Source organism: Klebsiella michiganensis (assembly GCF_002925905.1).
In the GTDB taxonomy this organism is placed as follows: domain Bacteria; phylum Pseudomonadota; class Gammaproteobacteria; order Enterobacterales; family Enterobacteriaceae; genus Klebsiella; species Klebsiella michiganensis.
Map to the genome: position 1 here is coordinate 57,672 of NZ_PRDB01000020.1, position 56,155 is coordinate 113,826.

Below are 56,155 nucleotides of genomic sequence, written 5' to 3' on the forward strand. Positions count from 1 at the left end.
TGATTGCTATCGGTATAGACGTAACGGGTATTGAAGCTGCGCACATCGCTCTGGTAGCCCATCTGGGCGAACTGCTGGCGGAGATAATCGGCCGACAGCATCTCGGCCGGCGTGCCGGTCATTCTTCCGGGATAAAAGGTGGCGATATGACGAGCCTGGGCATTGGCAGTTTCGCCCGGGGCGCTGAATGCCGGGGCGGCAGAGAAGACAAAACCTGCGCCCAACGCCAGGGGGAGCAGGCGACGGCACAATGCGGAAAACATAGGGGGTCCTTTAGCACTTAAAACAATTTCACCCGCGTAGTATGAAACTGTGACCGGGGTTAAACAATTTCAATCGCTCTTAAATGGTGGAAAAACCGCGTGTTAAGCACTTTTTGATATTTGCTTTCCCAGGTCGTTATTCTTTTGAGTAACAACTCATTCCATTTCGTAATTTCATTTGCTCTAAACCGCACCCTATAGTCGCTCTATTGCTGATTGTAAGAGAGTTGTTGCGCAGTGAAATACTTGCCGATATTTGCCGAAGTGAAAGACAGACCCGTGCTGGTGATCGGCGGCGGCGAGATAGCCGCGCGTAAGATTACGTTTTTGCTGCGTGCTGAAGCGAAGGTGCAAATTGTCGCCGAAACGTTGATACCGGAACTTGCCGAAAAGGTCGAGCGCGAGGAAATTCAGTGGCGGGCAACCGTATTCGAAGAGCAGCAGCTTGACGACGTATTCCTGGTGATTGCCGCCACGGAAGATGACGAGCTGAACCAACGCGTTTATGTCGCGGCTAACGCGCGCTATCGGCTGGTCAACGTCGTGGATAATCAGGCGCTGTGCTCGTTTGTCTTTCCATCCATTGTCGATCGCTCTCCGCTGCTGGTGGCTATCTCTTCCAGCGGAAAAGCGCCGGTGCTGTCGCGGATTTTGCGCGAAAAAATCGAAGCGCTGCTGCCCACCAACCTGGGGCGGCTGGCTGAAACGGCGAGCTACTGGCGTCACCATATTAAAACCCATCTGAAAACCACCGCCGAACGCCGCCGCTTTTGGGAGCGCGTGTTTACCGGTCGCTTTGCCAGCCTGATGCTGGCGGGCAATAAAGATGAAGCGGAAAAAGCGCTGGAAGATGAACTTCGGCAGCCGGAAAAACGCCCTGGTGAAATTATTCTCGTCGGGGCAGGGCCAGGCGATGCCGGATTGCTGACCCTGCGCGGCCTGCAGGCCCTTCAGCAGGCGGACGTGGTGTTTTACGACAACCTGGTCACCCCGGAAGTACGTGAACTGGTGCGCCGGGACGCGGAGATAATCTGCGTCGGCAAAAGCGCCGCCGGCGTATCTGTACCGCAGCAGGAGATCAACCGCCTGCTGCTGGAAGCGGCGAAAGCGGGCAAAACGGTGATTCGCCTGAAGGGCGGCGACCCGTTTATTTTTGGCCGCGGCGGTGAAGAGCTGCAGGCCGCAGCCGCAGCGGGCATTCCGTTTCAGGTCGTCCCGGGCGTCACGGCGGCGGCGGGCGTAACGGCTTATGCCGGTATTCCGCTGACGCATCGTGATTATGCCCAGAGCGTAACCTTTATTACCGGGCACTTTGGCGCTGAAAATTCGCCGCTCGACTGGGCGCGGCTGGCGCAAAGCGGCCAGACCCTGGCCATTTATATGGGTAGCCTGAAAGCGGCGGAAATCAGCGCTCAGCTGATCGCCAACGGCCGCGGAGGCGATACCCCGGTGGCGGTAATCTCGCGCGGCACTCGCGCCGATCAGCAAACGAAGACCGGCACATTACAACAGCTTGAAAACCTGGCGAAAGACGCCCCGATGCCCGCGCTGCTGGTGGTGGGTGAAGTGGTGCAATTACATCAACAGCTCGCCTGGTTTCAACACACCTCATCCTCAGACGCCTTCAAGGCTTCTGTAGTAAATCTGGCTTAAGGAACGGTTATGGACCAAAAACGACTTACTCACCTGCGGCAACTGGAGGCGGAAAGCATCCATATCATTCGTGAGGTGGCCGCCGAATTCTCTAACCCGGTGATGATGTACTCCATCGGCAAAGACTCCAGCGTGATGCTGCATCTGGCGCGTAAAGCGTTTTATCCAGGCACCCTGCCGTTCCCGCTGCTGCACGTCGATACCGGCTGGAAATTCCGCGAAATGTACGAGTTCCGTGACCGTACCGCTAAAGCCTACGGCTGTGAGCTGCTGGTGCACAAAAACCCGGAAGGGGTGGCGATGGGGATTAACCCGTTCGTGCACGGCAGCGCCAAGCATACCGATATCATGAAAACCGAAGGCCTCAAGCAGGCGCTGAACAAATACGGCTTCGATGCCGCGTTCGGCGGCGCCCGTCGCGATGAAGAGAAATCCCGCGCTAAAGAGCGTATTTACTCCTTCCGCGACCGCTTCCACCGCTGGGATCCGAAAAACCAGCGCCCGGAGCTGTGGCACAACTATAACGGCCAGATTAACAAGGGCGAAAGTATCCGCGTGTTCCCGCTCTCCAACTGGACCGAGCTGGACATCTGGCAGTACATCTATCTGGAAAATATTGAAATTGTTCCGCTGTACCTGGCGGCGGAGCGTCCGGTGCTGGAGCGCGACGGGATGCTGATGATGATCGATGACGATCGCATCAATTTACAGCCCGGCGAGATGATCAAAAAACAGATGGTACGCTTCCGCACCCTCGGCTGCTGGCCGCTGACCGGCGCGGTGGAGTCCAATGCGCAAACGCTGCCGGAGATCATCGAAGAGATGCTGGTCTCGACCACCAGCGAACGACAGGGGCGCGTGATTGACCGCGACCAGGCAGGCTCCATGGAGCTGAAGAAACGTCAGGGTTATTTCTAAGGAGCCGCCATGAATACGACTATTGCACAACAAATTGCCAATGAAGGCGGCGTTGAAGCCTACCTGCATGCCCAGCAGCACAAAAGCCTGCTGCGCTTTTTGACCTGCGGCAGCGTCGACGACGGCAAAAGTACGCTGATTGGCCGCCTGCTGCACGATACCCGTCAGATTTACGAAGATCAGCTCTCTTCGCTGCATAACGACAGCAAACGTCACGGTACCCAGGGCGAAAAACTCGATCTGGCGCTGCTGGTGGACGGTCTGCAGGCCGAGCGTGAGCAGGGCATTACCATCGACGTCGCCTACCGTTACTTCTCTACCGAGAAGCGCAAATTTATTATCGCCGACACCCCGGGACACGAACAGTATACCCGCAACATGGCGACCGGCGCGTCAACCTGCGACCTGGCGATCCTGCTGATCGACGCGCGCAAAGGCGTGCTCGATCAAACCCGTCGTCACAGCTTTATCTCCACGCTGCTGGGGATCAAACACCTGGTGGTGGCGGTGAATAAAATGGACCTCGTCGATTTTAGCGAAGAGACCTTTAACACCATCCGTGAAGCGTATCTGACCTTTGCTGAACAGCTGCCAGGCGATCTCGACATTCGCTTTGTCCCGCTTTCCGCGCTTGAAGGGGACAACGTCGCCAGCCAGAGCGATAAAATGCCGTGGTACAGCGGCCCGACGCTGCTGGAAGTGCTGGAAACCGTTGAGATTCAGCGCGTGGTGGAAAGCCAGCCGCTGCGCTTCCCGGTGCAGTACGTCAACCGCCCGAACCTCGACTTCCGCGGATTCTCCGGTACGGTTGCCGCCGGCCGCGTGAGCGTAGGACAGCGCCTGAAAGTGCTGCCGTCGGGGGTGGAATCCACCGTGGCGCGCATCGTCACCTTTGACGGCGATCTGCCGGAAGCGGCGGCCGGGGAAGCTATCACTCTTGTGCTGAAGGATGAAATTGATATCAGCCGCGGTGACCTGCTGGTGGACGCGACGGTCTCTCTGCCTGCGGTACAAAGCGCCAGCGTTGATGTGGTATGGATGGCGGAGCAGGCCCTAACGCCTGGCCAGAGCTATGACATTAAAATCGCCGGTAAGAAAACCCGCGCCCGCGTGGATGGCGTACGCTACCAGGTTGATATTAACAACCTGACCCAGCGCGAAGTGGAATCGCTGCCGCTCAACGGCATTGGGCTGGTGGATCTGACTTTCGACGAGCCGCTGGTACTCGATAAATACCAGGATAACCCGGTCACCGGGGGCCTGATTTTTATCGATCGTTTGACCAACGTGACCGTTGGCGCAGGGATGGTACGCGAACCGAACGAGCAGGCTCAGGCAGGCGCTTCGCAATACAGCGCGTTTGAGCTTGAGCTGAACCAGCTTATTCGCAAGCACTTCCCGCACTGGGACGCCCGCGACCTGCTGGGAGGCAAGTAATGGCCCGACATGACGAAAACGTCGTCTGGCACGCACATCCTGTCACGCAGGCGCAGCGCGAGCAGCATCATGGCCATCGCGGCGTGGTGCTGTGGTTCACCGGGCTTTCGGGCTCGGGGAAATCCACCGTTGCCGGCGCGCTGGAAGAGGCGCTGCATCGGCTCGGCGTGAGCACCTATTTACTGGATGGCGATAACGTGCGTCACGGCCTGTGCAGCGATCTTGGCTTCAGCGACGACGACCGCAAAGAAAACATTCGCCGGGTGGGTGAAGTGGCGAAGCTGATGGTGGATGCCGGGCTGGTAGTATTGACTGCGTTTATATCACCGCATCGCGCAGAGCGGCAGATGGTGCGCGAACGTTTGGGCGAAGGGCGCTTTATTGAAGTCTTTGTCGATACGCCGCTGGCGATCTGCGAAGCGCGGGATCCGAAAGGGCTGTACAAGAAGGCACGGGCCGGGGAGCTGCGCAACTTTACCGGAATTGATTCAGTGTATGAATCCCCGGAGCGCGCCGAAATTCACCTCGACGGTGAACAATTGGTAACAAATTTGGTGCACCAATTATTAGACCTGCTACGACAGAGCGATATTATCAGATCCTGAAACGGCAGCGGCATCATCACAGGATGCCGATCGCCAGGTCAACAGGATTCGATATGCGCAATACCCAGAACATCAGTATTATTCGTTCAGAACCGCCGCCGGCAGTCAGCGACGAGACCACCTGGTCTCTGTCGGGCGCTGCCGTTGGCTTTATTTCATGGCTGCTGGCGCTGGGTATTCCCTTCCTGATCTATGGCAGTAACACGCTATTTGTCCTCCTCTACACCTGGCCGTTCTTCCTGGCATTAATGCCGGTTGCCGTCGTGGTTGGCATCGCGCTGCATTCGCTGATGGACGGCAAACTTCAGTACAGCGTCTGCGCGACGATTTTAACCGTCGGACTGATGTTCGGTCTGCTGTTCCTCTGGCTACTGGGGTAGTCCTTTCTACGAATGAATCTAGCCTGGGTATCAACGGTAAAAATGTGGTACAGTCCCCGCGTTACGCGGCGTCGTCCGCGCGCCAGAGTAGAGAACTCGGGCGAGTTATGGGATGATGATGCCGTTTTTCAGGGGGCAGGATGGGTAAACTAACGCTGCTGTTATTGGCTTTGCTGGTCTGGCTGCAGTACTCGCTATGGTTCGGCAAAAATGGTCTGCACGACTATAGCCGGGTTAACGACGATGTCTCCGCGCAGCAGGCAACGAACGCTAAATTAAAAGCACGCAACGATCAGCTGTTCGCCGAAATTGACGACCTCAACGGCGGTCAGGAAGCTATCGAAGAGCGCGCGCGCAATGAACTCAGTATGACCCGCCCGGGCGAAACGTTTTATCGTCTGGTGCCGGATGCGTCAAAACGCAACCAGGCCGCGGGGCAACAGCAGAATAATCGATAAACAGGCCCAGGATTACAACATGGCAGCCACTTTTCCGGGCGTTTGCGCCGTGGTGCCGGCAGCCGGTTTTGGCCGCCGCATGCAAACGGAATGCCCTAAACAATATCTCTCAATCGGTAACAAAACGATTCTCGAGCACGCGGTCGCCGCGCTGTTGGCAAACCCCCTTATACAGCGGGTGGTGATTGCCGTCAGCCCGGGCGACGTTCGCTTCAGCCAACTGCCGTTGGCGAACCACTCCCAAGTCACCGTCGTTGATGGCGGCACGGAACGCGCGGACTCCGTTCTCGCTGGCCTGAAGGTTCTTGGCGAAGCCGACTGGGTGCTGGTGCACGATGCCGCGCGCCCCTGCCTGCACCAGGACGATCTCAGCCGCCTGCTTCAGCTATGCCAAACCAGCCGTACGGGCGGCATTCTGGCCGCTCCGGTTCGCGACACGATGAAGCGCGCGGAGCCGGGCAGGGCTGCCATCGCCCATACCGTTGAACGTAACGATTTATGGCACGCGCTGACGCCGCAATTTTTCCCTCGCGAACTGCTTGTTGATTGCCTGACGCGGGCGCTTAATGAAGGGGCGACCATCACCGACGAAGCCTCGGCGCTGGAGTACTGCGGCTTTCATCCTGAACTGGTCGCCGGACGAGCTGATAATATTAAAGTGACGCGCCCGGAAGACCTGGCGCTGGCCGAATTTTACCTTACCCGTTCCCGACACCAGGAGAAGGCTTAATGCGAATTGGACACGGTTTTGACGTACACGCTTTTGGCGGTGAAGGCCCAATCATCATCGGCGGCGTGCGCGTACCCTACGAGAAAGGGCTGCTGGCCCACTCCGACGGCGACGTCGCGCTGCACGCGCTGACCGATGCGCTGCTCGGCGCGGCGGCGCTGGGCGACATCGGCAAGCTGTTCCCGGATACCGACCCGGCCTTTAAGGGCGCCGACAGCCGCGAACTGCTGCGCGAAGCGTGGCGGCGGATTCAGGCGAAAGGCTATACCCTTAGCAACGTTGACGTCACCATTATCGCCCAGGCGCCAAAAATGCTGCCGCATATTCCCCAGATGCGCATCTTTATTGCCGAAGATCTCGGTTGCCATATGGACGATGTTAACGTCAAAGCCACCACCACGGAAAAGCTGGGCTTTACCGGTCGCGGCGAAGGCATTGCCTGTGAAGCGGTGGCGCTGCTGCGTAAGGCGGAGAAATGATCGCTTTTGACGAACTCACTTATCTGCATGGAAAACCGCTGAGCCAGGGGCTGCTAAAAGCCAACCCGGAGGACTTCGTGGTGGTTGAGGATCTCGGCTTTGCGCCTGACGGCGAAGGCGAGCATGTGCTGGTGCGTATTCTGAAAAACGGCTGCAATACACGTTTTGTTGCTGACGCGCTGGCAAAATTCCTTAAAATTCATGCGCGTGAAGTGAGCTTTGCCGGGCAGAAGGACAAACACGCGGTGACTGAACAGTGGCTGTGCGCCCGAGTGCCGGGCAAAGAGATGCCCGACCTGAGCAAATTTCAGCTTGAAGGCTGTCAGGTACTGGAGTACGCGCGCCATAAGCGCAAGCTGCGCCTCGGGGCGCTGAAGGGGAACCAGTTTACGCTGGTGCTGCGCGAAATCAGCAATCGCGACGATGTCGAAACGCGTTTACAGGCGATTGCTGAGCATGGCGTACCCAACTATTTTGGCGCCCAGCGCTTCGGTATCGGCGGCAGTAATCTGCTGGGGGCGCTGCGCTGGGCCGAGAGCGGCGCGCCGGTGCGCGATCGCAATAAACGCAGTTTTTGGTTGTCGGCGGCCCGCAGCGCATTGTTTAATCAACAGGTTGGTATTAGATTAAAAAAACCGGAATTTAATCAGGTTGTTGATGGCGATGCGCTACAATTAGCGGGGCGCGGAAGCTGGTTCGTTGCGGCCTCTGAAGAACTGACGGAACTCCAGGCGCGGGTAGATAACCGCGAGCTGATGATTACCGCTGCGCTTGTGGGCAGCGGCGACTGGGGAAGCCAACGGGATGCGCTGGCCGCCGAGCAGGCGGCAGTGGTCGAAGAGACGCAGCTACAGGCGCTGCTGGTGCGTGAAAAAGTAGAGGCCGCCCGCCGGGCGATGCTGCTTTATCCCCAGCAGATGAGCTGGAACTGGTGGGATGACGTTACCGTTGAACTGCGTTTCTGGCTGCCCGCGGGCAGCTTCGCCACCAGCGTAGTAAGGGAGCTTATCAATACAACGGGTGACTATGCGAATATTGCTGAGTAACGATGATGGGATTCATGCGCCGGGCATTCAGACCCTGGCAAAGGCCTTACGGGAATTCGCTGAGGTTCAGATAGTTGCACCCGATCGTAACCGCAGCGGAGCGTCGAACTCCCTGACGCTGGAATCTTCGCTTCGCACTTTCACTTTTGATAACGGCGATATCGCCGTACAGATGGGCACGCCGACGGACTGTGTTTATCTCGGGGTCAACGCCCTGATGCGGCCGCGTCCGGATATCGTGGTTTCCGGCATTAACGCCGGACCCAACCTCGGTGACGACGTCATCTATTCCGGCACCGTTGCCGCCGCGATGGAAGGCCGTCATCTGGGCTTTCCGGCGCTGGCCGTCTCGCTAAACGGCTATCAGCATTACGATACCGCCGCTGCGGTCACCTGCTCTATTCTGCGCGCTTTAAGCCGCGAGCCGCTGCGCACCGGGCGCATTCTCAATATCAACGTGCCGGATCTGCCTCTTGAGCAGATCAAAGGTATCCGCGTGACCCGCTGCGGCAGTCGTCATCCTTCCGACCAGGTGATCCCGCAAAAAGATCCGCGCGGCAATACGCTGTACTGGATCGGACCGCCGGGCGAAAAGTACGACGCCGGGCCGGATACCGACTTTGCCGCCGTGGATGAAGGCTATGTGTCGGTCACGCCGCTACACGTCGATTTAACCGCCCACGGCGCGCATGAGGTGGTTAGCGGCTGGCTGGATCGCGTTGGAGTTGATACGCAATGGTAAGTAAACGTGTTGAAAGTCTTCTCAATCAGCTCCGCACGCAGGGCATTATTGACGAGCGCGTGCTGAACGCGATCGCCATGGTGCCGCGAGAAAAGTTTGTTGATGAAGCCTTTGAACATAAGGCGTGGGAAAACACGGCGCTGCCGATTGGTCAGGGGCAAACCATCTCGCAACCCTACATGGTGGCGCGGATGACCGAGCTTCTGACGCTAACGCCGGAGTCCCGGGTGCTGGAAATCGGCACCGGCTCTGGCTATCAGACGGCGATTCTGGCGCATCTGGTGCATCACGTTTGCTCGGTTGAGCGAATTAAGAGTTTGCAGTGGCACGCGCGCCGTCGTCTTAAACAACTTGATTTACATAATGTTTCAACCCGTCACGGCGATGGATGGCAGGGTTGGCAGGCGCGTGCGCCGTTCGACGCGATTATCGTTACCGCCGCGCCGCCGGAAATTCCGGCCGCGCTGCTGGCGCAGCTGGACGATGGCGGCATACTGGTGCTGCCGGTTGGCGAAGAGCATCAGTTCCTGAAGCGGATCCGTCGGCGCGGCAACGAGTTTGTCATTGATACTGTCGAAGCCGTGCGCTTTGTTCCCCTCGTGAAGGGGGAGTTAGCCTGAACCCGGATTATTCCAGGTTTTTTTGCCTGCATTTAGGCATAGGGTGGACACATTTTTCGTGTCCTGGCCGGGCGCCGTCCGGTGAGCAAGATATTGGTAGTTAACATATTCCTGGGGGATAAATGAGCGCGGGAAGCCCAAATTTTACCTTAAGCCGCATTGCGGCTTTATCACTGGTGTCACTGTGGCTGGCAGGCTGCAGCAGCTCCAACAATCCGCCTGCGCCGGTCAGCTCGGCTGGCGGGACTTCGTCTTCCAGCACGAATTCCGGAATGCTGATCACGCCTCCATCCAATAACGTTCCGCAGGCGCGCCCGGTACAAACGCAGCCGGTGCAGACGCAGCCCGCTCAGGTTCAGCCGATGGCTCAGGAGCCGGTACAAACGGTGAACGGCAAAATTGTCTACAACCGTAAGTATGGGGATATTCCGAAAGGTAGCTATACCGGCGGCAGTACCTATACTGTTAAACGCGGCGACACGCTATTCTATATTGCGTGGGTCACCGGGAACGACTTCCGCGACCTGGCGCAGCGTAATAATATCCCGGCGCCGTACGGTCTGAACGTGGGTCAGACGCTGCAGGTTGGTAACGCGTCCGGTCAGCCAATCACCGGAGATAACCCTGTCGCCCAGGCCAGCGTGAAGGCCAGCAGCGGCGGGATGTTAACCGCAAATTCTGCACAAAAATCCACCGCGGTGGTTGCGTCCCAACCAACTATTACGTATCCTGAATCTTCAGGTGAACAGAGTGCTAATAAGATGTTGCCGAATAACAAGCCTGCGACGACGACAACAACCGTCGCGCCTGTTACGGCCCCGGCTGTCAGCACAACCCAATCGACTGCAAGCAGTACGTCAACCAGTTCGCCGATCTCTTCATGGCGCTGGCCGACTGATGGCAAGGTTATCGAGAACTTTAGTGGTGCCGAAGGTGGCAATAAAGGTATTGATATTGCAGGCAGTAAAGGACAGGCTATTGTCGCGACCGCAGATGGGCGCGTCGTCTATGCCGGTAACGCACTGCGCGGTTACGGTAATCTTATTATCATCAAACACAACGATGATTACCTGAGCGCCTACGCACATAACGATACGATGCTGGTAAAAGAGCAACAAGATATCAAGGCGGGGCAGAAAATCGCTACCATGGGTAGCACAGGTACAAGTTCTACACGTTTGCATTTTGAAATTCGTTACAAGGGGAAATCCGTCAACCCGCTGCAGTATTTACCGCAGCGATAATTTGGCAAAGTACGGATAAGCTCAGTATCGCTAAAAGAGGCGCCAGGGCGGCCAGAATGCCTGCTTTACCGGGGCAGAAAAGGTTCTCGTCCGGGCGTCTTTTAAGTGATGTTTAGCGGAAGGTGCTTTGCTCAGGGATCACGGGTAGGAGCCATCTTTATGAGTCAGAATACGCTGAAAGTTCATGATTTAAATGAAGACGCGGAATTTGATGAGAACGGAGTCGAGGTTTTTGATGAGAAAGCCTTAGTTGAAGAGGAACCCAGTGATAGCGATCTGGCTGAGGAAGAGCTTCTTTCGCAGGGAGCAACCCAACGGGTGCTCGATGCGACGCAGCTTTATCTTGGAGAGATTGGTTATTCCCCACTGCTGACGGCCGAAGAAGAGGTTTATTTTGCGCGTCGCGCGCTGCGTGGTGACGTTGCGTCACGCCGCCGGATGATCGAAAGTAACCTGCGTCTGGTCGTCAAGATAGCCCGCCGTTACGGCAATCGCGGTCTGGCTCTGCTGGATCTGATTGAAGAAGGTAACCTGGGGCTGATTCGCGCAGTTGAGAAGTTTGACCCGGAACGTGGGTTCCGTTTTTCGACTTACGCGACCTGGTGGATTCGCCAAACGATTGAACGGGCGATCATGAACCAAACCCGTACCATTCGTTTACCTATCCATATCGTCAAAGAGCTGAACGTTTATCTGCGTACCGCACGCGAGTTGTCCCATAAGCTGGACCACGAGCCAAGCGCGGAAGAGATAGCCGAACAGCTGGATAAGCCAGTTGATGACGTGAGCCGGATGCTGCGTCTGAACGAGCGCATTACCTCGGTGGATACACCGCTGGGCGGCGACTCGGAAAAAGCGCTGCTGGATATTCTGGCCGATGAAAAAGACAACGGCCCGGAAGACACCACGCAGGACGATGACATGAAACAAAGCATCGTCAAATGGCTGTTCGAACTGAACGCCAAGCAGCGTGAAGTGCTGGCTCGTCGCTTTGGTCTGCTCGGCTATGAAGCCGCGACGCTTGAGGATGTGGGCCGCGAAATTGGCCTGACCCGCGAACGCGTGCGTCAGATCCAGGTAGAAGGTCTTCGCCGTCTGCGGGAGATCCTGCAAAGTCAGGGGCTGAACATCGAAGCGCTGTTCCGCGAGTAAGACACCTTTCTTAAAAAAGGCTCAATCCTTTGATTGGGCCTTTTTCTTTTTTGGGCCTCCGTCGCTTACGCGATCGCCGTCTCGTGGAGGTGCCGCCAGATGATTTTCTCTTCCTGCAGACGGAAAAGAACCGTCGACCAGCGCGCGGTTTCCGCTTTGCCTGGGAGAGCGTGTGTTTCCCGGTAGCTCACCGCTGCGCCATCGCGCCATTCGGCAAGTATGGCGGCACTATCGACGACAATCTTTAAGCCCGGACGGCTGGCGCGAGCCCCGTGAAAAAAGGCGCTGACCGCCTGATGATCCATGCGCATACCGTTTATCGGGATCATGGTAAAGTCCGGGCTAAAGCGACGCATCAGCGCGTCGGCGCTCCCGTCCCCCTGATTCAGCCAGTTTTCTATAGCAACGTGGGCCGCAATAACTTCCGCAATATAGCGATTCATTTGTTCTCCATTTTACCGTGCAGGCGCATGATTATCGCCCGGTTATCGAAGGTAAGGCAGCCCAGCAGCGGCGCCAGGGTCAACGCGGCGGCGGCGATAAATACGCCACGCCACGCCTGCGGCGTTGGCCAGTAAAGCAAAAAGGCGCTCAGTAAGGCTGCCAGTAGCGCAGATCCCATCAGGAAACTGAGCTGGCGGTTAAGATTCCACAGCGCGCTGGCGTCCGGCATATCGCCGTTCGCCACATTGAGAAACGCGCTGCTCTGGGCCGTACTGCTGCACAGGCTGCCGCCTGCGCCCATGAATATAAATGCCGCGATTAGCATACTGCTGGCGGTATGGGCATTGACGCCAGCCAGGGTGACGATCCCGACTGCCTGGAGAAGGCAGCCCACCGCGATAAGCGGGCGAGGGCCGAGACGATTGAAATAGCGGCCGGTCGTCGCGATCGCCACAAACGAGGCCAGCGACCACGGAAGCATCAGGGCGCCGATGGCGGAGGGCGACATCCCCGTCACGCTTTGTAAATAAAACATCCCGACGACATTGATGCCAATAAAAGTCCCCGGCACGCAGAGATAGACCAGCATTGAAAAGCGCAGCAGCGGATCGCGCAGTAGCGAGAGACGCAGGAGTTCCCCCGGCCGCGCGACGCGTCTCTCATCCTTAATCCACAGCGCTGCCAGTCCGAACGTCAGCAGCGCGATCGGCAGGCTGGCAAAGAAAACCCAGCGCCAGCTGAGCGATTGCACCAGCACCCCGCCGATCGCCGGCGAGCACGCCGGCGCCAGCAGCCCGACCAGCATCACCGCGGCGGAAAGTTTCGCCCGCTCGTGAGGCCTGAACTGTTGCCAGGTTAGCGACTGGCCTAGCGGAATCAATAGTCCGCCGCCCATCCCCTGCAGGGCGCGCCACATGACAAGGCTGGTCAACGAGTCGGCCATTCCTGCGGCCAGAGCCCCAAAGCTAAATATGCTGAGCGAAAGCAGGAATACCCGCCGGGTACCAAACTGCTGGCTGAGCCAGGGGCTAAATGGCAGTACCAGCGTGAGCCCGGCAATATAGCCATTGCTGACCCACGCCAGTTCGCCCACCGACGCGTGCAGCGTCCGGCCCATCGCCGGAAAGGCGACGCTGGCGATGAACATATTGATTAAGTCGAGAAAGAAACCCAGCAGAAAAACGGTTGCGACCTTGCTGCGATACGTCATTGATTAAACCCCCGTGAAGGCCGCTACTGTAAACCTCAGCGTCAGGGCGAATAAACACGACATTCGGAGATATACTGTCTGAAATTTTTTGACAATTGGCGGCGCGATGCTGAACCTGCAGCGGATGAACATGTTTGTAGCGGTGGTCGATAGCGGAAGTTTTACCGCGGCGGCGACGGCCCTGGGGCAGACCAAGGCGGTGGTGAGTTTCAACATTCGCCAGCTGGAGAGCGAGCTGGGGGTTACGCTGCTGTTGCGATCGACCCGGCGGCTTACGCTGACGGAAGCCGGTTCGCTCTTCTATCATCGCGGGGTCGCGCTGCTGAAAGCGGCGGAAAACCTGCAGGACGACGTCCGGGGCAGCCATGTGGGGTTGAGCGGTGAACTGCGGATCACAACGACGCCAGAATATGGCGCGCAGGTGATTATCCCGGCGCTGGCGGAGTTCAGCCAGCGGCATCCAGCGCTCCGCGTGCGCCATGTTTCTTCTTCTCACCACGCGGATTTAATCTCCGAACGGTTTGACGTGGCGATTCGCCTCGGGACGCTGGCGGATTCGCGCTACCGCGCGGCGCTGATATCGCGTTTTGCCATCGTCCCGGTTGCTGCCCCATCATGGCTGGCGCAGCATCCTGTAAAGACGCTTGAGGAGCTGGCCCACGCGGCGTGGATTATTCATGAACGTCTGACCGCGCCGCTCCGCTGGCCGCTTACCGGGCCCGATGAGGAGAGCATCGCCTTCGAGATTAAACAGGCGCCGCGGCTGTCGGCAGATAGCGCCAGTGCGCTGATGGCCTTTGCGCTGGCGGGCAGCGGCATCGCGCTGCTGCCCGAATGGCTGGTGGCCGCTGCGCTGGCAGACAGCGCGCTGGTGAAGGTGATGCCGGCGTTTAGCTTTCCGCGCCAGGGGGTGTACGCGGTTTACCCAGACGCGCAGCACGTTCCCGTCAGGGTCCGGGCGTTTATTGATTTTCTCCGCGAGCGCCTGGGTTAATTGGGTTCTCGCGCTATCAGCTTGTGGATGATTTGCGAAAACTGCTGGCGCTCTTCATCGTTCAGCCGACCTAAAAATTCTTCATCAACGGCGTTACCCAGCGGCATTGAGCTTGCCAGTAGCGCTTCGCCTTCTGCGGTTAAATAGACAAACCGACGGCGTTTGTCCGCCGGATCGTGTTCGCGACGAACCAGACCGCGGCTCTCCATTCGGCTCAGCATCTCCGCCAGCGTCGCTTTCGTGCTGACCGCCGCTTCCGTTAGCGTCACCTGTTCAATGCCGGGATGTTCGGCAATGGAACGCATCACCGCATACTGCGGTTTGGTGAGGTCCGGCAGTTCAAGCTGCCAGCGGGCGGTGTGCTGCTGAAAAAGCTGGCGTAGCAGGTGAAACGCCTCGTTTTTTAACTCCATGACAACTCCGTAATCAAACCGTCGGTTCTATGATAGCCGTTCGGGAGGCGTTTTAGCATTTTTCCTGTTTTGATGAAAAATGCGGCCGTGTACGAACGCACTTGCACGAAAAGCTCATCAAGCGTAGTTTTAATAAAAACGTTCGTATGCGAACAATTGTGAGGCGATGATGAAGCTAATTGTAGGGATGACCGGAGCGACGGGTGCTCCGCTGGGCGTGGCGCTGCTCAAAGCGCTTCGAGAGATGCCGGAAGTGGAAACGCATCTGGTGATGTCAAAGTGGGCCAAAACCACCATTGAGCTGGAAACGCCTTACAGCGCCCGTGAAGTGGCTGCGCTGGCCGATTTCTCGCACAGTCCGGCGGACCAGGCCGCCGTCATCTCATCGGGTTCGTTTCGTACCGACGGCATGATCGTTATCCCCTGCAGTATGAAAACGCTGGCGGGTATCCGTGCCGGTTATGCCGAGGGGCTGGTGGGGCGGGCCGCGGACGTGGTGCTGAAAGAGGGGCGTAAGCTGGTGCTGGTGCCGCGTGAAATGCCGTTGAGCACGATCCATCTGGAAAACATGCTGGCCCTGTCACGCATGGGGGTGGCGATGGTGCCGCCCATGCCCGCTTATTACAACCATCCCAAAACCATTGAGGACGTCACTGACCACGTTGTCGCGCGGGTGCTGGATCAGTTCGGTCTGGAGTATCACAAAGCGCGCCGCTGGAGCGGGTTGCGGGCGGTAGAGAATGTATCACAGGAGAATGAATAATGGCTTTTGATGATTTGCGCAGCTTTTTGCAGGCGCTGGACGACCAGGGGCAACTGCTGAAAATTAGCGAAGAAGTGAACGCGGAACCGGATCTGGCCGCGGCGGCGAACGCCACCGGACGCATCGGCGATGGCGCGCCGGCGCTTTGGTTCGATAATATTCGCGGATTTACCGATGCTCGCGTAGCAATGAATACTATCGGTTCCTGGCAGAACCACGCTATCTCGCTGGGCTTGCCGCCGAATACGCCGGTGAAAAAGCAGATCGACGAGTTTATTCGCCGTTGGGATAAGTTTCCGGTAACGCCGGAGCGGCGGGCAAATCCGGCGTGGGCGGAAAATAGCGTCGACGGTGAAGACATTAATCTGTTTGATATTCTGCCCTTGTTCCGTCTTAACGACGGCGACGGTGGTTTTTATCTCGATAAAGCCTGCGTGGTTTCTCGCGATCCCCTCGACCCGGACAGTTTTGGTAAGCAAAACGTCGGCATTTACCGTATGGAGGTGAAGGGCAAACGTAAACTCGGCCTGCAGCCGGTGCCCATGCATGATATCGCCTTACACCTGCACAAAGCGGAAGAGCGCGGTGAAGATCTGCCGATCGCCATTACCCTGGGCAACGATCCGATTATCACCCTGATGGGCGCCACGCCGCTGAAATACGATCAGTCGGAATATGAGATGGCCGGCGCGCTGCGTGAAAGCCCGTACCCAATCGCCACCGCGCCGCTGACCGGCTTCGACGTACCGTGGGGGTCAGAGGTGATCCTCGAAGGGGTGATTGAAAGCCGCAAGCGCGAAATTGAAGGCCCGTTCGGCGAATTTACCGGCCACTACTCGGGTGGCCGTAATATGACGGTGGTGCGTATCGATAAGGTTTCCTACCGCAGCAAGCCGATTTTCGAGTCCCTCTATCTTGGTATGCCGTGGACCGAGATCGACTACCTGATGGGCCCGGCCACCTGCGTACCGCTGTATCAGCAGCTGAAGGCCGAGTTCCCGGAGGTGCAGGCCGTCAACGCGATGTACACCCACGGCCTGCTGGCGATTATCTCCACCAAAAAACGCTACGGCGGCTTTGCCCGCGCGGTGGGTCTGCGGGCGATGACCACGCCGCACGGCCTGGGCTACGTGAAGATGGTGATCATGGTTGATGAAGACGTCGACCCGTTCAACCTGCCGCAGGTGATGTGGGCGCTGTCGTCGAAGGTCAACCCGGCGGGTGACCTGGTGCAGCTGCCGAATATGTCGGTCCTGGAGCTTGATCCAGGCTCCAGCCCGGCGGGGATCACCGACAAACTGATTATCGACGCCACCACGCCGGTTGCGCCCGATCTGCGCGGCCACTACAGCCAGCCGGTACAGGATCTTCCTGAAACTAAAGCCTGGGCTGAAAAACTGACCGCCATGCTGGCCAAACGTAAATAAGGAGAAGAAGATGATTTGTCCACGCTGCGCCGATGAACATATTGAAGTGCTGGCAACATCGCCGGTAAAAGATGTCTGGACGGTATTTCAGTGCCAGCACTGTTTCTACACCTGGCGGAATACTGAACCGCTACGCCGCACCAGCCGGGAACATTATCCGGAAGCGTTCCGCATGACCCAAAAGGATATCGATGACGCGCCAATGGTGCCGCATATTCCGCCGCTGCTGGCGGAGGATAAACGATAAAATAAACGGGCCCGCTCAGTCGGGCCTTTTTTATATTTAATGAATCAATGAGAAATCTGTAGTCATTAAATTTTTAAATATCAAAAAAGGTTAATAGAGCAGATACGTTTGCGAGCCTTCTTCCAGTTTATAATAAAATCAACGGGTTTGATAAATTACCGATAAGCTTCGCGGCCGGGAAAATATAGAATAGCGGCGGGTGCTTGAGGCTATCTGGCTTTGAGCATTGACAAGGAGTCAGATAGACGAAAGCCCCAGGAGATATTTCTATCAACCGAGGCTGGCGTATGAACCCTAACAATTCAGATGTTAGTCTCTTCTTTGCAGGGAGGCAAGACATGCTAACAAAATATGCCCTTGTGGCAATCGTCGTACTGTGTATTACGGTACTGGGATTTACGCTTTTGGTGCGCAGCTCGCTGTGCGAACTCAGTATTAAAGAGCGTAGTATGGAGTTTAAAGCTGTTCTCGCTTACGAATCGAAGAAATAGCATCAGCGCGGGGGCAACCCCGCGTATTGGTTGTCAGGATGCATCCTCTCGCACCCAGTTTGCATTTGTTAAAACGGCAGCACCGCAGGGCGCTGCCGTTTTTTCACGTTAAACGAGAACTACACCAGGCTCTTCAGGCGATAGATCCACTCCAGCGCCTGGCGCGGAGTCAGCGAATCCGGGTCAAGATTCTCCAGCGCTTCAACCGCGGGCGAGGTCTCTTCCGGAGCGGAAAGCAGCGACATCTGGGTACCGTCCACCTGCGTGGCGGCAGCGCTCGGCGCAATGCTTTCCAGCTCGCGCAGCTTCTGCCGCGCGCGTTTAATCACCTCTTTCGGCACACCGGCCAGCGCGGCAACCGCCAGACCGTAGCTCTTACTGGCCGCGCCATCCTGCACGCTGTGCATGAAGGCGATGGTGTCGCCGTGCTCCAGAGCATCAAGATGGACGTTGGCCACGCCTTCCATTTTCTCCGGCAGCTGGGTCAGCTCGAAGTAGTGGGTGGCAAACAGGGTCAGGGCCTTAATCTTGTTCGCCAGATTTTCCGCGCAGGCCCACGCCAGCGACAGGCCATCGTAGGTCGAGGTGCCACGACCGATTTCATCCATCAGCACCAGGCTATGCTCGGTGGCGTTATGCAGAATATTGGCGGTTTCGGTCATCTCTACCATAAAGGTTGAGCGGCCGCTGGCCAGGTCATCCGCCGCGCCGACGCGGGTGAAAATACGATCGATGGGGCCGATATCGACTTTTTCCGCCGGAACGTAGCTGCCGATATACGCCAGCAGGGCGATCAGCGCGGTCTGACGCATATAGGTACTTTTACCGCCCATATTCGGACCTGTGATAATCAGCATTCTCCGCTGCGGGGCGAGGTGCAGCGGGTTAGCGATGAACGGCTCTTTCAGAACCTGCTCAACCACCGGATGGCGGCCTTCGCTGATACGAATACCCGGCTTATCGCTAAAAGTCGGGCAGCAGTAGTTGAGGGTCTCCGCGCGCTCGGCGAGGTTCACCAGCACATCGAGCTCCGCCAGCGCGCTGGCGCTCTGCTGCAGGTCGCCAAGATGCGGCAGCAGCATATCGAAAAGTTCATCGTACAGCTGCTTTTCCAGCGCCAGCGCCTTCCCTTTGGAGGTCAGCACTTTGTCTTCATACTCCTTCAGCTCAGGAATAATATAGCGCTCGGCGTTCTTGAGGGTCTGGCGACGGACGTAGTGGATCGGCGCATGCTGGCTCTGACCGCGGCTAATCTGGATGTAGTAGCCGTGGACGGCGTTGTAGCCTACCTTCAGCGTGTCCAGCCCCAGACGCTCGCGCTCGCGAACTTCCAGTCTGTCGAGGTAATCGGTCGCGCCATCGGCCAGGCCGCGCCACTCATCGAGTTCCGCGTTATAGCCGGGGGCGATAACGCCGCCGTCGCGAACCAGTACCGGCGGCGCATCGATAATCGCTCGTTCCAGCAGTTCACGCAGCTCGCTAAATTCCCCCATCTTTTCCCGGAGCCGCTGTACTGGCGCACAGTCGACGTCCCCCAGCATCGCGCGCAGTGCCGGCAGCTGCTGGAAAGCGTGACGCATACGCGCTAAATCGCGAGGGCGGGCGGTGCGCAGCGCCAGGCGCGCCAGAATACGTTCGAGGTCGCCGACCTGGCGCAGTACCGGCTGCAGCTCGGTGTAATGTTCCTGCAGCGCGCCGATGGTCTGCTGGCGCTCTACCAGCACGGCGGTGTCGCGCGCCGGCATATGCAGCCAGCGCTTAAGCATACGGCTGCCCATTGGGGTCACGGTGCAGTCGAGCACCGAGGCCAGCGTATTATCAAAGCCGCCGGCCAGGTTCTGGGTGATCTCCAGATTGCGGCGGGTGGCCGCATCCATAATGATGCTGTCCTGCTGGCGCTCCATCGTGATGGAGCGGATATGCGGCAATGACGTGCGCTGGGTGTCTTTGACGTATTGCAGCAGGCAGCCGGCGGCGCACAGGCCGCGCGGGGCGTTTTCAACGCCGAAACCAACCAGATCGCGCGTGCCAAACTGGAGATTGAGCTGCTGGCGCGCGGTGTCGATTTCAAATTCCCACAGCGGACGGCGGCGCAGGCCGCGGCGGCCCTCAATCAGCGACGACTCGGCAAAATCCTCCGCGTACAGCAGCTCGGCGGGGTTGGTGCGCTGGAGCTCCGCCGCCATCGTTTCGCGGTCAGCGGGTTCGCTCAGGCGAAAACGTCCGGAGCTGATATCGAGGGTGGCGTAGCCAAAACCTTTACTGTCCTGCCAGATGGCGGCCAGCAGATTGTCCTGGCGTTCCTGCAGCAGCGCTTCATCGCTGATGGTACCCGGTGTCACAATGCGGACGACTTTGCGTTCAACCGGCCCTTTGGTGGTTGCCGGATCGCCAATCTGTTCGCAAATGGCCACCGACTCGCCCTGATTAACCAGCTTAGCCAGATAGTTCTCAACCGCGTGATGGGGGATCCCGGCCATCGGAATCGGTTCGCCCGCGGAAGCGCCGCGCTTCGTCAGCGAGATATCCAGCAGCTGCGATGCGCGTTTCGCATCGTCATAGAACAGTTCGTAAAAATCACCCATCCGGTAAAACAGCAGAATCTCCGGGTGCTGGGCTTTCAGCTTGAGATACTGCTGCATCATGGGCGTATGGTCTGATAAATCCTTGTCAATAGACTCATTCATATTGATTTTACTCGTTTTTTAAGTCTTTCAAGTACTCAAGTGGCCCCAAGTGAAACCGCTTTGAACCCATATAAATCGATAAATTTGTAGCTCACTTGTAGCTCAGAACATGATAGATTGGCTTTACTCTTTTTCTGGGCTACAAACAGTGGTGATACTTTGAAAACAACTCTCACTCAGTCTTTTATTATCAACAAGTTAAGTGTCCATCTTAAGCCAGAACTCAATAGCTCTGGGAAAGTTGTTTTCGAACCTAACCCACAACAGAAACCATACATCGTTTTTGACGATCACCGTGATTCGCCGGTAGGTTTTGGTGTAAAGGTAAGTTTGACGAAAAAAACCTATGTAATCCAGAGAAGAGTGTCTTCTGGTACTCGTGATGTGAAAGAAGGTAAGAAACCGAGTTCGGTCTTAAAAGTGAAAGTAGGGAATGTTTCTGATTTTCCGAGTATCGATCAAGCCCGTGAGGCTGCCAGGCAATTGGTTCAGACCATGATCGCCACCAAAAGAAATCCGAATAGGATTAAACGAGAAACAGAGGCTTCAGAACTCACTATCAGTGAAGTGTTTGCTCAATATCGTCAACACCTTCTTGGCAGGTCTAAACCAGCCAAACCAAACACACTGTCAGTGTTGGACAAAGCAGAAAATCGTCTGAAAGAGTGGCAAGCTTTACGAGTGAAGGATCTCACTGGTAATGACATCCTTCGTAAGTTTGATGAAATTGCCTCAAGAGCCAGAACAGCAGCGGAGCAGACATTCAGGTGGGCCAACGTTGCGGTCAAACACGCAATCGAAATTGAAGCGGGGAATGCGCAGACACAGCAACGGCAACCTTCACTATCCTACAACCCTTTTAGTATTTTAAAGGTACAGAAAAAATTCAGGACTCGTTCTGAGCTTGAAGATAGCTACAAAGCGAAAGGTGTTCGAAACCCACTTTCTCCGAAAGACAGCTTAGGTAGATTTCTGACTGCACTACACAACAAGAGAAGCTTTAACCGTTTGGGTTGTGATTACCTACTGTTGACGGTTCTTCTTGGTGCTCGTAAAGAAGAAACAGCTTCTCTGTGCTGGCGAGAATACCTTACTAACGAAGAAGCCAAAACGACAAGCTATGTCGATCTCGAAAATCGAAAGATTCGATTCTACGACACGAAGAACCGAAATGATCACGAGCTTCCTATCTGTGATGCTGTGAAACGGGTGCTGGAAGACAGAAGGGACATTGTTCAGGAAGGGTAATCCCCCCATTTTTAGCAGAGGTCAATAGTAGAACTTAGGCTGTGCGCAGCTCATGTTGTCTTGGCGTATAACCACCCAGTGCCATATTCGGCCTTTCGTGATTATAAAACCACTGCCATTCTGTCGCGTAGCGTTGTAATTCATCCAGCGAACAAAATAAATACTGCCCCAGCCAGTCATAACGCACTGTCCGGTTATAGCGCTCAATATAAGCGTTTTGTTGCGGATTTCCCGGCTGAATAAAGTTGAGTTTTATTCCGTTATCCTCCGCCCAGTTTATTAATTCGTGGCTCGTGTATTCCGGGCCGTTGTCACATCTGATTGCGGCGGGTTTACCTCGCCATTCAATGATCTGCTCAAGTGTGCGTTTTACCCGACTGGACGGCAGCGAGAAGTCCACTTCTATTGCCAGGGCTTCCCGGTTGAAGTCATCAATAATGTTCAAAAGCCGAACTGAACGGCCATCTGAAAGCTGATCATGCATGAAGTCCATTGACCAGCATTCGTTGCTGTATTCCGGCACCGCAAGCGGCTCTGGCTTATCACGCTTCAGCCTCTTTTTAGGTTTGATCCGCATATTCAGTGATAATTCGCAGTAAATTCGATAAACGCGTTTATGGTTCCAGCGAAAACCTTTCACATTACGCAGGTACAAAAAGCACAAACCAAAACCCCAGTTCCGCTGGCTGCCTGTAATGCGCAGTAGCCAGCCAGCAATACGCTGATTTTCTACAGAAAGACGTGGCAGATATCGATAGCACGTTTCACTGACAGAAAAAATCTGGCTGGCCAGGCGGATACTGATTTGCTGCGTGCTGACGGCGTGTCTGGCCATCTGTCGGCGTTGAGATGGCCTCACCACTTTTTTGACATAGCTTCCTGAATAACTTCAGCTTTAAGTCGCTCTTCGGCATACATTTTCTTAAGACGCCGATTTTCATCTTCCAGTTCTTTGAGACGCGCCATCAGAGAGGCATCCATCCCGCCAAACTTTGACCGCCATTTATAGAAGCTGGCGCTGCTGAAGCCATGTTCCCGGCACAGCTCAGGGACCGGTGTTCCGGCTTCAGCCTGTTTCAGAATGGTCATGATTTGGCTGTCGGTGAAACGTGATTTTTTCATAGAGATCTCCTCAGTTGAGATTACGAGAAAATTCTACTTATGAACACACTGCTTTTTCGGGAGGATTACCGAAGCAGAAACTCGTCAAGAAAGACTAAAATGGGTTTTCCCTGCCCGTTCCAAAAGAAGCAAAGCTGGACACTATTCAGATAGTAAAAGTTTGAGAGAGTATCTATGTACGGAAGCTGAGATCGTCAAACTCGGTATGCATGATCTAAGACGAACTTTCGGAAGATTAGCAGAAGAACTTACTTCTTATGCTGTCGTTAAGAAGCTGCTTAACCACCGCAACACGACAGATCCAACAGAGCGTTATGCTGTTCCCGACGAAGATCGGGTTTACGAGGCTCTACAGCGCATTGAATTGCATATGTTGATGACTGCGCCTACGTTATACAATGCACTTTTAGCATCAGCAAAATATCCACCATTATCTGACAACAAGGAGTAATGGATGAGTGTTGTTGAAACATTGAGAGAACTGTCCGAAGTTTGGCAGTTATTTGGTGATATGCCTGATGACACTACGTTAGGTGTCGATTTAGCGGCACTCTACCTTGGTATAAGTGTCAAAACTCTTGCCCGTTATCGTCAGAACGGTGATGGACCAAACTACATCCAGTATCAATCTGAAGACAGTAAAGCCAGAAACCAGCGGGTTAATTACCTATTGAAAGACCTTCGTTCCTGGAGAGATAGCCATAGAGTCAGTAGCACAATGCACGCTGCTCAAGTTCGGGGATTAGCATTTACATGCCTATCTGATTTCACCGAGCCTCAACCTTTCTGGCGAATCACCAACAATACTGGCTCTACAAGTAAAATAATATCCCATGCACTCACTATCCCTGATGAAAGCTTTAAGCAAATTCTTTTAGAGCCTAATGCAGAAGTTATTTGGATCTCTATTGAGGAAGCTCTCTTTGTATCATGGATAAATAAAGATGAACGTTCTATTTGGCACAAGATGTTTATCTTAACACTAAATAATATTGTTTCTGCATCGGCGGCCGAACAGGAAAGATATATCTTGAAAGATATCTTTGATGATTAATTATTTTAATTTAAATGGGATGAGTGGGTTAAGTGCGTCAAATTTACCATAAGGAAAAAAATAAAAATGAAGATAAAGGAAGCAGCGGCTGTTTTAAGAAAGAATGAGTATGAAGCATGGATCAGACGACTCAACTGGAAATTTATGGATGAACGTATCCAGAATGAATTTAACAATTGCAAGCTTGATGCTTCAAGTGTAGATGAGTTAGGGATGTTATATTTAGGAAAGGTGAAAGATGATTCTAAAGAATATAAAAAATATCTTAGCACTCAATATATCAATGCTACACATATAGTAACAGGCAGTAGATATATAGATATTAATCTTTTGGATAAGGAAAAAGGTTCTCTTATTCAAGGGTATGAATCAAGTGCACAATTATGGTACTCTCAAGGAACATCTGGGGATGTCATAGTATTTGTTGGCCCTTATAAATCCAAACTATGTGAAATGAATGAGAATGATATCATAATTGGCCGTTATCGAAACCCATACCAAGTGAATGAATTGGTTATTAAAAAACATTTTTCAATTTTCTTTAGATATTGTACATGCACGTCGTATAATTCTACTTTAAGCTTTAAAGCCTATTTATATAGGCAATATCTTGTGTTCAATGATTTAAGATTTAAAGCAAGATATTGGCAAAAAATTATAAAAATCGGAGAGCGAGTGCTTATAGTTGCTCTATCTACCGCAGCAGTATTAGTTTCTCTTTATGTAGGCGGGAAGCTATAACTTCCTCCATGAACCAATGATGAATGTATGTACCAGAAGGTAGTAAATGAATGCTGTTATAGATTGACATGAGGTTTAATTTTTGTTCTCTAAAAATGTTATATCTTTTATGGCTAAGATGAAAAGTTCTATTTGCATCAAATTTTATACCTTGCATTGTAGGGGGAAAACAAATGTTAAAATGGATACGGACAATATTTTTTTCGGACTATCTACCATCAATTTTATGTCTGCTCTTGCTTGTGAAAATGGATTATGCAATTTTCTCTAATTGGCCGATAGATCAATCTGTGGATAGCAGAATAAAATTAATGTTGTTATTCATACATTTTATAATGCTTTTTGCTATCCTTTCTCCATTCTTAGGACGATTTTTAGCAAAAATTAGCAATGAAAAATTTAAAGCTTTTATTGGCTTGCCGGATAAAGATAAAAATATCACCTACATTGATTTATATGATTTTTTAAGTGGACTTGCATTATCTGCTTTTTATTTGTCAATTTTATTATTCACTTTAAAAGATGTTTATGAAATAACAGGTTGGTTTATTTCAGGTATATATGCATTTTTAATGTTTGTCTCATCTATATCAATAGCGTCGATCTCACTCATGAGATATATCTGGTTGTTTACTAAATTTAGTAAATATACATATGCATTTGCTGCGTTATTAGCAGGAAGCATGTGTATGGCAATTATAGGTGTTGCTATTAGAATGGCTTCATAGATAATTATATATAACCTCATCTTATTTGATTTGTTATCTCCTAAATAAGATGGGGATATTTTAGTGAATCAGATAAAAATAACAATCCCCTTAGAATGATTGCTGGTATGTAAATTACGATATTCAAATAAAAATATATATAACTATCAATCCCAGCCCTATTTCTCTCTTGTTATGGTTATGTCAAAGTTGTTCCCAAACGGATTTATTACCTCCAGTAGCTTTTGATTATGACTGTCATTTTTGATGATGTAAGACTGGCTTGTTCCTGGAGCCATTCTTTCCTCGATAGTTGGAAATTTTTTGCGCATGATATTTTCTAATATTTCAAGATCCTGAATGTCGAAGTCTTTTCCATCAGAGACAATCCGGTCTGGAATTGATTTCAGGCTGCTAAGTGTGGCTATCAGTTCTTTATCGTGGAGTACCCACTCTCCAGCACCACTAACATAATATTCAACAAGGGCTGTTTTTCCATTTGCATTATCTATCTTAAAAGACATTCGACCATTTACATTATATTTCCCATTAGAAAAATAAGAAGTTCTCACATTGACACCAGCAAGAACACTCTGTGTGCCATATGAATAATCAGATGTCCACACCCCAACGATATCATCTGTCTTTTGAGTATCAGGGCTTCTGGGAAAAATGTAGGAACAGATTCCAACAAGAGCTGCCACAATAAATATTGTATTCTTTGTTTGCTTGGTTATTTTTTTCATAAAAATTCCATTTAGAATGAGTGAAAGAGATAGGTGCATTTTATCATTTTCAATCTATTTCTGAAAATAAATTTGAAATTAATGATCAGGATGTGATTATATATTTAGAGAGAAATTAGCAAAATTAATTTTGTTCGGCAGTATAATCTTTGCTTTATCTTTTACATTTAAAATGAATAATGGTTAAAACAGTAGGTTTAACAATATATTTTTAACTCTAAGGTATATAGAAGAGATTCTCTATCCCCCTATAGGGGGAATGCAAAATTTGTAAAGACAAATTATCGGATACTACCTCTAATCTAAGGCTGGGCATTATTCAATAATGAAAAAATGATGAAAATGCAAAGTGTAATGTTGTTAAAAATAAATGATTTGCTACACCTAATAAAAATGCAAAAAAAAGGATATATTATGACAAGTATAGGTATTAATAAGTTTATTCTAACATCAGGAGAGCGATATTGCATCATTATGGATAACGAAAATAAAGCCCCTCTTTTTTATCCTAATTTATACTTAACAATTCAGTTAAGGAATAGGGGATGTTCTGTGTTAACAATGGAAGCGACAGCCTTAACATTGTCGCTATTTTATAGATTTTTACGAGAGAATGATATATCAATTGATGAACGTATTTTACATAATAGATTCATATCGAATTCTGAAATTGATCGCTTGTTCATTTTCTTAACAAAAAAACGTTCAAGGCGCATACGTTCACAAAGTATATCAAAGTTAACATTATATCACAGGTTAAATACCATCGCTGGTTATTTATCTTGGTTATCAGAAACGCTGTATAGATATGATACACCAGAAATTAATATATTAAATTCAGAGAAAATGGTTCGTTCTATCAAAGAAAGGAAGCCAATAATACCTAAGAGGCAAGATAGAACTTATGAAAATGATGGCATTGCTGAAAATGTCATAAAAATTATTATGGATGTAATTGATCCTCATTCAAATAGTAATCCATTTAAAATTTATGTAAGACAGAGGAACGAAATATTAGTTCTTATGCTATATGAACTTGGAGTACGTTGTGGCGAACTTTTAAATATAAAGATTGAAGATATTGATTTTCAAAAAAATAGAATTCGAATTCAAAGGAGAGCGGATGAAGTAAATGATTTAAGAGTTAACCAACCTTTAGTTAAGACGTTAAGTAGAACAGTTTCATTAGATAAAACGTTAGCTTTAAAAATATATAATTATATTGTCTTTGATAGAAGTAAACTTTCCAAAGGAAAAGGTGGATTTTTATTCCTATCTTATAAGCCTGGTCCAACTCAAGGAGACCCACTTTCTATGTCTGCTTATCACAAAATAATTTCAAAAATATCTTCGTGCGATCCTTTGCTTAACGATTTAAGAGGACATCAATTCCGTCATACATGGAACTATAACTTTTCTAAATTAATGGATTCGATGCCAACGAAAGTCAGCGAAAAGCAACAGGAAAAAATGAGAGAGAGTCTAATGGGTTGGAAAGAAAACTCTGGCACGTCAAGTATATATAATAAACGTTTTATTAATGAAAAAGCGAATGAAGCCGCATTAAGATTGCAGGAACGATTAAATACAACAATAAGGAGGAAGGGTGAAAATAAATAGAGAAAGTAAAGACCTTAGAAATCCATTTATTACTTCAAACAGTCATTACGAATTCTTCAAAAACGAAGATATATGGATTTTAGATAAGAATATCAAGCTTAATATGTTAAATGTTTTAAATGTATTAGATGAAAGACATCATGAGTACTTCTTAGATGTTTTAGCCAATTTTGCAATTACAAGGTCATCATCCTATACAAAGAAAATGTTCTGGGCATTTTATGATTATATTAAGACAACAGATAAAGGCGTAATCACTGATGAGTCTGTTAGAGAATACCATAGTAGGAATTTATTAAAAAAACCGGATTATATTAATAGTATAAGAGTTTTTTTCCGTAAGTGGTTTAATTTAGAACTTCCAGGTGTCTCAGAAAATCAAGTGAACTGTTTATATCAAGGCAAACCTAAAAGAAGGGAACTTGGTAAAGCGGTAAAAGTTAAAGATATGAAAAAAGGACCATTTAGTGATGATGAGGTAATTGCCTTTAATGAAGGTGCCATGTGGTTATATGATTCTGGTGAAATAACACTCGATGAGTTGGCAATGGCGCTGATAACTTCATACACGGGGAGGCGACCCATACAGACCTCACACTTGAAATTGAAAGATATCGTGAGTCTATTCCAGAATGTAGAAACCGATTATTCAATAAATTTTCCAAGAGCTAAACATAGTGGAGTATTTCGTTCTGAGTTTACAAACTTGAAAATAACTGAAGACTTGCACGATATTATCTTGATATTGAGTGAGAGAAGTATTAATACTGTTGAAAACTATCTTGGCAGATGTGTTGATAATTATGAATTAAAGGAAATACCTTTATTTATTGATGTTAATTCGCTTGAGAAAAATAAAAACAAAGCTAATATTTTAGCTCTTTTAGAAAAAGACATATTTCATTTAAAATCTAATGTAATTACTACTACCATACAGAAAATATCGATAAAAACTGGTTTTATAAAGGATGATTCTTCTATTAACGCAAGACGCTTTCGCTATTCACTTGGTACAAGAGCTGCCCAAGAAGGATATAGTGAGTATATCATAGCGAAGCTTTTAGATCACAGATCAACGAGACTTGTTAGCTGTTATGTAAAAAATGTACCAGAGTATGCAGAAAGGATTGATGAGGTTATGACAACGGAAGTTATAAAGTATGTGAATGCATTTAAAGGGCATATTATAAATAAAAATGATGCTCAAAAGAAAATAAAAAATCACGAGGGTATAGATTCAGGAAACTGTTCCAACTGTAAGAGTTGTGCTGCTATGATTCCTATCCCCTGCTATACATGCATTTATTTTAATCCTTGGGTAGATGCACCCCATCAAGATGTCTATGACTATCTAATAAGAGAAAGAAAAAGAATAGCTGCGATTACAAAAGATATAAAAATAGCTACATCTCTTGATAGAACGATTTCTGCTGTAAGAGAGGTGGTTATTAAATGCAACGAGATTAGAACAATAGGAGGAATAATATGACAAATGTAGTGAATATGAAGTCCGTATTGAGGACTGTAGTTTATGAAAATTTAAATGTATTAATCTGTAGGATGAAAGATAAATTAACAAAGAATACGAATGTTAATTGGGATTGTAATTTCTGGATGCTGCACAACAAGGAGGTTAGGTTTACTAAATTATCTTATAAAAAGGGAACTAAAGGTAAAACCATAATGGATGATGAATTCCTTGGGTTTGCTAAATCATATATAGTTCATGAGTGTATATATAATGAAAGGAAAATTAAACAGTCCATTTCAGCGCTTAGAATTCTTGAATCTACGCTGATCAAAATTAATGGCGACTGTGATATTTCCAAAATAAACATTAATGCTCTAAATGAATCAATATGTGCTTTAAAAAATAGGATCGACCACAATAAAGCATATGCTATTGGGAATTCGTTAATGCAAGTTGTATCGTTTATTGTAGATAATAATCTTACTACTAAAAATATTTTTTCGTGGCGAAACCCATTAAAGGATGAGCGAGATTATTTTGTTTATGACGGTAGAGGTACCTTTAAAGACAAACTTCCAGATGAAATTGCTTTGAACGCATTTGCTGAGGTCTTTAGTAGAGCATTAACTGATAAAAGAGATATTTTTACTACATCTGTTATCGTGCTTTTAATGTCTGCGCCATCAAGAATTTCTGAAGTTTTTTCATTACCAGTAGATTGTGAAATACAGCAGATTACAAGAAGTGGAGATGTTAAACATGGCTTAAGGTTCTGGGCTGGGAAAGGGTATGGTGGTGATATTAAATGGATTCCTACAGTGATGGCTCCTATAACTAAAATTGCATTAGAAAGAATATTATCTATTACATATGAAGCGCGAGCATTCTCCGAAATGATGGAGCAGGATTTTAACAGTTTATGTAAATCTAAGGGGCATACCGAAAATCAATTGCTAACTTCAGTTCAAGTTATTAAAGTTATTAGTAATCAAAATCATTCAAAAGAAAACTGTGTAAGAATTTTAAGTAGATTAGCACTAAAATCAGAAGATTATTCATATTCATTACAATCTTTATGGACAGAATTAAGGAAAAGGCTACCACCTAATTTTCCTTGGTATGACAAACTTAAGAATATAAAATACAGTAACTTACTTTTCTTATTTTTTAAGGATACATTTCATCCGAGGAAGTCTGATAACATAATTCAGTTATGTTCAGTTAATAGTGCGACCTTTTATTCTGGTTTTAGTAATGATGAGAAAAAGTCTAATTTTTTCAAAAGGCATGGATATAAGAAAATAGATGGAAGTAGTATCAGATTCAATTCTCATCAAATAAGGCATCTACTCAATACTCTTGCACAGAGGCAGGGACTAACTGATGAAGAAATAGCTAAATGGTCTGGAAGAGTGAATGTAAGACAGAATCGAGTTTACAACCATATTAGCGAGGAAGAAATCTTAGAAAAATATGAATCTCTGAAAGAACAGTCAGAGAGTTTCATTATAACTGAAAAAGATAATTTTAAAGATAAGAACTATATTCATGGCTCGATACCAATCAGTGGTAATTCACTGCATATCACTGAATTTGGATATTGTACACATGATTATGTAATATCCTCATGCGAAAAATTTAGAGACTGTGTTAATTGCTCTGAGCAGCTTTGCATAAAAGGTAATAGTGAAAATTTAACGAGGCTAAAAAGCAGGCTTGCAGAAATAAGCAATCTTATCGATAAGGTTTCAGATAGATTGAATGGAGACATTCAGCAAATGAAGAATGATAAATGGTTAATGGTTCACGCAAGGACCAAAGAAAGATTAGTTGAATTGATTGGTATATTGGAAAATGAAAGGATTCCTAATGGTTCATATATCAGATTAGACAGCACAAATTTCACGCATCTTTCAAGGATAACAGGAGAACAAAGACTTTTGAAACGAAACATGGAGAATATAAATGTCAAAAAAACTAACTAAAAGTGAAAAGAATATGATACTTGATACAATATGGGGATGGAGTGATTCATCAATTACATGGGAACAACTTTGTGAAGAATGTTCTGCATTTCTTAAATCCCGACCGAGCAGGCAAACTCTGTCCTATCACAAAGATATTGCGAATGCTTACCTAAGTAAAAAAAAGGGATTGTTGATAATGCTAATAAATTTAAAAAACCATCCAGCCTAATCAATGCATCAAAAATAATATTTAATCTGGAATCAAGGATCAAATATCTCGAAGAAGAAAATAAGAATTTAAAAGAGAAATTTGTCAAATGGCAATTCAATGCATATAAATACGATATTAAAGAACATCAATTGGAAGAGAGTTTGCCAAAAATAGATCGTAGAAATTATTTTCAAAAACATAGGTGAGTATATATTATGAAGTTCCTAATATGAATGTAATAGAAACTTCATATTGCTGTGCCTACACTTATTTATATTAGCTAAGTTTTAGCGTCTTCTTAATCAATTCTAGGACAGAACTCTTAGATGCACCTTTTACTAAGTTATTCTCATATTCAAGTCCTATCCCAACAAAATCAAAAAAATCGTTAAGACTTGGAGATTCTGTTCTGATTTTTATCGGTCCTCTAAAAAGAGCGCCACCACTCATACCTTTTAAAGAATAACCTTTTTGTTTGAAACCTTCATGTGTGTATTGCACATTTTCATTATCATGAAAACCTGTGATCTCTGATTCAGTTTCTGAGACTTGTTTCATTCCTATCAATAAGAAATTAGCATTAGTCCACTTTTGTAGTCCTTCAACACCTTCAGTAAGATGCTCCTTGATTTTTTCACTGGTTGCCTTACTGTTATGGATTACCTGTATTGCTTTTTTTTTAGGAAAACCAATCCAGCCAAAATTTTCACTGAATTCTGTTGTTGATTTATTATCACCCATATCAAAGTAATGCTTATACTCAAATGCACCAATGGTATGGCAAACGACTAAATCCCGTATACGACAAATTTCATGAGACACTTCGATGTCCGAAAACGGCATGAATTTACCATCTGTAGTAAGCATACCGATTTGATTTAGATCATCTACATCTTTAGGAAGAGCATGTGCTGCAAAAACGCAAAAGTGTTGGTTATCGAACTTAACGAAGGTCATTGTCGAAGAAAAATGATAACCTCCATTACCATCTTTCATATATAACGGATAAATAAAACGCTGTGCATTAAGTTCATAATCATTAACTCTAAATTTTCCATTCATTTTCTTTTCTCACTAAGCTGTATCTTAAATAATAATATCACAAAAAAACAAAATTAAACATACGATTGTAACTGTATGATTGCTGTTCTATTTTTTTAGAAAATCATCTTAGAAACATTGTAACCACGACGCTATATTATTTTAAAATTTCTATAATAGTGAACTTCGTGATTTAATGCATTGATTTATTACATTTTAGTGGTATAAGTTAGATAATGGAATATAATTACTGCAAGGATGCAAATTATGGAGAAACTTAATAGCATGGAACGTTTTCTAATACTCTTTGAACGCTTCATTAAAAAGCTCGAAGAGTCTGGGCTGTCAGAATCTGACATAATAGATAAATCTTATCTGTTTTGTGTTGGATTTTATATAAAGTATAAGAATGACATTGATAATATAGAGTTGTCTAACAGAGATGTAGTGCTAACATTTATGCTTACATCCTATTATTGTTTTATTAATAATGTTGAAAACAGAGTGATTGATGCTGATAAAATAAGAAGAATGTGTGGATTACTCATTCACTTCATCATGAAGAACAAAGCTAATTCAGAAACTGTTTTTATAACAGAAAAAAGAAAATATGATCGTTCTGTGTTAGCGAAATCATTAAGAGATAGTGATTTGAACTATATAGCTAACTATAACAAAAATGCTTTAACAGAATCTACTTCGTTATAGATTCTGTTTTAAGTAGATTGGGTTTTGATTTCATGCTGGATTCAAGTTCTGATCAAAGATCTCCATCCATTGGTTGAGCTGCGTCTTCAAATCATTTAACCCATTACTCGAATTGAAAGCATCATTACGAGGATAGAACCGGATATGCCACTCTGGTTTACTAACGTCTTTTACACGGATAAAAAGACCAGTTTCTGCGATGTTTTGACTTAATGTTTTACCGTTTTCTCTGATACTACTTAATCCGGTACCTGCCACTTCACCACCGTATGTAATGTTGTAGCTCCACTCTTTAATTTCCTCGAAAGAATACGTTTTTGCACCTTCATCATTTTTGAGGAAAACCTCTTGTTTATTTGTGTCTAACCGGATTTCTGATTCATTAAATTTATGAAAATAGATCCCATCATTATTATCATTCAGATAATTCAAAGTTGCCGAGTTATTTCTTTTGACAACATATTTACCAAAAGCTGTTGCACACAACATAGAGCTGATGAAAAAAAGAGGAACCCAATATACTGACATCACTTTAGAACCCCCAAAGTAAGCAACAAGGACAGGGAGTGCAATCGCCAGCAATACACGCTTCATCATGAAGTATTTCATACGGTTTTTCCTGTATGATATAACGATATTGAGAAATGACTAGTAAAATCAACCTATTAGCCAGTATTTCGTTCAAAGTACATTTTGTACGAACCAATAAAGTTATCAAATCATTTGTACCGATCGATATCTTCATTATGATAGTTTTTACCTATCACAAGTAATTTATCGATCGATTATGACGATCAATTGATTGTGCTAAAATCAATGATAAAGTTGTTTTCAGAAAGATTAATGCTAAATTCTTGACCTAAAAACGTTTGTTTTTGTAGTTTTTTCAGCAGCAGAAAGAGGTGGTGTGTCTATAGGAAGGTGGGCAGCCGAAAAAATCTTGGAAGGCTGTTTGGAAACATACAAGAATGGATTACGTAGTTTTTTGAGGGTGTTGACTATCGTGTCTATAAAAGGAATGGTTTCTAACCACCTCATTGCTATGTCGATATAACTCTTGTTATTGGGCTTAACTTTCTCATGATAGATATCATCTTCTACAGGCAAGACAGGTAAAGGAAGTAGGGTATTTTCTGCATCAATACCACCAAAAAAACTTACAGCATCAGCTTTCACTATCATGATAATTTCTTCTGAGCTGGTTGCATTGAAGGCAATGGAAGCTTTTCTGTCATCTACGGTAGGGAGATCAATGGTGATGAACGGCTCTAAATTTTTCCATGAATACTTTTTACCAAGCTGCGAAGCTTTGAATGAAACGTTGTTATACTCAAACGAAAAACCATTCATCCTTCCTGTTGACGCTCTGTTAGGAACAGCTTTTATCTTCTGATCTGCAAGCTGCTGCATAAACTCTTCTTCGGAAATCTTGCTGGTTATGAGTGTATCTATAGCTTCCTGTATGACTGTTTTAGAGCATAGCTCACCAGTTCTTTTTTCCCGCATCGTTTCATTACGAGTTTTTTTGCGCTTCGGTTTAGGAGAGGGCGAGGTTAATGATGCTTCAGCCTCCGGCCCTTTTGTTCTGGTCAGTGAATAGTCAAGTTCAAGCTGCTGTATTATACGGGTGCTGATAAGGTTCTCATTTTTCCCTAAGTAGAGCTTCCCGGATGTTGCATCGATGCGGCTTGCTACTATATGGATATGCTGACCTTCTCTATCATCATGTAGGACGTAAGCTCGTAGATGCGTCTCAGAGAAGCCCATACACTTCATATAGTCGTCAGCCAACAGCTTCCATTGTTCTGTGGTGAGCTGTTCGCCAAGAGGCAAACGCAGAGAATTGTGCCATACGGGTTTATTGACATCGGGGCGTAGGATCTTCGTAGCATTGAACTCTGCACTTAGTGCTTCTGCGAAGCTTTCTATGACATTGCCACCGATCACATATGGAACTGATTTGTGGTGCGAAGCAGGTTTTAATAAATAAGAAATTAGCCCGTTAAAGGTTTTCCCTCTTTTGATTTTTTGCATCCCTTTCATTCAAGCTAACTCATAGATCTCTTGGAGGATGTAAGACAGAAGCGAAGCTCAGAAATTTGGCGCTTAACCACAAAGATCTCTGTTTTGGTAAGCTCACCACCACTGCTTTTGTTTTCAAGATGACCTATAAGGGTGTTCAGCTTCTGAGAGATTTCAGACAATGATTTCCATGCTTCTAAATTTATAGGGGGAACTACTGGTGGAAACTTGTCAAGTGAAGCTAATCGAAGCCATTCCCCCTTGCTTGTTTCGCCACGCTTGGTGTTGAGAAGATGCAATTCTTCATTATTTAGCCTGACGCTAACACAATGTGTTCTGAGCAAATTCTCTGATAATTTGCTTTTATTTATATAATTGAATGTATTATCCATACGAACTCCTTTCATATGTTAGTTATCTGCATAATCCTTATGCTATATATAGATATATTCTATTTGTGATGAATGTCAATAAAACAGTGAAGCTATGAGGTTGATAGCAAATAAATATCTTGATGGGGCAGTTTTTCTTTTTCAACCGAAGGGCGAAAAAGCAAGGTCAACTTGAGAAGCGTAGCTTCGATAAGTTAGCCCTTGCTTATGTATTTTATTTTAATGAGTAAATCAGATGCCCTTGTATATGTTGTCGGGATCTTTCTTAAAGCCAAAAAGCTTATATGACATATCTTCTACCATACTAATTAAACTCAGTTCGTCTTTACTCAGTGTTAACTTTTCACTTAAGTAAATTAATTCTATAGGATATACACCTTTAATATAAGAATTAATTGTTAGCTTACCTATGGCTTTTGCAATCTGTATAGGATTATCGAAATTGCCTTTTAATGCTCTATTAAAGTTTGATATTAAGACATCAACTATTTGGATTCCTGTCGAATCTTTGGAGCTACAAGATGTGTGTTTTTCAAAAACAGAACTGATATAGAAGGGATTAGCATATTCACTGTTGGTTATTGGAGATTCCACATTGAATTCAGTCTCATTATCAATTATTGATTTTTGTATCTCATATTTATTCAACTCTTCCATGTATTTGTTGAAATGGGATAGGTCATGATTCAATACACAATAAGGGCGTAGTAAATTGTCTAACCTAAGTAATGGGATATATAAGTCATTAAAAACTGCATCGTATAAAACTTGTTTATTGTTTTCTTTTTGATCGAAAATAAAATTAAAATCATTTAGATCTGATGGCATTTCTTTTGCGTAAAATGAGAGACATTTTTCAACAGTATTTCGGAGTGAGAATATATGGATTAGACATTGATTAAAATTTTGATCACTTAGTGATTTTATTCTCTGAATAACATCATTTTTTGTCTGCTCATTCGTATCTGATTTTTCTATCGAGTTTGTTAGGTTAAGCTTTGTATTGCTTAGTATTTCTTTTGATATATTTTTGCTATGAATGGAAGACATGTGGAAAACACATTTGTTCTCAAAAAGAAAATCAATTAGCTCATCAAAGAACTTAACATCGAAATCTCGTCTAAAATAGTTTTTTAATTCATCATCCTCTTTGAGACCAATTCTATCTTTAAGACTTTTAATAAAGGCTGCGATTTTATCCTCTTTTTGCTGTGGTATTGCCAGTATACCCACTGAATTCCATGTTGAATTTTCTAGTGAAAAATTACCTGATTCATCAATGTAAAAATTCATTCATACTCCATATATGCTATTTATTACGGTTAAAAAATTTTGTATTAACTTGTCATAATTTTACTATTGTGATTAAAATAAACAATGTAGCCATCAAGAATTTATGATCTTGATCAACCATTATTTGCGATGGTTAAATTCAAAATCTAAAACTATCAGATAAATTGACTTATTTTTAAAATATAGTATTCCTATAAAATGTAGGGGCTATTTATAAATCAATGCCTATGAAGTAATAATAAATGCGGAGGCCGAAATGATAGAGTTAGTAAATAAAGCAAAAAATAAATATTTCACATGGTGGAACAAAAAAGAACTATCGGAGCAAGTCGTTTTGATTGCCCTTGTTCCGATTGTCTATGGTATTTGGTTAGTGGTTACAACCTGGTAATAAAGGAATAAAAATAATGAAAAATGACAACCTGTTATCTTCTGATATCTCTATCAAAATAAAAGGAAAGGAATATAGTGAAGTTTTATTGTTAGCATTAATAGCATTATATTCTATTGGCTGTGCTTGTGGAGTTGCCTTTCTGGAACAAGATAAATTCCCAATCCTCTATAACGTACTGTTGGGTAGTGGATGTTTAATCCTACTTTGTTGGCCTTTGATTATTGCATTGCTTATGGTTATACGATTAAGATTAAAAAAATAGATTAACTATTTTTTTCTGGATTTTTAAGATTATCATATAATTCATTTAATGAAATAAGGGCTTTAATGATAGAACATACAGCAATCAGAAGATATAGACACATTAGAATTTTATCTGAATTAGAAATCGTTTCATTAATGTTTTCCGCTTTAAATAGTAAAATTTTAACTGGTTTAAACATTGCTATAGGAGCAAAAGAAAATAAAATGGAATCGTTTAGTGATTTGATCACTTTTTTCCTCCCTAAATATATAGAGAATCCACAATAAGCCACGAAAAATGGGGTGAAAAAAATTATATAAATATAAGGAGGGATTAAATTTGAAATGCCTATTAAAAATGTAAGTAAAAATGATGCGCCATAAAAGAACAAAATTATTTGCGCACATCGCTTTAATTTTTTGCTGTCCATGTTAGTCATCTCTATTAAACTCAATCATAAAGCCATTTCCCAGCTTTCGCTGATTCGGCAAACATATTGATAGTTAAAGGTTTACGAGTTCGTTCTACATCTTCCCGTTTTAATTTAAACCATCTTGTAAGCAGTGGTGTATTCTCCCAAGGGAAATAATACGACCATTTAACCTGTGATAAATCTACATTAAATTTTTTTTCAAATTTATCTAAAGCTTCATGCAGGTCATCGCCTGGAGCTTCAAATAAATCAGAATCAAGTTCTAAAGGGATTTCTTTCCAATTGCTGTCTAAATATCCGGGAATCTCTTCACGGAAGAGTGCTAACACCTCTTGCTGCATTGTGTCCATCAAAAGGATGTCCATTGTATACGATCTTTAGGGCGTGCTATTAGGTTGTATTTTGCCTGAGTTTTCCTTGATACTTGGTAAATTGAATTCACAAGACCAACCCAGCCTAACCACGGAACATATCGTGCTATGACTGCGGCAAGATTATTTGTTTTTCGCATTCTTACACCAACTGGTGTAGGAACTCTAATACCAAAAGGAGTTCGTGCATTTCGTAAAAGCATTCTCCCATACTTGGAAATAACACTTGTCCCTTTGATTGCCTCTCCCGGTTTCGTTCTGGTTTTTAACCACGGTTGCCCAGCGAGGATAGCAGCACCTGACTCAATGCCAATTCCAAGTTCATCACAAAATTGCTCAAGGAAAATCACATCAAATAGTTCACCTGCTGACAGGTTCGATTGTCCGTGGTAGAAGTAGGTTCCGTTTAGTTCTTCTGTCGTATCCATTCAATCACCTGTTAGGCTGTTTGTCGTTCATTCCAGGCATCTGTGAAAATTATGTTTCCATCACAATGTTTCCAGGTGATTTTCTCATACCTTAGCTCCACAGTTTCAAGATGGTTGTTGTTCTTGTCCTCTGGGGAAGCCATCGTAGGGGAGATTGATACGATTCGAACTCCTTCAAGTAGCATATTGAAGTATTCCACTTCCTGACCAGCATCGTTGATTTTGTACCATTTGATTTCGGCAGATTTCAGGTTTTGACCAGTAGCAACTGCTTTGTATAGGTATGGGCTGGAATAGTCGAATTCTTTAACGATGATCATTGGAGAATGCTGACGAGTGCCAGTAGGTTTGCCAGTGGCATTATCAGTGGGAATGGAGAGATTATGGTGAAACCCTTTAAACTCTATACTGAACTCCCTGTCTGCAACATCACAGCCACCTTTGATTAGTGCTCCGCCATCGTCATAGAGCCACATATTACCGGGAATAGCCATGTTCTTTTTTCCTTATGTCGTTGTAAATCCCTGTAAATAGTGTATCTATTGAGTGAAGGTGAGTAAATAACCAATGTGTGGTTTTTTTGTTCCTTGAAGAGGGAGTTATCTGCTTCTATCAAACCGCACCCACATTCCCCAAAATGTATCCCATCAGTAAACTAGAATCAGTATGAAAATCACTTTGTGCTTTTATTTCAGATGGTTAATTCTTGAAAGAAGATACTGCTGCATCATCGGAGGGGGGGCGTCAAGATATATAGGGTCAAATCCAGTTTTAATGAGTTAGCGGAGTTTATTGTTTTCATGACGTCGCGCTATCGCTCATCGGTTCCCGTGAAACTGTGCATTTCTGTTTATTGACTCATGAGCCGCATGATAACGGAGTCTTCAGGTCAGGAAAACAAGAAGCAGCGGCGGTATGCCGCAGGGGGAGGTCGCAGCGGAAAAGGCTATACTGGCGAATGCAGGTCGATGGTGTAGACGGGGAGACATCCGTTTTCACCGGCGTCGTACGCCTCGCGTTATTTCCTTTATTCCGTCTACTTTTCACCGTTGCGTGTAGCAGAAAAGGGTTTTTGTTAATGAAATGTGATCTGTGTTACAATTCTCTTACCATCGACATCTTTCGTTTATCCTCTATTAATTACCTGTCGTAATTTGTTTTTAGGATATATCTCAGCATTCTGCGAGTTAATTTCCTATGGTAGCATTGTTCGCGAGGTTAAATCTTTTTTTAATTCCTTTGTAAATGTATCTCTTTTTACCTAAAAAATGATTTGTTAGTATTTTTGTCGACCAGGGGATCTGGCTTTAATTAAATTATTAATATTAATTAATAGTCTAATTATTGAAACGGATTTTTCGGTGATGCGGAGGGCTGCAAATTGTTATGAGAGTATAACTCAGCAATTTTATAGCTCCTTACTCTTTAGGATAAAAATTTATAACGCAGGAATTTTCTATGAAACTGAATAAAGTTGCTATGGCTGTGGCATTAACTGCTGCTCTCGGCTCAATGTCTGCACTGGCTGATACCACTAATGGTCAGATTGAGCTTCAGGGTGAGCTGGTGAATACCGCGTGTGGTTTAGCGCCGTCGTCCAGCCCGGTAACCGTTGATTTTGGTCAGGTTCCAGTTTCCCTGCTGCAAGGCGGGGGTCAGGCAACTGAAACCAAAAACATCGAGCTGCAGTATTGCGATACCACCATCGCCAGCAGCGCCGTTGTTTCCTATACCCCGACTTCGGTTAACCCGAACGATCCTACTCTGGCTGCCTTTACTTCTGGTACCGCATCTGGTGCAGGTATCGGCCTGAAAGACAGCGCTAGCCAGACTGTGACCTGGGGCGCGCAGACCACGCCGGTCACCCTGGTCGATGGTACTAACACCATTCCTTTCGTGGCCTTCCTGAAAGCGGAAGCGGCAGCGAGCGGTTCTACCACTACCGTAACCGCGGGTGCATTCCAGTCAACGATCAATTTCACTATCGATTATCAATAATCGATTTTGAGTTATCGCTCGCGGGGAGGTTTCTCCCCGCGATATTGGATGGTGTACCCGATAATATGGAATTCTGAGTATGGTTAAGGATACAGAGAAAAAGAGACTGATGGCGCTATTCGTATCGGTATTACTCTTTTCCGGACATGCTTCGAGTACTAATTTTACGCCCGGACAGCTGGCGCTTTCGGGGGAGCTGGTTGCTGCCGCCTGCGATATTGATCCCAGCTCGCGGGAGCTATGGGTGGATTTCGGCAACATATCCGCTCGCGATATTAATATGGATCAAGAAGGTAAGCTCGTCCGGCCTTTTCTGGTGCGCTTAGTGGGCTGCGCGTCTTACGGCAGCGAAAATCAATCAACGCCCGGTGCTTATGCCACGATTACTTTTACCGGCAATGCGTCATCGCAGGACCCGACCGTATTAATTCCGGATGGGGAAGGAAAGGGGTTTGGTATACAGATTCGCGATCGCCGTGGGGAAGTTTTAACTTTTGGAGAACCCTCCTCGGGATATCTGCTAAGTGATGAGAATAATACGCTGAAATTCACCGCTTCGCTGGTTCCGGTTCAGCAACATATTAAGGCTGGGGATTTTTACGCCGTCACTCGTTTTTATATGGATTACAACTAGACGCAAGCCAGCTATTGCTGTTGTAGCTTGTTTACCGCGCACGATATTTTACTGAATGATTCGGGATGAATAGTCATGTCAGCAGAACTAAAAATAAAAATAATCCTCTCTCAGATGCTTTTTTTCTGCTGTGCTTCTATGGCTTGTGCCTCAACCGACGTGGAATTCAATACCGACGTACTGGATGCCGCCGATCGCGACAATATCGATTTAACCCGTTTCGCCACCGACAACTATGTCCCGCCGGGCGAGTACTTATTAGATATTAAAATAAATGGCCAGGCGGTGGGGCAGCAAAAGGTTCGTTATCTGGCTTCTAAGGACCAGAAGCATACCCAGGCCTGCATTAACGGCGAAATTCTTGCCAGATTGGCGTTGAAAGAAGAAGCGCAGCAAAAGGTCGCACAGCCGTTTGCCGATTGCTATGACCTGCTGAGCCTGCCTGGGGCTAAGCTCAGCAACTACGCCGGGGTGCTGGACATCACCGTCCCGCAGGCGTGGATGAAATACAACGATCCGAACTGGACGCCGCCGGAGCGCTGGGACCAGGGCATCGGTGGGTTTTTGCTCGACTACAGTCTGACCGGGCAATATACCCGCCAGCTTGATATGCATGAAGATTACACCACCCTGAGCGGATACGGCCAGACCGGGTTTAACCTCGGCGGCTGGCGTTTGCGCGGCGAATATCAGACCAGCTATTACAGCGCGACGCATCAATTTGATTTCGACATGAATCAGATCTACGCCTACCGTCCGCTGCCGATGATGGCGGCAAAGCTGACGGCGGGGGAGATCTACCTTGATTCTCAGGTCTTCGACACCGTGCGCTTTACCGGGCTTAATCTCGCCAGCGATGAGCGCCAGCTGCCGCCAAACCTGCAGGGCTACGCGCCGGAAATTCGCGGCCTGGCCAAGACCAACGCCAAAGTGACGGTGAAGCAGAGCGGGCGCATTATTTATGAAACGACGGTTCCCGCCGGGCCGTTTAACATTCAGGATTTACGCAGCTCGGTGCGCGGTACGCTGGATGTTCAGGTGGAGGAGCAGGACGGTTCCATTTCGACGTTCCAGGTTAACACCGCCAACATTCCTTACCTTACGCGTCCCGGCTACGTGCGTTACAACGTGGCTGTCGGCGCGCCGTCCCGCTATAACCATAAAATTCAGGGGCCAGGTTTCGCTTCCGGTGATTTCTCCTGGGGGATAACCAACGCCTGGTCGCTGTACGGTGGTTTACAAAGCGCAGGGGCGGAATATACCGCGGTCTCCGCCGGTATTGGTCGCGATCTCAGCGTACTGGGCGCGCTCTCGCTTGACGCCACCGAATCCTACAGCCAGCAGTCAAACCAGAAGCGGCTTAAAGGCACCTCGTTTAAGCTGAGCTATGCGAAAACGTTCGACGAATATAACAGTTCAATTACCTTCGCCGGCTATCGCTTCTCTCAGGAAGATTTCCGCTCTTTCTCGCAATATCTCAACGAGCGTTACGAGGGTTACGACAGCCTTGGCCGTGAAAAAGAAGTCTATACCATCACCGGGAATAAAACGTTCTGGGCCGATGAGCCAGGCAAAGCGACTACCGTCTTTCTGACCTATACCCACCAGAATTACTGGAATCGAAGCAGCCAGGATCGCTACGGCATCTCGTTAGGGCGCTCGTTTAACGTCGGAAATATTCGCGGGATCACCACCAATATTTCGGCCTACCGTTCCGATTACGAAGGGCGTAAAGACGACTCTATTGCTTTCTCGCTTTCCATTCCCGTTGGCGATAGCAAATGGAGCGGTCTCGACGTACAGACCAATAACGGCAAAACCAGCCCGATGCTCTCGTACACCGACAGCAGCGACTACAACAACCTGTGGCGACTGCGTGCCGGGGCGAGCCAGAGCGGCTATGCCAACGTCGACGGCTACTATCAGCGCCGCTCGCAGTATGCCGAAATCAACAGCAACGCTAGCTATCAGCAGGATCACTACGTTTCCCTGAGCAGTACCCTGCGCGGCGGCTTTACCGCTACCCGGCACGGGGCGGCGATCCACAACAGCGGCGCGACGCTCAACACGGCGCGCGTGATGGTGAATACCAACGGTATCGGCGACGTTCCGCTCAATGACGGTAAATCAAGAACCAACAATTTCGGTATTGCCGTTATTCCGGACATCGTGAGCTACAACAGCTTTGATACCCGTGTTGATGTCGATGCGATGTCGGAATCCATCGAACCGGCAAAAGCCATCAGCACCGCCACGCTGACCGAAGGCGCCATTGGCTATCAGACCTTTGGCATGGCGAAGGGCGAAAAACTGATGGGGATTATTCGCCTGGCTGACGGTACCTATCCACCGTTCGGCGCGGAGGTTATCAACGGCGATGGCGTGAGCGTCTCCATGATTATGGAAGGTGGCCAGGGATGGCTGGCGGGGGTGAATCCTCAGGAGCTGCTAAGCGTAGTGTGGAGCGGGAAAAAGCAGTGCCAGATTGCCATCCCGCCGACCATCGTGCGTCGTTCGACAGCCGCGCTATTGCCGTGTAAATGACAGTGACAGTAATAAAAGGCCAAAAATGAGCATAACAAGCAACAAATTCTGCTGGATGGGCGTTGTGATGCTGGCGGCGGTAAGCGGTACCGCTCAGGCAGGGGTTTCGCTGGATCGCACGCGTCTTATCATCACCGGTAAAGACAGCTCGGCGAGCGCGAATTTAACCAACACCAGCCCGGATATTCCTTTCCTCGCGCAATCGTGGGTTGAGGACAGCAAGGGCAACAAAATTACCTCTCCGCTGGTGGTGCTGCCGCCTTTACAGCGGATTAACGGCGGGCAAAAAGGGGTGGCGCGGGTCACCAAAACTGACGGTATTAACCAGCTGCCGCAGGATCGGGAAAGCCTGTTTTATTTAAGCGTGCGCGAAATCCCGCCCAAGCCGGATAAAGCGAATGTCCTGCAGTTAGCCATGCAGTCGCGGATTAAATTATTTTACCGCCCGACGGCCATTATTCCCAAAAGCAAAAGCGAGATTTGGCAGGACCAGGTCGTCTTTCAAAAGAGCGGCAATAAGATGACCGCGCAAAACCCGACGCCCTATTACATCACCATTATTAGCTTGTCCCGCGTTAAGGGTGAAAAAATCACTAAGTTTCCGGGGATTATGATTGCGCCGAAGTCCAGCATGGAGTTCAGCGTAACCGACGGCGGCGTGCGAGATTTCGCCATGATGTATGTGAACGATTATGGCGGTCATCCGGAGCTGAAATATCGCTGTGAAGGAAATACCTGTAAAGCGCTGCCGCCATCGCAGCAAGGGTAATTAAAGAGGAACCTGATGATGAAAACGCGTCTATCGCTATTAGCACTGTTTGTATTCGGTATCAGTATGCCAGCGCTGGCCGACGCTGATATTCCGCTACAGCCACAGCACTATAACCGGGATCATCAGGGGGAAGATGGCGGTAACGTGATATTCAATGGCTCCGTTTATGCCTCGCCTTGCGTGCTGGCGCCGCAGAGCCGCCTGCAGATTATCGAGATGGGTGAAATCAGCGCCCGCCGTTTTCATCAGGCCGGCGACCGGAGCCAGCCGGTGCTGGTTCGCGTCGAACTCAGAGATTGCCTGAAAGGCGCCTCGCAGGCGCGCGACAGCATCGCCTCACGGACGACGGGCAGCAGCAAGCATCTCTACACCACCGGCGAGCAGGCGGTTCAGCTCACTTTTATCGGCGAATCGGATGAACATAATCGCCAGCTGCTGCGCCTGACCGGCAGCATCTCAGGAGCCGGTATTCGCCTGCTGGATGTCAAAGAACGGGCGCTGGATATTAATCAAACGCAGCCGCCGTTTATTGTGAAAACCGGCGATAGCAGCCTGACGTTTATTGCCGTGCTGGAGTCAACCGGACGAAACGTGACTGCGGGCAACTTTAGCGGACTGCTGCGTTTAAAAATGGAGTATCTCTGATGACGACGATGGTTATCGGACGAAAATCTTGCGTCACGCTTTTACTCTGTGGCGGCTTACTATCCCTTGACGCCAGCGCGGCGATTGAAGGGGAAATCACGCCGGTCGGCGGACCTAAAATGTATAATATTGACGTGGTCAATCAGGATATTACCAATAACAGCATAGGGGCAACGATTCCTTATGAGTTTTCATTGGGCGGGCAATATTCTGGTATAGCCAGCTGTACCATTCCCATGGAAAATCAGGCGATTTATTACTCTGCGACCGCCTCGCTGATGCAGCAGGGAAGCGCGCCGGGCTATTTAAAGCTCAATGATTATATGGATGTTAAAATTGAAATTTATATCCGTGGTCAGCGCATGGATTATTTTGCGGTGCCTTTTTATAATGAATCGAATAACGCTTTTCAGAATAAATGCGTTCCGCCAACCACCCAATTTAATAACTTTGAGTCCGGCGCCAAGGGGCGGGTAACGTTTATGATTACTAAGCCTATTGTCAACGGCGTTAACCTGCTGGGTACAGAAATCGCCAAGCTTTACGGCCGCCTGGGGAATTACAGCTCAGGAATGGGCAGCACTCCAATGTCGATTGTCTCGATTAATTCCGGGGTCATTACCGTTCCGGATAAATGCATTGTCAACTCAGGTACACCGATCGTCGTTGATTTTGATACCATCCCCAGTTCGGGTTCGCTGCTAAATGGCAATAATTACAGCCGGCCCGTGCCGATTCAGGTGAAATGCGAAGGGGGAAGTTTCGCGAACGGTAATTTAAATATTCGCCTGGGCATTCAGCAGGCCAATACCGCCAGTTTTAATAGCGATTATTTAGGGACCACCGGCGCCGTCGATCGATCCAATCTTGGCATTATTCTGAAAGATTCAGGCGGCAGTTTAGTGGCCGCGAATAGATTTTATGACGTGCCGGGTTTTAATAATAATCAGGGAACCTGGAATCTGACCGCCGCGCCGATTGCCAATGCCGGGACCAATGTTCTCGAAGGGGATTTCCAGGCATCGGCCACCGTGGTCGCTGAGTTTCAGTAAGGGGGCAGCATGCGTCAATTTATCGCATCTATGGTACTTCTGGGCTTACTTTCGGCGGCCACGCCGGCGTACGCCAGCGGGGAACTGATCGGCGGCGACTTAACCTTCAAAGGCACCGTCGCGGCCCATGGCTGCAGTATCGTTCCTTCATCCAAAAATATCGCCGTGGATTTTGGCCAGATTTCAACCCGTACGCTCTATGCGGAGAGCAAATCACAGCCCAAAGCGTTTGTGATTGAGCTTAAGGATTGCAGTACCGATGTTTTTAATTCCGTTACCGTAACCTTTAGCGGGACGGAAAATGCCAATATGAGCGACCGTCTGGCGATTACGCCGGTAGCGCCAAATTCCGCCAGCGGTATTGGCATTGGTTTTGAAGAGAGTAACGGCACGGCGATTTCACTCAATACGCCAACAACCGCGGTCGCCATTTCCGATGCCACCATGCAGTTAAATTTTAAAGCTTTTGTTGAAGGGGAACCGGACGCCTTGAGTAACAAAACCTTGCAGACCGGTGCCTTCCAGGCAACAGCGTATTACACCCTTAATTACCAGTAGAATAGATCAAGGATGATGATAAATGAGCCGCCGTTTCTTTCTCTACGATAAAAATATCTTTTTCTCAGAAGGCGTACGTTCTTTGGTTGACGATCTTGCCGCGCATGACGGCGACTGCGCTTTCTCAAGGCTCGATCAGTTCTCTCAGCTGATTAATACGCTGCGTCTGCCGAAGCAGAAAGAGGAGCTGCGCTGGGTGCTCTGCGATGTCGACAGTTTGCCGGACGAACGCTTTAATGCGCTATACACCATTAAAGAGTACTACTGCCGGGAAAATCAGCAGCTGGTGATTTTATTAGGAGAAAATAATATTTCTCTGTTTTTTGCGCTGCATTCGCTGCTCCCGGAGGCGAGCTGGTTATTAAAAAATGAATCGCTGGAGAATTTTTTCAAATTCATTGAAGGCGCTGATTCGATGGTGGCAAAGAAAATATTTTATAGCCGCTCGCTAATTAATTATACCCGACAGAAGTGGTTAGCCCGGGATTTTAATAACAGTATCTCCAGCGATGACTGGTGGTTAATGGAAGAAATATTCAAAGGGAAGTCATTGTCGCAAATTTCCTCTGAGCAAAAAATTGATGTTCGTCGACTGAGCCGCTGCAAACGGGGCCTGATGAAAAAGTTAAATGCTAAAAATAACGTAGAGCTGTTTAATATTTTCAAATGTATCGTCGCCACCCCCTGCGTATAACAGCGTACAAAGTCTAACATCGACAGAATTACTGGCAGATAGCTAAGCCAGTAGGTAAGTGTAAGAAAAATACATTTCAATATAAATAGTTAAGGATCTAACAAATGCAAAAATTAAGTATGATTGAAGCGTCAACTATTATTGGCGGCTGCTGCAAGGAAACTTGCACAAGCTCTTACGAGACAGTGGTCGTTGGCGGTGTTTCTACCTGTAAACAAGTGACCACCTGTACTGATAAGCACGGTTCAACCGTTAGCATGAAAGATGCGCCGGACAGCATGTGCGTCGTGCCAAATAGCGCCCGTTATTAATCACTGATGTGATACATGGAGGGGGAACCCTCCATGTATTTCTCCGCTATTTTCGCGAGCCTGGTATCAAATGAAGATAAAACCTATTACCGCCGTTGGCTATACGTTTCTGGTGACGTTAATTTCGTCGCTAATTACCGTGCTGTGCTATCACATATTTGTGTTTAATACATTTTCACTGGATAGCAGTCAGCCTTCCGCCCTGCGGAAAATTGACAGCGCAACCGTTGCCAGTAGCCCAATAAAAAATGAGAAAAGCATTATTGAAGTGATGTCCTATGGCTGTCACTACTGCGCATCGAACGAGGAAGAGATCGAAAAATTCGCCGCCACGCTACCCGCGGATAGCACGTTTGAAGTTATCCATATTACTGGCGAGAATAACGGCCTGGCGGTCTTTGCGCCGGTTTTTGCGACCCTTGAAGTCATGGGTATTGAACGCCAGACGCGCGACCAGGCGTTTAACGCGGTAATGACCCGCGGGGTTAATTTAGCCGATGAGGAAACGCTTAATGGCTGGCTGAAAAAGAATAGTATTGATGTCGATAAATACCATCAGCTACGCCAAAGTCAGGCCGTCGCCGAGCGTCTGGAATATATGGCGAAAATCACCGAGCTTTATGACATTAACGCGACGCCGCTGTTTATTGTGAATAAGAAATACGTAGTGGCGAAGGATCGTCAGTTTCCTGAATTTGCCGACTATTTGCGCCAGCTGTTAACCCAGGATAAGGAGTAAGCGTGGCGCGCTTTCTCATCGTCTGGAGCGTCTTCAGCGTAAGAAAATGGTCCGCGCAGCTGAGCTGGCGCTACTGGCCTCTTACCGGCTACGGCCAAAAAGCGGTGCGTAGAGTCATGCGTTTTACCCCGATGCCGCTGCTGCTGCTGGCGGTTCGCGCGCTGTGTCGGCTGCGGCTGCTGGGCAGACAGTACCGTGGCCGCAGCGCCGTGGCGACGCAAAACTACCGCTGCCTGACGGGCGTCGAGGGCCGAATCAATGCCGGATGGATAGCCATGCGCCGCCAGCTGCTGGAGATAGGGGCGACCTGGGGACAGCACCCGGCCACCCTGGCCCAGATGCAGGCATGCACGCGAGAGCTTGACGCCGTTGTCGCTCCCCTGGCGGCGCAAAAGACGCCGGTCGTCCTTGCGCCGCTGCACTGCGTTTCCGATATCTTAGCGGCGATGGTCGGGGCCGGCGTGACGCCGGGCAAAGCCAGCGTAGTGGTCTCTTCCAGCGCGGAAAGCTACACCGTCGCCAGCCGTAAAATGGGCGGCGTCGCGCTCTCTTATTGCTCAATCCACCAGGATAATACATCGCTGGCTAGCGAGCTTATGGCGTTAATGACTAATGTGTCGGCAGGGCGGGAAAATATGATTATTTTCCCCGACATTCCTGCCGATTACACCGTGCAGACCCCTGAAGCGCAGTCCGGGAAAATAAGCTGCCGGCTATTTGGCCGCCCGGCGAAATTACATAGTGGGGTACAGCGGTTTTCTCGCATCGTATCGGCGCAGGTGGTTTTTTATCACCTCTATTATCAGCACGGGATAAAAATAAAGATCTATTCTCCGCTGAGGCCAAAAGAGATCGCGGCAAAGCTACCGACGATGATTGAAAACACCCTGCGCGATTATCCGCAGGATTGGCTTTTGTGGCACAGCCATTCGCTCTATTTTATTAATCACTGATGCATCATCATGAAAAAGATTATTCCTGATATGGTTTTCCAGGAAGAGACCAATGAATGCGGCCTCTCCTGTATTGCGATGCTGGCGCAAACCCAGAATATTCCGTGCTCGCTGCCGGCTTTGCGGGAAATTTTCCCGGCATCCGATCATGGGACATCGTTGAGCGATTTATCCGTTATCCTGCAGCAGATCGGCATTGCCACCGCGCCGGTATTGTTCGATCACGCTGAGCTTCATGCGCTGCCGTTCCCGTCCATTTTGCACTACGGCGCCAGCCACTATGTTCTGCTGGCCTGGCGAAAAGGGGATTACGTCTGCGTCATGAATCCGGCGATTGGCCAGCAGTGGCTGCCTTTCTCGGCATTAAAAAAAGAGATTAGCGGCTATGCGCTGATCCTTGAAGAGTCGCCCGGCGCGATTGCCGGCCCGGACCCGGTTATTGCCGGCGCGCAGCAGGAGATGCCGCGGGCGATGAGCCTGAAGGAGACCGCGGCGGTACCGGGCATTTATAAGCTGATGCTCTTGACCTTCCTGGTGTCGCTCACCCTGTTTTTAATGCCGACGATGGTCAGCCGGGCGATCAACCAGGCCTTCTCTGACGTTCAGAATACGCAGTTTCCTTATTTATGGTTCATCCTCGCCTTTGTTGTATCCACGCTGCTGGCGCTGGGCGTCAGGGTGATTAGCGAGCGATTTATTCGCCGCTTTGTCCTGCTTAAGAGCGATATCGGTTTTTCCCGCCTGCTGAATAATCCGCTGCGTTTTTTTGAAAAACGCGCGCCGGGGGACGTTTTCAGCCGTTTTATCGCCTGGCAGGGCGGGATGCTGCAAAAAATCGAACTGGATAACGGGCTCCGCTCGGACTGGATCATCTGCGTTATCGCGATCGGCATTATGTTCTGGATCTCCCCGGTGCTGGCGCTGATTTCCGCCGTGGGTATTGTGGCGATGGGGCTGATTAGCGTCTGGGCCATTTTCCGCGACCGCTGGTATACGCAGCAGCTGCAGCTGAAAAGCGCGACGCTGAATGACTTTTTTATGGAAACGCTTCAGGGCGTGTTAACCATCAAGACCGCCGGGCTGGAAACGCAGCGTAAAGCGCAGTTTGCCCGTCTGTCTCATGACCTTTTCACCTGCCTCCAGCGGCAGAAAGTCTATCAACAGGTCAAAGAGGGACTGTACCAGCTTACCGGCAGCCTTGAGATGGTGGTTTTCATGCTGGTGGTGCTGCCGCTGGTGCACGCAAAGCTTATCTCGCTGGGCGACTTTTTTGCCTACAGCTTTTTACGACAGATTTTTACCTCCTACGTCACGCGGATATTTTATGCCGTGATCCGTAAATCACAGCTGCACGTGATCGATACCCGCGCGCAGGGCCTGTTCACCCGCCATGAGCCTGCTGCGCCCCAGTTTGCTCCGCTCAGCGGTGAAGCGGTTCCGCGGCTGACGTTCGAACAGGTGAGCTTTCATTACAACCCGCAGCGTCCGGTACTCAATGCCGTTGATCTCATCCTGGAGCCCGGCGATCGGCTGGCGATCGTGGGCGACTCCGGCGCCGGAAAAAGCACCCTGCTGCGGCTGATGGCAGGGCTTTTTTCCGCGCAGCATGGGCGAATTTTGCTGAACAACGACGAGGTGAGCGCGCAGCAGCTGGCGCCGCAGGTATGGCTACAGAGTCAGGAAGACATCCTGTTCAACGCCTCGGTGCTGCAAAACATCACCCTGTTTGACCCGTGGTACAGCGACAGCGATCGCGGGCGAGTGGAGGCGCTGGTCGAAAAAATGGCGCTGGGGCCGGTGGTTCAGGCGCTGCCGGGAGGAATGGAGGCGCTGATCCGCGAGAGCCACTCGGCGCTCTCTTTGGGCCAGCGTCAGCGGCTGATGCTGGCGCGGGCGCTCTACAGCACCCGGCCCATACTGCTGTTCGACGAACCGACCGCCAATCTTGATGATGAAACCGCGGAAACGGCGATCCTCGCGCTGTGCCAGCACTGCCGCGAACAGGGCAAGACGCTGATCGTCGTGACCCACAGCGAGCAGATCCTGCATCATTTCACGCGGGTTTATCGCCTGAAGGAAGGCAAGCTGCGCGATATCACACAGGGAGAGGTGGAGCAATGAGAAGAGCATTTTTACGCCGCCGTAAAACGTGGTTGTTTGCGCTGGTCGCTATGCTGGCCATTGTTGCCGCCGTCTACTATCAGCGCTCATTTCCGGCACAGGCCGAGTCGATTGATACCGTTACGCTCGATCGCGGGGATATCGAAAAGGTCGTGCTGGCGAGCGGGATTATCAAACCTGCCGTCCAGGTGAGCGTCGGCGCGCAGGTCAGCGGCCAGCTGCGTAAGCTGTACGTACGCCAGGGCGAGCGGGTGCGCAAAGGGCAGCTGTTAGCCGAAATCGACCCGACGCTGCAGCTTTCCGACTTACGCAACGCTACCGCGCAGCTGGCCAGCGCCAGAGCGCAAAAGCAGGCCTCTGAGGCCACGCTGGTGCAGTACCGCAAAGCGCTGGCGCGCGAGCAGGCCATGAGCCGCGACGGCTCCGGCGTGAGCAGCGACCTCGAACAGGCGCAGGCGCAGTATGCCGCGCAGGTTCAGCAGATCGCGGTGAATGAGGCGCAGATTGTGCAGGCGGAAATGAGCGTGCAGACCGCCAACGCCAACCTCGGCTATACCCGCATTCTCGCGCCTATGGATGGCGAAGTGCTGGGCATCGTGACCCGCGAAGGGCAAACCATCGTCTCCTCGCAAATTGCGCCCACGATTCTGGTGCTCGCCGATCTCGATAAAGTCCAGGTCCAAACCCGCATTTCCGAAGCCGATATCCAGAAAATCCATCCGGGACAGCCGCTATGGTTTTACGTCATTGCCGACCCGCAAACCCGTTATGAAGGGGAGCTTGGCTATGTCCAGCCTGCGCCGCAGGAGGCGCTGGAGGAACAAAACGCCGGCGCGTCTGCCGGTAACCAGCAGAGCAGCGCCATTTACTATAACGGCACCTTCGAGGTGGATAATCGCCAGCGATTGCTGAAAACCTCGATGACCGCCCAGGTGTTTATCCGCATCGCGCAGGTGAAAGATGCGCTGCGCGTGCCGGTTGCCGCGCTGGGGCGTTCGCTCGGGGATGAGCGCTACCTGGTCGTGGTGCAAAAGGAGAACGGCAGCGAGGAGCGCACCATCCGCATCGGGATTAACGACCGCCAGTATGCGCAGGTTCTTGAAGGATTACAGCCCGGTGAGCGGGTGGTGATCCCGCAGGATGCGGGGTCCGTCTGATGGCTGAGCCGTTAATCTTGCTGAACAACGTCACGCGTCATTTTGTTGCCGGGACGCAACTGATTCCGGTGCTGAAATCCATTTCTCTGACCATTATGCCCGGCGAGATGGTGGCGATTATGGGCGCTTCCGGCTCGGGTAAATCGACGCTGATGAATATTATCGGTTGTCTGGATAAACCCAGCAGCGGTGAAGTGTATATCAACGGCATCGCCACCCATCAGGCCGACAGCGCGGCGCTGGCGGAGCTGCGCAGCCGCTGGCTGGGATTTATTTTTCAGCGCTATCACCTGATGCCTTATTTGACGGCGGAAGAGAATATTGCCATCCCTGCGCTCTATACCGCGATGCCCGCCGCTGAGCGCCAGGCGCGCATTGCGCTGCTGGCGGAAAAGCTGGGCATTGACGCGCGCCTGGCGCATAAACCCGCGCAGCTTTCCGGCGGCCAGCAGCAGCGGGTCAGCGTCTGTCGGGCGCTGATCAACGGCGCGCAGATTATTCTCGCCGATGAACCCACCGGGGCGCTGGATAGCGTCAGCGGCCGGGCGCTGATGGATGTTCTGCACCAGCTGAACGCTGACGGGCATACGGTGATTATCGTGACCCACGATCGCGAGGTAGCGCAGCAGGCCCAGAGGATCGTCGAGATCAGCGATGGGCAGGTGGTCGCCGATAGCACCCACGGCTCGCGTGATAATCGCGGCATTCCGCGGCTGCCCGCGGTACAGGATAACGGCCGGGCCTCGCTGTCGCGCAGCATCGGAGAGTCGGTACGGATGGCATGGCGGTCGCTGCTGGGGCATCGTATGCGCGCCTTTTTGTCGATGCTGGGGATTATCATCGGCATTTCGTCCGTGGTTTCCTCCATGGCGGTGGGAGAAGGCGCCCGGCAGAGCATCATGAATGAGATTGGCAAGCTGGGTAATACCACGCTCGAAATCCGCCCCGGCACCGGCTGGGGCAGCAAGCGTCCGGATATGGAGCGGGCGCTGTCGCTGGATGATATCGCCAGCCTTGGCAAACAGTCGTGGGTGCTTGGGGTGTCGCCGATCGTCTCCAGCATGACGACCGCGGTGCGCCAGGGGTTTGATTCCTCGATTATTCTTTCCGGGGTTTCCGCCGACTATTTCTCGCTGCAGGGTATTCGTTTCCTTCACGGCAACGGTTTTACCCACCGCGATGTCGACGATCGTGAACCGGTGCTGGTGCTGGATGAAACCAGCAAAGAGACGCTGTTTCCCGGTAATGAAGATCCGCTGGGTAAAATTGTGCAAATCGCCGGCGCGCCGTGGCGGGTGATCGGCATCGCCAGCAAGCCGGGACCGAAGGTGGTCAGCGGATTTATGTCGGCCTGGATCCCCTATACCTCTTTATTGCAGCGGATTTCCGGGGACAAACCGCTGGAGGCGCTCACGCTGCGCTTTCAGGAAACGCTGTCGCCGCAGGACGCGGCGCGACGGGCGGAAAGGCATCTTATCCGCGAGCACGGCAAAAAAGATTTCTTTGTCCAGACCGACGAACAGCTCGCCAACGCGCTGCAAAAAACCTCTGACTCCATGTCGCTGCTGATCACCGCGATTGCCGCCATCTCGCTTCTGGTTGGCGGCGTTGGCGTCATGAATATCATGCTGGTTTCCGTTACCGAACGCACCCATGAGATTGGCATCCGGCTTTCGGTCGGCGCTCGCCCCAGCGACATCATGCATCAATTCTTAATTGAGGCGGTGATGATCTGCGCGCTCGGCGGGCTGACGGGGGTATTGGGCTCCTGGGCCGCCGGTAACCTGTTTGCCCTGCTGACGCAGGAGTTTTCCATGGTCTTCACCTGGCTGCCGGTAGCGATGGCCTGCGGTTTTTCCGCCCTGATTGGCCTGACGTTTGGCTATTTTCCAGCGCGCCGCGCGGCGCGACTGAACCCGACGGAGGCGCTGGCCCGCGAATGAGACCGCTGACTTTATTACCGTTAATTGTATTGCTGACGGGCTGCGGGAATTTAACCCGCAGCGATTATCAGCGCCCGCTGCTGTCGGTGCCGGAGAACTGGCAGCGGACGGAGGGAGACAGCATCGCGCGCTCGCAGGAGAAAGCGCAGCGCTGGTGGGACCGTTTCGGCGACGAACGTCTGTCGCGGGTGGTGGGGCAGGTGCTGGAAAGCAATAACGATCTCGCCGCTGCCGCCTTAACCCTTAAGCAGGCGCGTATTTCCGCTGGGCTCACCCGGACCAATATCAGCCCCGACGCGAGCCTCAACGGCTCCGGCAGTAACTCAAAACCGCTCAACAGCGGCGGTTCGCAGGAGAGCTACAGCGCCTCACTGTCCCTGAGCTATGAGCTGGATCTGTGGGGCAAGCTGGCGCGGATCCGGGAGCAGAGCGAATGGGAGGCGATAGCCAGCGAGCAGGACTACCGGGCGACGATCCTGTCGACGATTGACACCACCGCGCAGCTGTACTGGAACATCGCTCTGCTGAACCAGCAAATGACGTATCAGGCGGCGAGTCTGGATATCGCCAGGCAGACGCTGGCGCAGATTGAGTCCTGGCAGCGAGCGGGGAAAGTGGGCCTGCTCGATGTGCTGCAGGCGCGGCAGACGGTCATCAGCCGGCAGAATCAGCTGCTGAGCCTGAAGCAGCAGCGGGCGATTTCCCGTAACGCGCTGGCGCTGCTGCTCAACAGACCGCCGGCTCAGCACACCGATGAGTCCTCCGCGCTGGATGTGCGTCAGCATATCGCTATTGCCAACGCCACGCCGCTGGCCGCGCTCGCCAGCCGGCCGGACCTGCAGGCGGCGGAATCCCGCCTGCGGGCGGCGCTGGCGGGCTCAGACGCCGCGCGGCTGAGCTTCTATCCCACGCTCTCGCTGCAGGGAACGCTGAGCGCCGGAAGCCAGCTCTTTCACCAGTGGTTTAACGACCCGCTGCGCACCGTGGGCAGCAGCGTTTCCGCGCCCTTTATCCAGTGGAACACGGTACAGCTCACCGTGGAGCAGGCCAGCGTGAAGGTACAGCAGGAGGCGGTGAACTTTCGCCGCACCGCCTATACCGCGCTGTCGGAGGTGGACAACGCGATGGAGAAGCGGCTTAACGCCGACGAGCAGCGCGATCGTCTGCTGCAAACGCTGCAGCTGGGCGAGCAGCGTCTGGCGCTCACCGGGAGCCGCTACCGCTCAGGGGCGGTGGATTATCAGACTCTGCTGAACGCCCAGGACGCGCTGCTTGATGTGCAGAACAGCCTGGCGCAGAACCAGTACGACTATCTTTATGCCACTTTGCAGCTTTGGCTGGCGCAGGGAGGCATTAACCCGCAACAGAGGACTTCCCAGAATGAGTCACAGTAACTCCCCTTATCGCGTGGTGATAAC

Annotated in this window: 59 protein-coding genes and 2 pseudogenes (2 of these 61 only partly in view); 45 read left to right on the top strand and 16 right to left on the bottom strand. The window is 49.2% G+C overall.

Going from position 1 to position 56,155, the window contains the following annotated elements; genetic code table 11:
* Window positions 1-263, bottom strand: the beginning of a protein-coding gene (locus CDA56_RS26305; RefSeq protein WP_025106436.1) for an aminopeptidase. The gene continues 793 nt to the left of window position 1, outside the view; 263 of the gene's 1,056 nt are visible here — the first part of the coding sequence; its start codon is at window positions 261-263; the stop codon falls past the left edge of the window.
* Window positions 264-509: 246 nt separating this feature from the next.
* On the opposite strand from CDA56_RS26305, the gene cysG reads away from it, so the two are divergent.
* The 13 genes from cysG to rpoS all read left to right on the top strand — a co-directional run bounded on the left by cysG (window position 510) and on the right by rpoS (window position 11,727).
* Complete coding sequence (gene cysG / locus CDA56_RS26310) at window positions 510-1,916, top strand: siroheme synthase CysG (RefSeq protein ID WP_165795092.1); 1,407 nt, start codon at window positions 510-512, stop codon at window positions 1,914-1,916.
* 9 nt (window positions 1,917-1,925) lie between these two features.
* Entirely contained in the window at window positions 1,926-2,834 is a 909-nt protein-coding gene (gene cysD / locus CDA56_RS26315; protein ID WP_004104981.1) for a sulfate adenylyltransferase subunit CysD, read from the top strand.
* Window positions 2,835-2,843: 9 nt separating this feature from the next.
* Window positions 2,844-4,271, top strand: a complete 1,428-nt coding sequence (gene cysN, locus CDA56_RS26320) for a sulfate adenylyltransferase subunit CysN (RefSeq protein WP_103813879.1) — start codon at window positions 2,844-2,846, stop codon at window positions 4,269-4,271.
* Window positions 4,271-4,876, top strand: a complete 606-nt coding sequence (cysC, locus tag CDA56_RS26325) for an adenylyl-sulfate kinase (protein WP_004853621.1) — start codon at window positions 4,271-4,273, stop codon at window positions 4,874-4,876. The genes cysN and cysC overlap by 1 nt, the downstream gene beginning before the upstream one ends.
* 53 nt (window positions 4,877-4,929) lie before the next feature.
* Window positions 4,930-5,256 carry a DUF3561 family protein gene (locus tag CDA56_RS26330; protein ID WP_004124286.1) on the top strand — a complete coding sequence of 109 codons (327 nt, stop codon included), beginning with the start codon at window positions 4,930-4,932 and terminating at the stop codon, window positions 5,254-5,256.
* Window positions 5,257-5,396: 140 nt separating this feature from the next.
* The gene (gene ftsB / locus CDA56_RS26335) at window positions 5,397-5,714 is read left to right on the top strand and encodes a cell division protein FtsB (protein WP_004104977.1); all 318 of its coding nucleotides are present in this window, start codon (window positions 5,397-5,399) and stop codon (window positions 5,712-5,714) included.
* A 19-nt stretch (window positions 5,715-5,733) separates the two neighbouring features.
* Window positions 5,734-6,444, top strand: a complete 711-nt coding sequence (gene ispD, locus CDA56_RS26340) for a 2-C-methyl-D-erythritol 4-phosphate cytidylyltransferase (protein WP_103813877.1) — start codon at window positions 5,734-5,736, stop codon at window positions 6,442-6,444.
* Window positions 6,444-6,923: a 2-C-methyl-D-erythritol 2,4-cyclodiphosphate synthase gene (gene ispF, locus CDA56_RS26345; RefSeq protein ID WP_103813875.1), complete on the top strand. Its 480-nt coding sequence runs from the start codon at window positions 6,444-6,446 to the stop codon at window positions 6,921-6,923. The genes ispD and ispF overlap by 1 nt, the downstream gene beginning before the upstream one ends.
* A complete protein-coding gene (gene truD, locus CDA56_RS26350) occupies window positions 6,920-7,969 on the top strand; it encodes a tRNA pseudouridine(13) synthase TruD (RefSeq protein WP_103813873.1) in 1,050 nt (349 codons plus the stop codon). Before ispF ends, truD begins: the two co-directional genes overlap by 4 nt.
* Window positions 7,950-8,711 (top strand): 5'/3'-nucleotidase SurE, encoded by a 762-nt coding sequence (gene surE, locus CDA56_RS26355; protein WP_004124266.1) that lies wholly within the window; start codon window positions 7,950-7,952, stop codon window positions 8,709-8,711. Before truD ends, surE begins: the two co-directional genes overlap by 20 nt.
* The gene (locus CDA56_RS26360; RefSeq protein ID WP_049083768.1) at window positions 8,705-9,331 is read left to right on the top strand and encodes a protein-L-isoaspartate(D-aspartate) O-methyltransferase; all 627 of its coding nucleotides are present in this window, start codon (window positions 8,705-8,707) and stop codon (window positions 9,329-9,331) included. Before surE ends, CDA56_RS26360 begins: the two co-directional genes overlap by 7 nt.
* A gap of 182 nt (window positions 9,332-9,513) precedes the next feature.
* The gene (nlpD, locus tag CDA56_RS26365) at window positions 9,514-10,575 is read left to right on the top strand and encodes a murein hydrolase activator NlpD (RefSeq protein ID WP_227632919.1); all 1,062 of its coding nucleotides are present in this window, start codon (window positions 9,514-9,516) and stop codon (window positions 10,573-10,575) included.
* A 159-nt stretch (window positions 10,576-10,734) separates the two neighbouring features.
* A complete protein-coding gene (gene rpoS, locus CDA56_RS26370) occupies window positions 10,735-11,727 on the top strand; it encodes an RNA polymerase sigma factor RpoS (protein ID WP_004104962.1) in 993 nt (330 codons plus the stop codon).
* A 65-nt stretch (window positions 11,728-11,792) separates the two neighbouring features.
* On the opposite strand, the gene CDA56_RS26375 is transcribed toward rpoS, so the two are convergent.
* Together CDA56_RS26375 and CDA56_RS26380 are read right to left on the bottom strand one after the other, a co-directional pair.
* Window positions 11,793-12,170 (bottom strand): DUF4440 domain-containing protein, encoded by a 378-nt coding sequence (locus CDA56_RS26375; protein ID WP_032751032.1) that lies wholly within the window; start codon window positions 12,168-12,170, stop codon window positions 11,793-11,795.
* Window positions 12,167-13,381, bottom strand: a complete 1,215-nt coding sequence (locus CDA56_RS26380; RefSeq protein ID WP_064358554.1) for an MFS transporter — start codon at window positions 13,379-13,381, stop codon at window positions 12,167-12,169. Before CDA56_RS26380 ends, CDA56_RS26375 begins: the two co-directional genes overlap by 4 nt.
* A 106-nt stretch (window positions 13,382-13,487) precedes the next feature.
* Between CDA56_RS26380 and CDA56_RS26385 the strand changes: the two genes are divergently transcribed.
* Window positions 13,488-14,375 carry a LysR family transcriptional regulator gene (locus CDA56_RS26385; RefSeq protein ID WP_014839360.1) on the top strand — a complete coding sequence of 296 codons (888 nt, stop codon included), beginning with the start codon at window positions 13,488-13,490 and terminating at the stop codon, window positions 14,373-14,375.
* Here CDA56_RS26385 and CDA56_RS26390 read toward each other — a convergent pair.
* Entirely contained in the window at window positions 14,372-14,788 is a 417-nt protein-coding gene (locus CDA56_RS26390) for a MarR family winged helix-turn-helix transcriptional regulator (RefSeq protein ID WP_004853601.1), read from the bottom strand. The genes CDA56_RS26385 and CDA56_RS26390 overlap by 4 nt on opposite strands.
* A 169-nt stretch (window positions 14,789-14,957) precedes the next feature.
* On the opposite strand from CDA56_RS26390, the gene CDA56_RS26395 reads away from it, so the two are divergent.
* The 4 genes from CDA56_RS26395 to CDA56_RS26410 all read left to right on the top strand — a co-directional run bounded on the left by CDA56_RS26395 (window position 14,958) and on the right by CDA56_RS26410 (window position 17,716).
* Entirely contained in the window at window positions 14,958-15,551 is a 594-nt protein-coding gene (locus tag CDA56_RS26395; RefSeq protein ID WP_103813869.1) for a non-oxidative hydroxyarylic acid decarboxylases subunit B, read from the top strand.
* On the top strand, window positions 15,551-16,978 hold the full coding sequence (locus tag CDA56_RS26400; protein WP_103813867.1) for a non-oxidative hydroxyarylic acid decarboxylases subunit C: 1,428 nt from the start codon (window positions 15,551-15,553) through the stop codon (window positions 16,976-16,978). The genes CDA56_RS26395 and CDA56_RS26400 overlap by 1 nt, the downstream gene beginning before the upstream one ends.
* A 10-nt stretch (window positions 16,979-16,988) precedes the next feature.
* On the top strand, window positions 16,989-17,225 hold the full coding sequence (locus CDA56_RS26405; protein ID WP_004853596.1) for a non-oxidative hydroxyarylic acid decarboxylases subunit D: 237 nt from the start codon (window positions 16,989-16,991) through the stop codon (window positions 17,223-17,225).
* A gap of 338 nt (window positions 17,226-17,563) precedes the next feature.
* Window positions 17,564-17,716 (top strand): Hok/Gef family protein, encoded by a 153-nt coding sequence (locus CDA56_RS26410; protein ID WP_009651623.1) that lies wholly within the window; start codon window positions 17,564-17,566, stop codon window positions 17,714-17,716.
* Window positions 17,717-17,835: 119 nt separating this feature from the next.
* On the opposite strand, the gene mutS is transcribed toward CDA56_RS26410, so the two are convergent.
* Window positions 17,836-20,403, bottom strand: a complete 2,568-nt coding sequence (gene mutS, locus CDA56_RS26415; protein WP_048260273.1) for a DNA mismatch repair protein MutS — start codon at window positions 20,401-20,403, stop codon at window positions 17,836-17,838.
* A gap of 159 nt (window positions 20,404-20,562) precedes the next feature.
* On the opposite strand from mutS, the pseudogene CDA56_RS26420 reads away from it, so the two are divergent.
* A pseudogene (locus CDA56_RS26420) lies at window positions 20,563-21,645 on the top strand (integrase); the annotation flags it as partial.
* Between the two features lie 40 nt (window positions 21,646-21,685).
* Here CDA56_RS26420 and CDA56_RS26425 read toward each other — a convergent pair.
* A protein-coding gene (locus CDA56_RS26425) for an IS3 family transposase (protein WP_102780042.1) occupies window positions 21,686-22,773 on the bottom strand; the annotation gives its coding sequence in 2 pieces (ribosomal slippage) (window positions 21,686-22,521 and window positions 22,521-22,773; 1,089 coding nt in all).
* Between the two features lie 88 nt (window positions 22,774-22,861).
* Between CDA56_RS26425 and CDA56_RS26430 the strand changes: the two are divergent.
* From CDA56_RS26430 to CDA56_RS26445, 4 genes and pseudogenes are all read left to right on the top strand, one after another.
* Window positions 22,862-23,224: pseudogene (locus CDA56_RS26430) on the top strand (integrase); the annotation flags it as partial.
* Window positions 23,225-23,227: 3 nt separating this feature from the next.
* The gene (locus CDA56_RS26435) at window positions 23,228-23,827 is read left to right on the top strand and encodes a hypothetical protein (protein WP_000117646.1); all 600 of its coding nucleotides are present in this window, start codon (window positions 23,228-23,230) and stop codon (window positions 23,825-23,827) included.
* Window positions 23,828-23,893: 66 nt separating this feature from the next.
* Window positions 23,894-24,568, top strand: coding sequence for a hypothetical protein (locus CDA56_RS26440; RefSeq protein WP_001553347.1), 675 nt, complete (start codon window positions 23,894-23,896; stop codon window positions 24,566-24,568).
* Between the two features lie 173 nt (window positions 24,569-24,741).
* Entirely contained in the window at window positions 24,742-25,296 is a 555-nt protein-coding gene (locus tag CDA56_RS26445; RefSeq protein ID WP_227632912.1) for a hypothetical protein, read from the top strand.
* A 158-nt stretch (window positions 25,297-25,454) separates the two neighbouring features.
* On the opposite strand, the gene CDA56_RS31385 is transcribed toward CDA56_RS26445, so the two are convergent.
* On the bottom strand, window positions 25,455-26,021 hold the full coding sequence (locus CDA56_RS31385; protein WP_227632914.1) for a hypothetical protein: 567 nt from the start codon (window positions 26,019-26,021) through the stop codon (window positions 25,455-25,457).
* Between the two features lie 333 nt (window positions 26,022-26,354).
* On the opposite strand from CDA56_RS31385, the gene CDA56_RS26455 reads away from it, so the two are divergent.
* From CDA56_RS26455 to CDA56_RS26465, 3 genes are read left to right on the top strand one after another with little or no spacing between them, the layout of a single operon-like run.
* Window positions 26,355-27,641, top strand: coding sequence for a tyrosine-type recombinase/integrase (locus CDA56_RS26455; RefSeq protein WP_103813865.1), 1,287 nt, complete (start codon window positions 26,355-26,357; stop codon window positions 27,639-27,641).
* Complete coding sequence (locus CDA56_RS26460) at window positions 27,628-29,130, top strand: site-specific integrase (RefSeq protein WP_103813863.1); 1,503 nt, start codon at window positions 27,628-27,630, stop codon at window positions 29,128-29,130. The genes CDA56_RS26455 and CDA56_RS26460 overlap by 14 nt, the downstream gene beginning before the upstream one ends.
* Complete coding sequence (locus tag CDA56_RS26465) at window positions 29,127-31,097, top strand: hypothetical protein (RefSeq protein WP_104011462.1); 1,971 nt, start codon at window positions 29,127-29,129, stop codon at window positions 31,095-31,097. The genes CDA56_RS26460 and CDA56_RS26465 overlap by 4 nt, the downstream gene beginning before the upstream one ends.
* A 469-nt stretch (window positions 31,098-31,566) precedes the next feature.
* Here the strand turns inward: CDA56_RS26465 and CDA56_RS26475 are convergent, their stop codons facing one another.
* Window positions 31,567-32,352 carry a hypothetical protein gene (locus CDA56_RS26475; protein WP_086512818.1) on the bottom strand — a complete coding sequence of 262 codons (786 nt, stop codon included), beginning with the start codon at window positions 32,350-32,352 and terminating at the stop codon, window positions 31,567-31,569.
* Window positions 32,353-32,598: 246 nt separating this feature from the next.
* Here CDA56_RS26475 and CDA56_RS26480 point away from each other — a divergent pair, with 246 nt between their 5' ends.
* Window positions 32,599-33,039, top strand: coding sequence for a hypothetical protein (locus CDA56_RS26480; RefSeq protein WP_086512819.1), 441 nt, complete (start codon window positions 32,599-32,601; stop codon window positions 33,037-33,039).
* A gap of 30 nt (window positions 33,040-33,069) precedes the next feature.
* On the opposite strand, the gene CDA56_RS26485 is transcribed toward CDA56_RS26480, so the two are convergent.
* From CDA56_RS26485 to CDA56_RS26500, 4 genes are all read right to left on the bottom strand, one after another.
* Window positions 33,070-33,648 (bottom strand): DUF4755 domain-containing protein, encoded by a 579-nt coding sequence (locus CDA56_RS26485; RefSeq protein ID WP_086512820.1) that lies wholly within the window; start codon window positions 33,646-33,648, stop codon window positions 33,070-33,072.
* Window positions 33,649-33,885: 237 nt separating this feature from the next.
* On the bottom strand, window positions 33,886-35,082 hold the full coding sequence (locus CDA56_RS26490) for a relaxase/mobilization nuclease domain-containing protein (protein ID WP_086512821.1): 1,197 nt from the start codon (window positions 35,080-35,082) through the stop codon (window positions 33,886-33,888).
* A 5-nt stretch (window positions 35,083-35,087) separates the two neighbouring features.
* Complete coding sequence (locus CDA56_RS26495) at window positions 35,088-35,453, bottom strand: hypothetical protein (protein WP_086512822.1); 366 nt, start codon at window positions 35,451-35,453, stop codon at window positions 35,088-35,090.
* Between the two features lie 231 nt (window positions 35,454-35,684).
* Window positions 35,685-36,746: a DUF3800 domain-containing protein gene (locus CDA56_RS26500; protein WP_103813857.1), complete on the bottom strand. Its 1,062-nt coding sequence runs from the start codon at window positions 36,744-36,746 to the stop codon at window positions 35,685-35,687.
* Window positions 36,747-37,002: 256 nt separating this feature from the next.
* On the opposite strand from CDA56_RS26500, the gene CDA56_RS31520 reads away from it, so the two are divergent.
* Entirely contained in the window at window positions 37,003-37,137 is a 135-nt protein-coding gene (locus tag CDA56_RS31520) for a hypothetical protein (RefSeq protein ID WP_256681608.1), read from the top strand.
* Window positions 37,138-37,153: 16 nt separating this feature from the next.
* Entirely contained in the window at window positions 37,154-37,402 is a 249-nt protein-coding gene (locus CDA56_RS26505; RefSeq protein ID WP_103813855.1) for a hypothetical protein, read from the top strand.
* A gap of 1 nt (window position 37,403) precedes the next feature.
* On the opposite strand, the gene CDA56_RS30775 is transcribed toward CDA56_RS26505, so the two are convergent.
* Genes CDA56_RS30775 through CDA56_RS26525 form a run of 4 tightly spaced genes read right to left on the bottom strand, consistent with a single transcriptional unit; the run spans window position 37,404 to window position 39,110 of the window.
* Window positions 37,404-37,814 carry a hypothetical protein gene (locus CDA56_RS30775; protein WP_133163257.1) on the bottom strand — a complete coding sequence of 137 codons (411 nt, stop codon included), beginning with the start codon at window positions 37,812-37,814 and terminating at the stop codon, window positions 37,404-37,406.
* Window positions 37,815-37,834: 20 nt separating this feature from the next.
* Window positions 37,835-38,182, bottom strand: coding sequence for a DUF1493 family protein (locus CDA56_RS26515; RefSeq protein WP_103813850.1), 348 nt, complete (start codon window positions 38,180-38,182; stop codon window positions 37,835-37,837).
* The gene (locus CDA56_RS26520; RefSeq protein WP_103813848.1) at window positions 38,167-38,616 is read right to left on the bottom strand and encodes an STM2901 family protein; all 450 of its coding nucleotides are present in this window, start codon (window positions 38,614-38,616) and stop codon (window positions 38,167-38,169) included. Before CDA56_RS26520 ends, CDA56_RS26515 begins: the two co-directional genes overlap by 16 nt.
* A gap of 11 nt (window positions 38,617-38,627) precedes the next feature.
* Window positions 38,628-39,110: an Hcp family type VI secretion system effector gene (locus CDA56_RS26525; protein WP_103813846.1), complete on the bottom strand. Its 483-nt coding sequence runs from the start codon at window positions 39,108-39,110 to the stop codon at window positions 38,628-38,630.
* Between the two features lie 964 nt (window positions 39,111-40,074).
* Between CDA56_RS26525 and CDA56_RS26530 the strand changes: the two genes are divergently transcribed.
* The 16 genes from CDA56_RS26530 to CDA56_RS26605 form a co-directional block, all read left to right on the top strand.
* Window positions 40,075-40,614 (top strand): fimbrial protein, encoded by a 540-nt coding sequence (locus tag CDA56_RS26530; protein WP_004124241.1) that lies wholly within the window; start codon window positions 40,075-40,077, stop codon window positions 40,612-40,614.
* Between the two features lie 79 nt (window positions 40,615-40,693).
* Window positions 40,694-41,248, top strand: coding sequence for a fimbrial protein (locus CDA56_RS26535; RefSeq protein WP_014226579.1), 555 nt, complete (start codon window positions 40,694-40,696; stop codon window positions 41,246-41,248).
* A gap of 75 nt (window positions 41,249-41,323) precedes the next feature.
* Window positions 41,324-43,792 (top strand): fimbria/pilus outer membrane usher protein, encoded by a 2,469-nt coding sequence (locus CDA56_RS26540; RefSeq protein ID WP_103813844.1) that lies wholly within the window; start codon window positions 41,324-41,326, stop codon window positions 43,790-43,792.
* A gap of 25 nt (window positions 43,793-43,817) precedes the next feature.
* Complete coding sequence (locus tag CDA56_RS26545; RefSeq protein ID WP_032720410.1) at window positions 43,818-44,561, top strand: fimbrial biogenesis chaperone; 744 nt, start codon at window positions 43,818-43,820, stop codon at window positions 44,559-44,561.
* 18 nt (window positions 44,562-44,579) lie between these two features.
* Window positions 44,580-45,209 (top strand): fimbrial protein, encoded by a 630-nt coding sequence (locus tag CDA56_RS26550; protein ID WP_004137363.1) that lies wholly within the window; start codon window positions 44,580-44,582, stop codon window positions 45,207-45,209.
* Window positions 45,209-46,261: a fimbrial protein gene (locus tag CDA56_RS26555; protein ID WP_049079477.1), complete on the top strand. Its 1,053-nt coding sequence runs from the start codon at window positions 45,209-45,211 to the stop codon at window positions 46,259-46,261. The genes CDA56_RS26550 and CDA56_RS26555 overlap by 1 nt, the downstream gene beginning before the upstream one ends.
* Before the next feature lie 9 nt (window positions 46,262-46,270).
* Entirely contained in the window at window positions 46,271-46,819 is a 549-nt protein-coding gene (locus CDA56_RS26560) for a fimbrial protein (protein ID WP_014226575.1), read from the top strand.
* 22 nt (window positions 46,820-46,841) lie between these two features.
* Window positions 46,842-47,513 (top strand): transcriptional regulator, encoded by a 672-nt coding sequence (locus tag CDA56_RS26565; RefSeq protein ID WP_014226574.1) that lies wholly within the window; start codon window positions 46,842-46,844, stop codon window positions 47,511-47,513.
* Window positions 47,514-47,617: 104 nt separating this feature from the next.
* Window positions 47,618-47,824, top strand: a complete 207-nt coding sequence (locus CDA56_RS26570; protein ID WP_014226573.1) for a DUF4762 family protein — start codon at window positions 47,618-47,620, stop codon at window positions 47,822-47,824.
* A gap of 70 nt (window positions 47,825-47,894) precedes the next feature.
* The gene (locus tag CDA56_RS26575; protein WP_103813842.1) at window positions 47,895-48,563 is read left to right on the top strand and encodes a DsbA family protein; all 669 of its coding nucleotides are present in this window, start codon (window positions 47,895-47,897) and stop codon (window positions 48,561-48,563) included.
* Between the two features lie 2 nt (window positions 48,564-48,565).
* Window positions 48,566-49,516, top strand: a complete 951-nt coding sequence (locus tag CDA56_RS26580; protein ID WP_103813840.1) for a lysophospholipid acyltransferase family protein — start codon at window positions 48,566-48,568, stop codon at window positions 49,514-49,516.
* A 9-nt stretch (window positions 49,517-49,525) separates the two neighbouring features.
* Entirely contained in the window at window positions 49,526-51,637 is a 2,112-nt protein-coding gene (locus tag CDA56_RS26585) for a peptidase domain-containing ABC transporter (protein ID WP_103813838.1), read from the top strand.
* A complete protein-coding gene (locus CDA56_RS26590) occupies window positions 51,634-52,794 on the top strand; it encodes an efflux RND transporter periplasmic adaptor subunit (protein ID WP_014226569.1) in 1,161 nt (386 codons plus the stop codon). Before CDA56_RS26585 ends, CDA56_RS26590 begins: the two co-directional genes overlap by 4 nt.
* Window positions 52,794-54,737 carry an ABC transporter permease gene (locus tag CDA56_RS26595; protein ID WP_103813836.1) on the top strand — a complete coding sequence of 648 codons (1,944 nt, stop codon included), beginning with the start codon at window positions 52,794-52,796 and terminating at the stop codon, window positions 54,735-54,737. Before CDA56_RS26590 ends, CDA56_RS26595 begins: the two co-directional genes overlap by 1 nt.
* The gene (locus CDA56_RS26600; RefSeq protein WP_032751014.1) at window positions 54,734-56,131 is read left to right on the top strand and encodes a TolC family protein; all 1,398 of its coding nucleotides are present in this window, start codon (window positions 54,734-54,736) and stop codon (window positions 56,129-56,131) included. Before CDA56_RS26595 ends, CDA56_RS26600 begins: the two co-directional genes overlap by 4 nt.
* Window positions 56,118-56,155, top strand: partial view of a beta-ketoacyl-[acyl-carrier-protein] synthase family protein gene (locus CDA56_RS26605; RefSeq protein ID WP_014226566.1) — the 5' end (the start) only. The gene runs 1,216 nt beyond the window's last position; only the first 38 of its 1,254 coding nucleotides appear in the window; its start codon is at window positions 56,118-56,120; its stop codon lies beyond the right edge, outside the window. The genes CDA56_RS26600 and CDA56_RS26605 overlap by 14 nt, the downstream gene beginning before the upstream one ends.

What these genes read in the sequence shown, in the direction of transcription:
- CDA56_RS26530 (WP_004124241.1), top strand. Translation starts at nt 40,075, where the DNA reads ATGAAACTGAATAAAGTTGCTATGGCTGTGGCATTAACTGCTGCTCTC.
- ftsB (WP_004104977.1), top strand. Translation starts at nt 5,397, where the DNA reads ATGGGTAAACTAACGCTGCTGTTATTGGCTTTGCTGGTCTGGCTGCAG.
- ispD (WP_103813877.1), top strand. Translation starts at nt 5,734, where the DNA reads ATGGCAGCCACTTTTCCGGGCGTTTGCGCCGTGGTGCCGGCAGCCGGT.
- CDA56_RS26515 (WP_103813850.1), bottom strand. Translation starts at nt 38,182, where the DNA reads ATGGACATCCTTTTGATGGACACAATGCAGCAAGAGGTGTTAGCACTC.
- CDA56_RS26500 (WP_103813857.1), bottom strand. Translation starts at nt 36,746, where the DNA reads ATGAATTTTTACATTGATGAATCAGGTAATTTTTCACTAGAAAATTCA.
- cysC (WP_004853621.1), top strand. Translation starts at nt 4,271, where the DNA reads ATGGCCCGACATGACGAAAACGTCGTCTGGCACGCACATCCTGTCACG.
- CDA56_RS26520 (WP_103813848.1), bottom strand. Translation starts at nt 38,616, where the DNA reads ATGGATACGACAGAAGAACTAAACGGAACCTACTTCTACCACGGACAA.
- CDA56_RS26565 (WP_014226574.1), top strand. Translation starts at nt 46,842, where the DNA reads ATGAGCCGCCGTTTCTTTCTCTACGATAAAAATATCTTTTTCTCAGAA.
- CDA56_RS26375 (WP_032751032.1), bottom strand. Translation starts at nt 12,170, where the DNA reads ATGAATCGCTATATTGCGGAAGTTATTGCGGCCCACGTTGCTATAGAA.
- CDA56_RS30775 (WP_133163257.1), bottom strand. Translation starts at nt 37,814, where the DNA reads ATGGACAGCAAAAAATTAAAGCGATGTGCGCAAATAATTTTGTTCTTT.
- CDA56_RS26505 (WP_103813855.1), top strand. Translation starts at nt 37,154, where the DNA reads ATGAAAAATGACAACCTGTTATCTTCTGATATCTCTATCAAAATAAAA.
- CDA56_RS26385 (WP_014839360.1), top strand. Translation starts at nt 13,488, where the DNA reads ATGCTGAACCTGCAGCGGATGAACATGTTTGTAGCGGTGGTCGATAGC.
- CDA56_RS26405 (WP_004853596.1), top strand. Translation starts at nt 16,989, where the DNA reads ATGATTTGTCCACGCTGCGCCGATGAACATATTGAAGTGCTGGCAACA.
- CDA56_RS26560 (WP_014226575.1), top strand. Translation starts at nt 46,271, where the DNA reads ATGCGTCAATTTATCGCATCTATGGTACTTCTGGGCTTACTTTCGGCG.
- ispF (WP_103813875.1), top strand. Translation starts at nt 6,444, where the DNA reads ATGCGAATTGGACACGGTTTTGACGTACACGCTTTTGGCGGTGAAGGC.
- CDA56_RS26585 (WP_103813838.1), top strand. Translation starts at nt 49,526, where the DNA reads ATGAAAAAGATTATTCCTGATATGGTTTTCCAGGAAGAGACCAATGAA.
- CDA56_RS26575 (WP_103813842.1), top strand. Translation starts at nt 47,895, where the DNA reads ATGAAGATAAAACCTATTACCGCCGTTGGCTATACGTTTCTGGTGACG.
- CDA56_RS26400 (WP_103813867.1), top strand. Translation starts at nt 15,551, where the DNA reads ATGGCTTTTGATGATTTGCGCAGCTTTTTGCAGGCGCTGGACGACCAG.
- CDA56_RS26485 (WP_086512820.1), bottom strand. Translation starts at nt 33,648, where the DNA reads ATGAAATACTTCATGATGAAGCGTGTATTGCTGGCGATTGCACTCCCT.
- CDA56_RS26465 (WP_104011462.1), top strand. Translation starts at nt 29,127, where the DNA reads ATGACAAATGTAGTGAATATGAAGTCCGTATTGAGGACTGTAGTTTAT.
- CDA56_RS26330 (WP_004124286.1), top strand. Translation starts at nt 4,930, where the DNA reads ATGCGCAATACCCAGAACATCAGTATTATTCGTTCAGAACCGCCGCCG.
- CDA56_RS26440 (WP_001553347.1), top strand. Translation starts at nt 23,894, where the DNA reads ATGAAGATAAAGGAAGCAGCGGCTGTTTTAAGAAAGAATGAGTATGAA.
- CDA56_RS26455 (WP_103813865.1), top strand. Translation starts at nt 26,355, where the DNA reads ATGATGAAAATGCAAAGTGTAATGTTGTTAAAAATAAATGATTTGCTA.
- surE (WP_004124266.1), top strand. Translation starts at nt 7,950, where the DNA reads ATGCGAATATTGCTGAGTAACGATGATGGGATTCATGCGCCGGGCATT.
- CDA56_RS26390 (WP_004853601.1), bottom strand. Translation starts at nt 14,788, where the DNA reads ATGGAGTTAAAAAACGAGGCGTTTCACCTGCTACGCCAGCTTTTTCAG.
- mutS (WP_048260273.1), bottom strand. Translation starts at nt 20,403, where the DNA reads ATGAATGAGTCTATTGACAAGGATTTATCAGACCATACGCCCATGATG.
- CDA56_RS26535 (WP_014226579.1), top strand. Translation starts at nt 40,694, where the DNA reads ATGGTTAAGGATACAGAGAAAAAGAGACTGATGGCGCTATTCGTATCG.
- truD (WP_103813873.1), top strand. Translation starts at nt 6,920, where the DNA reads ATGATCGCTTTTGACGAACTCACTTATCTGCATGGAAAACCGCTGAGC.
- CDA56_RS26395 (WP_103813869.1), top strand. Translation starts at nt 14,958, where the DNA reads ATGAAGCTAATTGTAGGGATGACCGGAGCGACGGGTGCTCCGCTGGGC.
- CDA56_RS26545 (WP_032720410.1), top strand. Translation starts at nt 43,818, where the DNA reads ATGAGCATAACAAGCAACAAATTCTGCTGGATGGGCGTTGTGATGCTG.
- cysN (WP_103813879.1), top strand. Translation starts at nt 2,844, where the DNA reads ATGAATACGACTATTGCACAACAAATTGCCAATGAAGGCGGCGTTGAA.
- CDA56_RS26550 (WP_004137363.1), top strand. Translation starts at nt 44,580, where the DNA reads ATGAAAACGCGTCTATCGCTATTAGCACTGTTTGTATTCGGTATCAGT.
- CDA56_RS26555 (WP_049079477.1), top strand. Translation starts at nt 45,209, where the DNA reads ATGACGACGATGGTTATCGGACGAAAATCTTGCGTCACGCTTTTACTC.
- CDA56_RS26360 (WP_049083768.1), top strand. Translation starts at nt 8,705, where the DNA reads ATGGTAAGTAAACGTGTTGAAAGTCTTCTCAATCAGCTCCGCACGCAG.
- CDA56_RS26495 (WP_086512822.1), bottom strand. Translation starts at nt 35,453, where the DNA reads ATGGATAATACATTCAATTATATAAATAAAAGCAAATTATCAGAGAAT.
- CDA56_RS26590 (WP_014226569.1), top strand. Translation starts at nt 51,634, where the DNA reads ATGAGAAGAGCATTTTTACGCCGCCGTAAAACGTGGTTGTTTGCGCTG.
- CDA56_RS26595 (WP_103813836.1), top strand. Translation starts at nt 52,794, where the DNA reads ATGGCTGAGCCGTTAATCTTGCTGAACAACGTCACGCGTCATTTTGTT.
- CDA56_RS26570 (WP_014226573.1), top strand. Translation starts at nt 47,618, where the DNA reads ATGCAAAAATTAAGTATGATTGAAGCGTCAACTATTATTGGCGGCTGC.
- CDA56_RS26435 (WP_000117646.1), top strand. Translation starts at nt 23,228, where the DNA reads ATGAGTGTTGTTGAAACATTGAGAGAACTGTCCGAAGTTTGGCAGTTA.
- CDA56_RS26600 (WP_032751014.1), top strand. Translation starts at nt 54,734, where the DNA reads ATGAGACCGCTGACTTTATTACCGTTAATTGTATTGCTGACGGGCTGC.
- CDA56_RS31385 (WP_227632914.1), bottom strand. Translation starts at nt 26,021, where the DNA reads ATGAAAAAAATAACCAAGCAAACAAAGAATACAATATTTATTGTGGCA.
- CDA56_RS26445 (WP_227632912.1), top strand. Translation starts at nt 24,742, where the DNA reads ATGTTAAAATGGATACGGACAATATTTTTTTCGGACTATCTACCATCA.
- CDA56_RS26410 (WP_009651623.1), top strand. Translation starts at nt 17,564, where the DNA reads ATGCTAACAAAATATGCCCTTGTGGCAATCGTCGTACTGTGTATTACG.
- CDA56_RS26475 (WP_086512818.1), bottom strand. Translation starts at nt 32,352, where the DNA reads ATGAATGGAAAATTTAGAGTTAATGATTATGAACTTAATGCACAGCGT.
- CDA56_RS31520 (WP_256681608.1), top strand. Translation starts at nt 37,003, where the DNA reads ATGATAGAGTTAGTAAATAAAGCAAAAAATAAATATTTCACATGGTGG.
- CDA56_RS26540 (WP_103813844.1), top strand. Translation starts at nt 41,324, where the DNA reads ATGTCAGCAGAACTAAAAATAAAAATAATCCTCTCTCAGATGCTTTTT.
- cysD (WP_004104981.1), top strand. Translation starts at nt 1,926, where the DNA reads ATGGACCAAAAACGACTTACTCACCTGCGGCAACTGGAGGCGGAAAGC.
- CDA56_RS26480 (WP_086512819.1), top strand. Translation starts at nt 32,599, where the DNA reads ATGGAGAAACTTAATAGCATGGAACGTTTTCTAATACTCTTTGAACGC.
- rpoS (WP_004104962.1), top strand. Translation starts at nt 10,735, where the DNA reads ATGAGTCAGAATACGCTGAAAGTTCATGATTTAAATGAAGACGCGGAA.
- CDA56_RS26525 (WP_103813846.1), bottom strand. Translation starts at nt 39,110, where the DNA reads ATGGCTATTCCCGGTAATATGTGGCTCTATGACGATGGCGGAGCACTA.
- CDA56_RS26380 (WP_064358554.1), bottom strand. Translation starts at nt 13,381, where the DNA reads ATGACGTATCGCAGCAAGGTCGCAACCGTTTTTCTGCTGGGTTTCTTT.
- CDA56_RS26490 (WP_086512821.1), bottom strand. Translation starts at nt 35,082, where the DNA reads ATGAAAGGGATGCAAAAAATCAAAAGAGGGAAAACCTTTAACGGGCTA.